The organism is Roseovarius sp. MMSF_3350, assembly GCF_030733425.1.
Lineage (GTDB): Bacteria > Pseudomonadota > Alphaproteobacteria > Rhodobacterales > Rhodobacteraceae > Roseovarius.
On the sequence record NZ_JASHIZ010000009.1, the window covers coordinates 54791 to 110188 of the forward strand.

The window sequence follows — 55398 nt, forward strand, 5'->3', positions numbered from 1 at the left end:
TCGCTCGAAAGGGGCATGGTCGAAGCCTCTTGAGGGGGTGGTCGGGCCCACCTTGGCGCGGGCCGGACCGGATTTGAAGCGAAAGCCCCGCCGCATGGTGTCGCGGCGGGGCCATCGTTAAGCTTAGTGGCCTTCGACGGCGGCACCGGCGCCACGAGGGACGCGGACGCCTTCGACGAGGTCCTTGATCTCCTGCGGGGTGTCTTTCGTGATGCTGGCCACGAAGAACGCCACCGCGAAGTTGATCGCCGCACCGACCGCCCCGAAGGACGTCGACTTGATCGTACCGAGAAGCGGATCGGCGTCGGTGAAGGTGTTGGTGTCGGGAATGAAGAACCAACCCTTGTGCAGGAAGATGTAGACCAGCGTCACCACGAGACCGGCCAACATGCCTGCGACCGCCCCGGTGTTGTTGATGCGGGTCGAGAAGATCCCCATCATCAGCGCCGGGAAGATCGTCGCCGCCGCGAGACCGAACGCCAGCGCCACCGTCTGCGCCGCGAAGCCCGGTGGATTGAGACCCAGGTACGTCGCGACCGCGATGGACACGGCCATGGCGATCCGGGCCGAGAGAAGCTCTCCCTTCTCGCTGATCTGAGGCGCGAACTGTCCCTTGATCAGGTCATGGCTGACCGCCGAGGAGATCGCCAGCAGCAGGCCGGCCGCCGTGGACAGCGCCGCGGCGAGACCGCCCGCCGCGACGAGGCCGATGACCCAGCCGGGAAGGTTGGCGATTTCGGGGTTGGCCAGCACGAGGATGTCGTTGTTGAAGTTCGTCAGCTCGTTGCCTTCCCAGCCCTCGGCCGCGGCCCTTTCCTGCATCGCGGTCGAGTTTTCGTTGTAGTACTGGATGCGGCCGTCGCCGTTCTTGTCTTCCCAGCCCAGAAGTCCGGTCTGCTGCCAGGTCGCCATCCAGTCATAGGCCGGATCGGACTCGATGGTTTCCACCGAGACGGCCTGGCCTTCCGTTCCGTTGGGCCAGAACTGTTCGGTGATGTTGAGCCGCGCCATGGCACCCACGGCCGGAGCGGTGAGGTACAAAAGCGCAATGAAGACCAGCGCCCAGCCGGCGGACCAGCGTGCGTCGGAGACGCGCGGCACGGTGAAGAACCGCATGATCACGTGCGGCAGGCCGGCGGTGCCGATCATCAGGCTGAGCGTGAAGAGCACCATGTTGAACGTATCGCCGTTGTGGGCGGTATATTCGTTGAAGCCCAGTTCGCGCACGATCTGGTCGAGACGCGCCAAGAGCGGCTCTCCGCTTTCCTGGTCGGTGCCGAAGAGGCCGAGGCCCGGGATCGGATTGCCGGTCAACTGCAGCGAGATGAAGACGGCCGGGATCGTGTAGGCCATGATCAGCACGACGTATTGCGCCACCTGCGTATACGTCACGCCCTTCATGCCGCCGAACACCGCGTAGGCGAAGACGACAACCGCACCGATCAGAAGACCGGTGGTGTTATCGACCTCGAGGAAGCGGCCGAAAGCCACACCCACACCGGTCATCTGGCCGATCACGTAGGTCACCGAGGCGACGATCAGGCAGATCACGGCCACGAGACGTGCCGAGGAGCTGTAGAACCGGTCGCCGATGAACTCCGACACGGTGAACTTGCCGAACTTGCGCAGGTAGGGCGCAAGCAGCAGCGCCAGCAGTACGTAGCCGCCGGTCCAGCCCATGAGGTAGGTGGAGTTGTCGTAGCCGGTGAAGGCAATCAGGCCCGCCATAGAGATGAACGAGGCCGCCGACATCCAGTCGGCTGCCGTGGCCATCCCGTTGGTGACGGGGTGAACGCCGCGGCCGGCAGCGTAGAATTCCGATGTGGTGCCCGCGCGGGCCCAGATCGCGATGCCGATGTAGAGCGCGAAACTTGCGCCCACGAACAGCAGGTTGATGGTAAACTGATCCATGACTTAAACCTCGTCGACGCCGTATTCACGGTCGAGCTTGTTCATCCGCCAGGCGTAGAAGAAGATCAGCGCCAGGAAGACGAGGATCGAGCCTTGCTGGGCGAACCAGAAGCCGAGATCGGTGCCGCCGACCTTGATGCCCGAAATGAGCGGGCGCAGGACGATCCCGAACCCGAAAGAGACCAGCGCCCAGATGACGAGGCTGATCAGGATGAGACGCACATTGGCTTTCCAGTATTGCGCGCTTGTTTTGTCCAGAGACATGCGAGGGGTCCCTCCTCCTTCGTGAAAGGGCCGGGCCGCGTCATGCGGCCCGGCCGATATGTGGTCATGCCGCACGGTGCGACACGACATCGTCCAATTGGGACGCGATCTGGCGGATCGGCCCCATGGCGGGCACGCGGATCAGCGCACCCGTGGATTGGTAGTGCTCGATGAGCGGCGCGGTCTGGGCGTGATACGCCTCCAGCCGTTGCGCCACCGTTTCGGCGGTGTCGTCGGCGCGGCGTTGCATGTCGGTGCCGCCGCAATTGTCGCAGACCCCGGGCCTGGCCGTGGGCTTGAAACTGTCATGATAGCCCTCGCCGCAGCTGCCGCAGGTGAAGCGGCCCGAGACGCGCTCGACCATGGCCGCGTCGTCGACCTCGAGGCTGATGGCGGCGTCGATGCGTCGCCCGGTCTCGGCCAGCAGGGTGTCGAGCGCCTCGGCCTGTACGGTGGTGCGCGGAAAGCCGTCGAGGATGACGCCGTTCGCGCAATCGGGCGCGGCCAGGCGGTCGCGCAGGATGGCGATGACAATGGCGTCGCTGACGAGGTTGCCGGCCTCCATGACCGCCTTGGCCTCGCGGCCGGCAGGGGAGCCGGCGGCCACGGCGGCGCGCAGAAGATCGCCGGTCGAGAGTTGCACGAGCCCGTGCTTTTCCTCTAGCAGGCGGGCCTGCGTGCCCTTGCCCGCGCCCGGCGGGCCGAGCAGGATCAGGACCGGGGCGGCCTGGGATGTTTGTACGCCGTCCATGGTCATTTCCCCCGGTTCATCCTGTTGTCGATGAGGTCGTCGACGACGGAGGGGTCTGCGAGGGTGGAGGTGTCGCCCAATGCGCCGTAATCGTCCTCGGCGATCTTGCGCAGGATGCGGCGCATGATCTTGCCGGAGCGGGTCTTGGGCAGGCCGGGGGCCCATTGGATGAGGTCGGGCTTGGCGATGGGGCCGATCTCCTGGCGGACCCAGTCCTGCAACTCCTTGCGCAGCTCCTCGGTGGGTTCCTCGCCCGACATCAGCGTGACGTAACAGTAGATGCCCTGGCCCTTGATGTCGTGCGGGTAGCCCACCACGGCGGCCTCGGAGACCTTGGAGTGGGCGACGAGGGCGCTCTCCACTTCGGCCGTGCCCATGCGGTGGCCCGAGACGTTGATCACGTCGTCGACGCGGCCGGTGATCCAGTAGTCGCCGTCCGCGTCCCGGCGGCAGCCGTCGCCGGTGAAGTAGTAGCCTTTGTATTGCTGGAAATAGGTGTTCATGAAGCGCTCGTGGTCGCCCCAGACGGTGCGCATCTGCCCGGGCCAGCTGTCGGCGATGCACAGGACACCCTCGGCGGGGTTGCCCTGGACCGTCTTGCCCGATTCAGGGTCCAGCACCTCGAACTTCAGGCCGAAGAAGGGCTTCATCGCCGCGCCGGGCTTGGTGGCATGGGCGCCGGGCAGGGGGGTCATCAGGTGACCGCCGGTCTCGGTCTGCCACCAGGTGTCGACGATGGGGCAGCGCCCGCCGCCGACCACGTTGTGGTACCAGTTCCAGGCCTCGGGGTTGATCGGCTCGCCCACGGTGCCCAGCACCTTGAGATCGCTCAGATCGCACCTGGTGACGTATTCGTCGCCCTGGCCCATCAGGGCGCGGATGGCGGTGGGGGCGGTGTAGAACTGGTTGACCTTGTGCTTTTCGCAGACCTGCCAGAAGCGGGAGGCATCCGGGTAGGTCGGCACGCCCTCGAACATCAGCGTGGTGGCGCCGTTGGCGAGCGGGCCATAGACGATGTAGCTGTGGCCGGTGACCCAGCCCACATCGGCGGTGCACCAGTAGACGTCGCCCTCGTGGTAGTCGAAGGTGATCTCGTGCGTCATGGCGGCGTAAACGAGATAGCCGCCGGTGGTGTGCACGACGCCCTTAGGCTGGCCGGTGGAGCCGGAGGTGTAGAGGATGAAGAGCGGGTCCTCGGCGTTCATCTCGGCCGGCTCGCAGGTATCCTCGACCTTTTCGGCCTCTTCGTGCAGCCAGAAGTCCAGCCCGTCGCGCCAGGCGATCTGGTCGCCGGTGCGCTTGACGACGAGGCACTTGACCTCGTCGAAGTCGCGGCGGAGCGCCTGGTTGACGTTGTCCTTGAGCTTGGTCACGCGGCCGCCGCGCGGGGCGGTGTCGGCGGTGATGACGAGCTTGGCATCGCAGCCGTCGACCCGGGCGCCGAGCGCGTCGGGGGAAAAGCCGGCGAAGACGATGGAATGGATGGCGCCGATGCGCGCACAGGCGAGCATGGCATAGGCCGCCTCGGGGATCATCGGCAGGTAGAGCACGACGCGGTCGCCCTTGCCGACGCCGAGGTTCTTGAGCACGTTGGCCATGCGGCAGGTCTCGGCATGGAGCTGCCGGTAGGTGATGTGCTGGGCGTCCTCGGAAGGGTCGTCGGGTTCCCAGATGATGGCGGTCTGGTCGGCGCGGTCCGCAAGGTGGCGGTCGATGCAGTTGGCGGCGACGTTGAGCGTGCCGTCCTCGAACCACTTGATGGAGACCTGGCCGTAGGTGTAATCGACATCCTTCACGCGGGAGTAGGGCCTGATCCAGTCGATGCGCTTGCCTTGCTCACCCCAGAACGCCTCGGGGTCTTTGATCGAGGCGGCGTACATCTCGTCATACTTCGCCGCGTCGACATGCGCGTGCGCCGCGAAATCGGCACTGGGCGGGTACGTGGGCGCACCTGTTTCCGGTTGTGTGGTCATGTCTTTCCTCCTCCGCACGTGACGCTCCTCAAGTTCGAGGTATAGATCAATTCGCGCATTGGCGGCGTTATAAAACGTTGCGTAAAATTTTACACTTAGCCGTTGGGATCATTGACTTTTATTTGTAAATACTTTCCCGATTGGGCATTGGAAATAGTAAATAAATTTGCAGACGAAAAATTTTCGCAGCGATTCCCGCATACTAGTATTTGGCGATTCCCGGCGGATGTATGCCGATGTGTGCAGCGAATGTGCGCCGATCGTGCGGTGCCGGCCTGCGACATGTTGTCAGCCAGGTCGGGCGCAGTCGATCCGAACGGGGTGATTCACGTGGCGCTGGGCGGTGCGGCGGGGCGGAAGACCGCGTGTTTCAGGCCGAGGTAGTTGGCGGCCAGCGCCACGCCGGACCCGCAGGCCAGCGCCACGACCGCCAGGGTCGGGCCGGTGCCGAGGAGCATGAGGATCAGCGCGTAGACGGCGAAATTGATGGCGACGCCGAGGCCCTGGACCAGCGCGTAGGCGATGTACTCGCGGTGCAGCGCGGTGCGGTGCGCGCCGCGGAAGGTCCAGCGGCGATTGAGCGCCCAGGTCACGGACATGGCCAGCGCAAAGCTGATGCAACGGGAGAGGTAGGCGTCGCCCCCCAAGGTCATCAGCGCCCAGAGCACGCCCGCGTCGATGGCGAAGCCGACGCTGCCAACGGCAAGAAAGCGGGGAAAGGTTTTGCCCGGACGTGTCATCGCGCCCGGGACGGGGCGGCGGGCGCCGCGGTGCCTTGTGCCGCCAGCACGCCGGGCACCGAAAGGTAGTGCATGCGCTTGGCTTCCTGCCGGCCGCGGGTGACGGTGTCGAGGATCAGCCCCACGGCGGCCGACAGGAACGCCAGGATCATCAGGCTGGCCGACAGCACGGCGGTGGGCAGGCGCGGCACGAGGCCGGTAGCGAAATACTCGGCGAAGACCGGCGCGGCGAGCGCCAGCGCGGTGATGGCGAAGGCGGCGGCCAGCGTGGAGAAGACCAGCAGCGGGCGCTCCTGTTTCAGAAGCCGGGAGATGGTGCGCAGGATGCGCATCCCGTCGCGGATGCTGTTGAGCTTGCTTTCCGAGCCTTCGGGGCGGTCCTTGAACCGGCCCGGCACCTCGGCGGTGGGCATGTCGAGTTCAAGCGCGTGCACGGTCAGCTCGGTCTCGATCTCGAAGCCGCGGGACATCATCGGGAAGGTCTTGACGAAGCGGCGCGAGAACACGCGGAACCCCGAGAGCATGTCGCTGCTGCCGCGACCGAAGATCGTCTGGACGAGACCCGACAGAACCTTGTTGCCTAGTTTGTGGCCCGGGCGATAGGCGGTGTCGCTGCCGGCGACGCGCACGCCGTTGACGAGATCGAGCCCCTCGCTGGCCAGCCTGGCCACCATGGCGGGTGCTGCCGCGGCATCGTAGGTGTCGTCGCCGTCAACCATGACGAAGATGTCCGCCTCGACATCCGCGAACATGCGGCGCACCACGTGGCCCTTGCCCTGGCGCGGCTCGTGGCGAACGATGGCACCGGCGCGAGCGGCGACCTCGGCAGTGCCGTCCGAGGAGTTGTTGTCGTAGACATAGACCTGCGCCTGCGGCAGGGCGGCGCGGAAGTCGCGCACCACGGTCCCGATGGCCGCGGCCTCGTTGTAGCAGGGGATCAGCACCGCCACGCGCAGGGCCGCATCGCCGGTCAGGCGGGGCTTGGCGTTGAACTCGCTGGGAAACAGGACGGACATGGGGCGGTTCTCTTGCTGTCTGGATCTGGGCCAGAAAAGCCGGGGAAACGGGCCAAAATAGGGCAAATCTGCGGAGTTACGGGGTTATCGGAGCCTATTGGCTGGCGCGGAGGAAACACGGCCGCGCGGTGTTGCGGACCACGTGCCATTAAGGCTTGCACGGTTGCGGGAATGTCGGGTTAGTGACCCCAACGAAGGAGAAAAGAGGGCCGGGCGATGCAGGACACGGCGAGAGAGAGCAGGCTGTTCACCATCGTGCTGTTGCTGGCCGTCGTCATGGTCGTGTTCCGGGCGGTGGCGACGGGGCTGGCGCCGGTGGACACGCTGGCGGTGTCGGACAATGACGACATCATGCGGTTCCTTATGGTGCGCGACTGGCTGGCCGGGCAGGGGTGGTACGACACGGTGCAGTACCGGATGTTGCCACCCGAGGGGCTGGAGATGCACTGGTCGCGTTACGTGGATCTTGGCATCGCGGCGGTGATCTGGCCGCTGTCGCTGGTGATGGACGAGGGACAGGCGGCGGCGGTGGCGCTGGTGATGTGGCCGACGCTGCTGTTCATGGCGCTGATCGCGGTCACGGGACTGGCGGCGCGGCGGCTGTTCGGGAGCATGGCGGGGCTGGTCGCGGTCATGGCCGTGCTGCTGTGGCCGCCGACCGGGCTGACCTATTTCGCACCGGCGCGGATCGACCATCACAACGTGCAGATCCTGCTGATGACGCTGATGATGATCACCGTCCTGTGGCCGGGGCCGCGTGCGCGGCTGGGCGTGGCCGGAGGGCTGGCCGCGGCGCTGTCGTTGGCGGTGGGGCTGGAGACGATGGTGACGATCGCGCTGGCCGGGCTGGTGCTGGCGGGGCGCGTGGTGTTGTTGCGCCCGGGCGGAGCGCGCCAGATGACGGGGTTCTGCCTGGCGCTGGCGGGGGGCGCGACGCTGTTCTTCATGGGCCAGACCATGCCGGCGGAGTGGCTGGTGTCGCGGTGTGACGAGCTGTCGTTGCCCTACCTTGTGCTGGCCTGGGTGGGGGCGGCGATCTGCATGGCGATGGTCGTGCTGTCGCCGAGGGTGCCCGGCGTGGCGCTGAGGGTAGGCGTGCTGGTGGCGCTGTCGGTGGCCGGGCTCGCCGCACTGGGGCCGTTGATCGGGCCGTGCACAGGTGGCCCCTATGGCAGCCTGCCGAAAGAGGTGCAGGACCTGATCACCGGGCGGATCATCGAGGCGCGTCCCGCCTTGCCGTATCTATGGCAGGCCAACGGGCTTGGCTTTCGTTTCGTGGCGCCGGCGGCAATGGCGGTGGCCCTGGGCAGCGCGGTCTGGGCGTGGCAGCTGTGGCGCGGCGGCGGCGGGGGCGCGGCGCGGGCAAGGCTGGGTGTGCTGTTGCTGTTCGGCTGGCTGGGCGTGATCGGGGCGCTGTTCCAGATCCGGCTGGTGCTGATGGGGGCAGCCGCGGTGCCGATGCTGACGGGCGTGGGGGTCGCGTCGCTGCTGGCGGCGGGCCGGGAGGGCCGGTTCGGCCGCATGGGCGCGGTGCCGGCGTTGGTGGCGGTGGGCCTGACGCTGATGCTGCCGACGCTGCACGGGCTGGTCACCGGCGGGGGCGGCGCGGGGGCGGCGGTGCCCACGACGATCACGAACGCTGGCGTGCGCATGAGAGATGCGGACACGTGCCGTCAGCCGGAGCTTCTGCGCAGCCTGAACACGGTGCCGCGCGGGGTGGTTCTGACTTCGAGCAGTTATGGCCCGCCGCTGTTGCTGCTGACGCATCACGACGCGCTGGCGGGGCCTTATCATCGCAGTGCGGACGCGATCGCCAACGGGGCGGTGCCGTTCGACGGCGACGAGGCGGCGCTGCGCCGGGCGTTGGAGCGGACCGGCGCGGATTACCTGCTGTTGTGCCGCGATGCGGGATATGGCGACGGGACATCCTTTGCCACGCGGCTGGCGGCCGGGGTGCCGGCCGAGGGGCTGGTGCCGGTCGAGGGGCCGGACGCGGCGCTGGTGCTGCTGAGGGTCGGGCGCTGACGCTCCGAGCCTATCCGGCAACGGCGCGTGGGTTGTCGGCAACGAGGCTTGACGGCCCTCATGGTCCGGGCAATCTGGGCGCGTCAGCAGGAGCGATATCATGACAAGATGGACAGGCGAGGCGGAACCGGGCCGCCCGTGGTGGTGGGAAGCGGTGGCACCCGAGGCAACGGCGGACGGTTTGCCGGATCATTGCGACGTGCTGGTGATCGGCGCGGGCTACACCGGATTGTCGGCGGCGATTGCAGCGCATGACAGCGGCGCGAAGGTCGTGGTGGTCGAGGCGGGCGTTCCGGGGGAAGGTGCGTCGAGCCGCAATGGCGGGATGGTGGGCGCGCATCCGCGGCTGAGCTGGGACAAGATGGCGGCGGCCTTTGGCGCGGAGGTGGCGGACGCCCTGCTGGCCGAGGCGGCCCCGGCGCTGGAATGGGCGCGGGATTTCATCGCGCACGAGACCATCGACTGTGATTTCAAGCAGACCGGACGTGTGCAACTGGCCTATACGGCGGCGCATTTCGAGGGGCAGAAGCGGCTGGCCGAGAAGGTGCGCGCGAAAAGTAGGGTCAAGGTCGAGCTGCTGGAGCGGGAGGCGCTGGGACGCGAGATCGATACCGGGCTGTATCATGGCGGCATCCTGTTTCCCGAGCATGGCGCGGTGCATCCGGCGAAGTATCATCGCGGAATGCTGGACGCGGTGCGGCGGCGCGGTGTGCCGGTGGTCAGCCATGCCCGCGTCGAGGCGATGGAGCGCGACGGCACCCGGCACGTGGCGCGCACGCCGAAGGGGCGCATCCGGGCCGACAAGGTGGTGCTGGCGACGAACGGCTATACCACGCGGCCCTTTGCCTGGCACGCGAAGCGGGTGTTTCCTTTGCCGAGCTATATCATTGCGACCGAGGAGTTGCCGGAAAACCTGATCGGGCACCTGGCACCGGGGCGGCGGATGATGGTCGAAACGCGGGCGCGGCACAGCTATTTCCGTGTTTCGCCGGACGGCAAGCGCATCCTGTTCGGCGGGCGGGCCGCAATGCGGGACGTGCCGTTGCACGTGGCCGCCGCGCGGCAAAGGCAGACGATGGTGGAGGTCTGGCCGGAGTTGGAAGAGGCCAGGCTGAGCCACGTCTGGAGCGGCTATACCGGGTTCAGTTTCGCGCAGATGCCGCATGTAGGGCAGCGCGACGGTATCAGTTTTGCCATGGGTTTCAGCGGGTCGGGGACGGTAATGGCGCCCTACCTGGGCGCCAAGGCGGGCTGGCTGGCGGTGGGCGATGCCCGGGCCGAGACGGCCTATGCGCAAACCCGCCTGCCGCGGCATGTGCTGCACCTGTTCGACCGGCCGCATTTCCTGAAGGCGGCGGATGTGGTTTATCGCCACTGGGTCGACCGGGCGGAGGCCTGGCAGGCGCGGCGCCGTTGACTGTGGCACCGCCTATGCGTGTAGGCGGTTTTCTGCCATACATGCCATGGAGGAGTGGCTCCGTCCGACCCGGCAACGTAGCCTTTGGAAAAACGAGGGCGAGGCAGAATCTCGATGAAAAGCAGAGGGATACCGCTGGCACGCACAGGCGTGGTGTCGGTGCTGGCGATGGTGGCTGCGATCGGCGGAATCGGCCCCGGGCCAGTGTCTGCCACGGACCGGCAGGCGGATGGCTGGACAGCGCGGAAATGCAGCCTTTACGAGGCGTCGGTGCGCGATGCCATTTCGTTGCACGGACCGGAGGGGCTGCGGATGGAGTTCCTGACGGAGAACCAGAAGTTCATCGACGCGGGCTGTACCGCGCGGGTCGAGATCTGCCCGATGACCCACGAGGAGTGGCGGCTGGCCGACACGCTGCTGAAGATGACGATGAACGAGGGCATGGCGAGCACCTTCGTTCCGTTCGGCTGTCCCTGAGGGCCCTTGGGGGGCTGCAGGACCGCTACGTGTCGCGGGCGCGGACCAGCATCAGCAGGCCGATGGTCACCAGTGCGATGCCCGTCCATTCCAGCGGACCGGGGATTTCCGACAGGACCGGGATGGCCAGCAGGGCCGCCGAAGCCGGCACGGCGGCCGAAAACCCCGCGGTGTGCGTGGGCCCCAGGTGGTTCGCCGCGATGGCAAAGCACGCCATGGCCAGGATGCCTGGCCCCAGGCCCTGGTAGGCGGCCTGGAACAGGATCGTGCCGGTGTCGGCCTGCGCAAGGCCCGAGGGCAGGAAGAAGTACCACAGCGGCAGGAAGACCAGCGCGTTGGGAATATTGATCGCCACCAGTGCCTGTCGCGGGGTCAGCCGCCAACGGCGCACGCCGAAGATATAGACCGACTGGATCGCGGCGGCGGTCAGGAAGAAGACGATCCCCAGCGCCGCGCCTTCGCCGGTGGTGCGGATGCCCGTGACGGCGACGAAAACCGCCCCGACAGTGACGATGGCGAGGCTGACCAATTGCAGGCGGTTGGGCAGCGCGCCGGTGAAGGCGGTCACCAGCAGCACGGTGAAGAAGGGCAGTGCGCCGTTGGTGAAGACCCCGGCATAGGCCGCCGACGTGTAGCGCAGGCCCATGTAGACCAGCATCGCATAGAGCGCCCCCGACCCGCAGAGCGCGATCAGCGCCAGCGGTACCGCCCCGAGGTGGCGCGGCCACCACGCCCAGGCGAAGGGCGCCATCAGCACCCCCGTCACCATGAAACGCAGCGCGGTGATGTCGCCCGGTGTCAATTCGGTCTGCACGCCCGCGCGGGAGAAGACGATGAAGCCCGACCAGATCACCAGCACGCCGAAGGCGGCAGCGAGCCCGAGGGTGCGGTTCTGGATATCCTCGGGCAGGGTGGTCTGGGCTGTCATGGCGCGATCAGTGGCAGAGGGCGCGGGGCGTGTCCATAGCGATGGATGCAAGGCCGGTATGCCACCGGCCTGAAACGAAGAACGCCGGCCCGAAGACCGGCGTTCAAAGCGCGCGCAGGAGATCTTATTCCCGCGCTTCGTCCTCGAAGACCCGCGCTATGCGCTCTTGACCGTGGGCCGCCGCCTCGTCGGCGTCGAGTTCACGGCGTTCGATCCTGGCTTGCAGGACGTGAAACGCCAGCCAGAACAGGACGCCGACGATCAGGAGGATCACTTCGGTGCCGACCATGGGATAGATCGGGCCGATCTGGGACAGGTCGGCGCCTGCCCAGGTTTCGATGGATGTCGTTGACATTGTGCGGTCCTCCTCAGGTCAGCAGGCCAAGGCGCTTGGCCTCGGCGATGTCGGCTTCGGACACCTCGATGGCGTCCATTTCCTCGGCGATCTCCTCGGACATGTCGAGCCCGACGAGTTCGACCGCGGGCGGGACGCGCAACATCCCCATGCCCATCAGGATCTTCGAAACGATCCAGGCGGGCAGAAAGCCCAGCACGCCGAACATGATGAGCGCACCTGCGAACTGGCCCCAGGGGGTGATGACCGCGACGGTTTCGTGATAGGCCGCCGTGGCCGGGTGGCCCCAGAGCATGAAGCCGCAGATCACCAGCCCGAGAAAGCCCGCGTAGCCGTGCACGGCCACGGCGCCCACCGGATCGTCGATCTTGAAGCGGCGCTCGACCCAGAAGTGCATCTTGTAGGCGAAGACCGCGCCGACCCCGCCGATCAGCATGGCCTGGATCGGGTGATAGAGGTCATTGCCCGCCGAGGCGGTAATGATTCCGGCAAGGCCGGCCGAGTAGGTCCAGAACGCCTCTCCCTTCGAGACGACGTAGCCGGCCAGCAGGCCGCCCGAGAGCGACATCAGGAAGTTGAAGACGATGGCCGACAGGGTTGTGGGGGTAAGGTAGATCGTGGTGGCCGTGAAGTTCACCATGCCTTCGGCGCCGCCCAGCGTGCCGTGGTCGATGATCGGCACGTTGCAGGCGACGTAAAAGCCCCAGAAGCCGCAATAGATCAGGAAGAGCCCGATCGTCACCAGCCATTTGTTGTGCGGGTTGATGTTGCGCGGTGTGCCGTCGGGGGCGAACTTGCCGATCCGCGGGCCCAGAACGACGATCACGCCGAGGGCGAAGCCGCCCGCGATGGCGTGGATCACGCCCGAGGCATAGGCATCGTGATAGCCCAGCTGCGTGACCATCCAGCCGTCGGGGTGCCAACCCCAGGCCGCGTCGATGATCCAGGTGCCCGAGCCGATGACCACGGCCAGGATCCAGAAGGCGGTGGGCCGGATGCGCTCGATGGTGGCGCCCGACACGATCGAGGCCGCGGTCCAGCTGAACAGCAGGAAGGCCGCCCAGAAGACGCCGTTGAGACGGTTCCAGAAGCTGTTGCCAAGCTCGGCGCCATAGCCCTGCGCGCTTTCCAGCGCCGGGCCGGGGCCGCCCAGGTGCGTGCCCATGAGTTCGGACCACGGCACGGCGTTGTCCGATTGCGTCAGACCGCCGGTGATGCCGGGGCCGTTGGGCAAGGCGAAGTAGATCCACCATCCGAAGAAGAAGAAGGTGACGGTCACCAGCGGCATGAGCATGGTGTTCTTCATCACCGTGTGCATGTGGTTCTTGTGGCGGCTTGCGCCGACCTCGTACATGCAGAAGCCGACGTGGATCAGGAACATGAGTGGTACGGTCACCCAATAATAGAACTCGGTGAAGATCACCGTCAGTGCACCGATATCGGTATCCAATTTACTGTCCTCCCGTTCTGGTGCGGTCCCGGAGGCGACAGGGCGATGGCGCCTTCGGGCAAGCACCCATTTCATTTGCCGGCCATTCTTGGACGAGGCCGGTGTCCGGCGAGCCGTGAAAAACGGCGGGCCGGATTTTCACACGATGCTTAATTCTTGTGCGATTTACCACAAAAAAAGCCTCTGAATGAATAAATAATTCCTGTGAAGAAATTTTCCGCTTGTGACGCGTGCGGAGTTGAAGCCGCCGCAGACGCGGAGCCTCGACCGCTTCGCCGGTGTTTTCGCTGGCTGGGGATGCGATGGCGGGCGGGTCGCGCGTTGTGCGAGGGCGGGGCGCGCTGCCGCGCTACCGGATCTCGACCTCGACGAAGCTCATCGGCGCAGAGCCGGCATTGATGACGTTGTGTTTCACGCCCTTCGCACGAGCATAGGCGCTGCCGGCGGGCACTGTTACCTCGCGCGTCTGCCCATCTGGCTCTTGCAGGCGCATCCGGCACTCGGTGATCGCGGTGATGACATAGTCGAGCTCGTGCGTGTGCCAGCCCGTCTGCTGGCCCGGCGCGAAGTCGAACCGGGTGACGCGGGTGCGGGCGTCGTCGATGAGCACGGTTGCTGTGCAGGTCATGGTCATGCGGCGTCTCGTTCCCTGGATGGCGCTGGTCAGGGGCTTGCGTGTGGCGGCGGGGCCGGTCACCAATACGGTAGAACCTGTGCGAGGGAAAGGCGGCATGACAGAGGTGCGACAGGCAGGCAGCGTGCGAGAGGTGGTCGAGAGCGGTCTTTGCATCGGCTGCGGTCTCTGCGAGGCGCTTGCCCCGGAGCGCTGGGTCATGCGGATGAACCGGCACGGGCGGCTGCGGCCGGCGCCGGTGGCGGCTGAAGAGTCCGGAGCGGATGCCGAAATCCTGGCCGCCTGTCCCGGCGTGGTCGCCAGGGCCGATGCGCAGGGCGATAGGGACGATGCCGTCTGGGGCAGCTACACGCACATGGGCGAGGCCTGGGCCGGCGACCCCGATATCCGGTTCCGCGCGTCGTCGGGCGGGGTGCTGACGGCGCTTGGCGTGCATTTGCTGCGCACGGGCAAGGCCGCGTTTGTCCTGCATTGCGCCGCCGATCCCGGGCGGCCCATGCGCTCGCGCTGGGTGATGTCCGACACGCCGGAGGAGCTGGCCGCACGCGCCGGATCACGCTATGGGCCGAGCGATACGCTGGCCGGGCTGGAGGCGGCGCTGGCGCGGGGGGAACCCTTTGCCGTCATCGCCAAGCCCTGCGACGCTGGCGCTGTACGGGCCCGGGCCAAGGCGGATGCGCGGCTGGACAGCCTGCTGGTGGCCGTCCTGGTGATGGTCTGCGGCGGGGCGTCGGACCTGGGCAAGTCGCAGGCGGTGCTTGACGAGCTGGGCGTGGCGGAGAACGAGCTGGCGCTGTTTCGCTATCGTGGCCACGGAAACCCGGGGCCGACCCGGATCGAGACGCGGGACGGACGACATTTCGAAAAGACCTATAACGAGATGTGGGCGGACGAGGCGGGCTGGCGCATCCAGAGCCGATGCAAGCTGTGCCCTGATGCGATCGGCGAAGCGGCGGACGTGGCCGCGGCGGATATCTGGCCCGGTGCGGAGCCCGACGGAGAGGATGACGGTTTCAACGGCGTGATCGTGCGCTCGCCCACGGGCCAGGCGCTGTTCGACGCTGCCGTCTCGGCCGGAGATCTGGTGCGGGGGGCCGATCATTCACCGCGCGACTATGACCGCTTTCAGCCGCACCAGGTGGATCGCAAGCAGGCGATGGCCGCGCGGTTGCGGGGATTGGCGGCAGCGGGGCGCCCGGTATATGCACATGGCGGGCTGCGGCTGGACACGCTGGATTCAAAGGACCCGGACGAAGAGGCGGGCGCCTTGCGCCGCGCGAAGGTTGGCCGGTTCGATGACGAGGTGCCAGAGCCATGATGCAGAAACCCTTTAGCGAGGACGAGGCGCTCGGGATGCTGGTGGGGCTGGCCGTGGGCGACGCGGTGGGCACGACGCTGGAGTTCCGCCCGCGCGGCACGTTCGAGCCGATCACCGACATGGTGGGCGGCGGGCCTTTCAACCTGGAGCCCGGCAAGTGGACGGACGACACCTCGATGGCGATGTGCCTGGCGCAGATGCTGCGCTCGGCCAATGGCTGGGACGCCGAGGACGCGATGAAGCGATTCGTGAACTGGCGCGACAACGGGTACCTGTCGTCGACCCGCGTGTGTTTCGACATCGGCAACCAGACCAACGCGGCGCTGACCCGGTTTCAGCAGACCGGCAACCCCTATGCCGGGCCGGTGGAGGATGAATATAGCGGCAATGGTGGAATCATGCGGCTGGCGCCGGTTGTGATCGCCTATGGCGCCTCGAAGGAAAGCGCCATGGCGGTGGCACGGTTGCAGAGCCGGCTGACCCACGCGAGCCCCCTGTGCCAGAGGGCGGCGGCGAACATGGCGGAGTTCCTGGTGACCGGCGACAGGGGGATTTTGCCGTGCCCCGATACGCCGCCCGACGAGGCCAGCGGATACGTGGTGCATACGCTGCACGCGGCCTTCTGGGCGCTGACGCAGGGCGAGACGTTCCGCGACGCGGTGCTGGCGGGCGTGAACCTGGGCGGGGATGCCGACACGGTGGGTGCCGTGGTGGGGCAGCTGGCCGGGCGCATTTACGGATATGCCGGCATTCCCGATGCGTGGCGCGCGCGGCTATACGACCATGACAAGATCAGGACCGCGGCGGAGGACCTCTATGCCATGCGCCCGATCGACATCTAACAGAGAGGAAAACTCATGAGCCTGTTCGACGAAGACCTGTTCCTGAAAGGGCTGGAGCAGCGCAAGGCCACGCTGGGCGCCGAATACGTGGAGAAGAACCTTGCCGCGGCCGATGACTTCACGCGGCCTTTCCAGGAAGCGATGACGGCGTGGTGCTGGGGATTCGGCTGGGGCGACGAGGTGATCGACGCAAAGACCCGCAGCATGATGAACCTGAGCATGATCGGGGCGCTGGGAAAGATGAACGAGTTCGAGATCCATTGCCGGGGGGCGCTGAACAACGGTGTCACCAGGGAAGAGATTCGCGCCATCGTGCACGTGATCGCAATCTATTGCGGGGTGCCGCAGGGGCTGGAATGCTTTCGGCACGCGCGCAAGGTGTTGGAGGAGCGGGGGCTGTAAGCCCCGGTCCTGGCCGGCGGATCGGGCCGTTGGGGACCTTGCCGGTATGGACGGGGGGGCTCGGGCGGGACGTACAGTACGGTGGGTGGCGGAAGGTGTGATGGAAATGTCGCGGTGGCGCCCCGAGTCGCGCGGGCCGGCCCCGGGCGAGTCGCGAATGGGCGCGGCGCGGGGACTCTGACGGCCCGCCTCGGTGCAGCCGAAGGTTGCGCCGAACCCCTTAAAAACCGTGCGTTTCAACGGATTCAACGTGGAAAGCGACGGCGTCGAACAGGTCTGTGTGGGAAATACGTCACAGAGCGTCCAACAACACGGTGCGCGGGGGGCGGTTCGTTGACAGTGAGGGGGCATTTACAGCATTCATCCCTCAAGCCGTGTCCTGGATCGGGGGCGGTGGAACTTGTAACTTTCCTGCTTTAAGGAGGGATAACCTTGAAAAAGCAACTTCTCTGCACCAGCGCAATCGCCCTCGGCGTCGCTGCTGCCCCTGCCTCGGCCCAGGACTGGAACCTGGATTGGGGTGGTTTCTTCCAACAGCACATCGCGTATGCCGATGTTGGCGGCACCGGTGTCGGCGCAGCTGACTTCGACGGCATCCAGATGCTGACCAACGCCGAAATCATCTTCACCCCGAACATCACGCTGGACAACGGCATGACCTTCGGCATCAACGTTCAGATGGAAGCCACGAACGGTGGTGGTGGTGTCGACGGCATCGACGAATCGTACATGTCGATCTCGAGCGATACCTTCGGCCGCATCGACGCCGGTTTCGAAAACTCGGCCGGTTACAAGATGATGGTTGGCGCACCGCAAGTCGGTTCCATGGCGATCAACTCGCCCTCCGCTTCCGCCTTCATCCCGTTCGTGGGTGGTGCTGGTTCGCCCGGCGCATTCCGTCAGGCAGCCATCTCGTCCTACACCGAGGTTGCGGGTAACAACGACGTTGCACGTATCAGCTACTACACGCCGAGCTTCTCTGGCTTCACCGCCGGTATCTCGTACGCACCTTCGGCTGCTGGTAACGCTCAAAACGCTGCTCCGGTCAACCGCAACGCCGGCCTGGTCGACATCTTCGACATCGGTGTGAACTACAGCCAGTCCTTCGGCACCACCGACATCACGCTGGCCGCCCGCTGGGGCACCGGTGACAGCCAAGTCGCAGGTGTTTCGGATCCCGAAACCTGGGGCGTCGGCTTCCAAGTCGGCTTCAGCGGTTTCACCTTCGGTGCATCCTACGCTGAAAACGACAACGGTGCCGCAGGCGGCATCGGTGACCAAGAAGGTTACAGCGTTGGTGTCGCATACGACGCCGCCGGTCCCTGGACCTTTGGCCTCGAAGCCTACCTCGGCGAAGTCGAAGCAGGCGCGAACGATGGCGAGTACGAGTACTACAAACTCGCCGCCAACCGCGACCTGGGACCGGGCGTCAGCTGGACCACGTACCTGCTGTACGGTGAAACCGAAAACGCCGCTGGCACCGACATCGACGGTACCGCAATCGGCACCGCGATCAACCTGAGCTTCTAAGCTTAGCTTGAACGGCTTTGAACGGCGGGGGAGTGTACTCTCCCGCCGTTTTCTTTTAGGGAACGGGCAACCGTTCCCTTTTTGATGTGCCTCGAAGGATGGACATGAAACGAAGTATTGTCTGGCTGGCCTCCTACCCAAAATCCGGCAATACGTGGATGCGGATTTTCCTGGCCAACTATCTTTCCGATGCGAAGAAACCTTTGGAAATCAACCAGATCCAGCGTTTCGGATTTGGGGACTCGAAACCGGATCGTTATTTTGCTGCAGCAGGCCGAAGGATTGACATAAACGATCCCGAAGCAACGCTTCAAGTGCGCGACCGGGTCCTGCAAGGGATCGTGGCAAACAATGCGGATGTGAATTTCGTCAAAACGCACAACTGTCGTAACCAGGCATTTGGTGTTGAACTCATTCCCGCGCGTTATACTAGGCAGGCGATCTATATTCTGCGCAATCCTCTGGACATGGTTTTGTCCTACGCGCGGCACTACGGCATGACGCATGAGGAAACCGTCGAGTTCATCGGCCGCACGGATAGTGCCAATCAGGCCGATGCCACGACCACCTGGCAGTTCCTGGGCAGTTGGAGCGACCACGTCAAGGACTGGACGCAAGGCGGAGCCTTTCCGGTTCTGGCGCTGCGCTACGAAGACCTGCTGACGGACCCGCGAACCTATTTTGCGAAGACCCTCGAGTTCATCGGCGTGCCTGTCGTGCCGGAGCGCCTGGAGCGGGCGATCCGGTTTGCAAGCTTCGACGAACTGAAGAAGCAGGAGGACCAATCAGGCTTTCAGGAAAAGTCCCCGCACTCCGAACGCTTTTTCGCAAGAGGTGAAGCCGGGCAGTGGAAAGACGACCTTGACCCGGCCCTGGTCAACCGGGTCCGCCGGGAGCATAAGCGGATGATGAAGAAGCACGGGTACTACAGTGTCTGACCTGCAGAGGATCATCTGGCTGGCGTCGTTCCCCAAATCGGGCAATACGTGGCTGCGCAGCCTGCTGGCGCATTATTTCATGCCGCCGGGAATGGCGCCCGATATCAATAACTTGCGCCAGTTTACGACCGCCGACATCCGGCAGGATTTCTTCGATGCCGCGAATGGCGGGACCTTTCACGGAAAGACCATCGACGATTGGCTGCGCGTGCGCACCAAGGCGATACACATGATTGCCGGGGCCAAGCCGGGCAAGCATTTCGTCAAGACACACTGTACACCGATCCGGGTTGGAAGCGTGGACCTGATTCCCCCCGCCGTCACGGCCGGGGCGCTTTACATCATGCGCAATCCGTTCGATGTGGCACCCTCCTTTGCGCGTCACACCTCGGTGTCGCTGGATGAGGCCATTGCCAAGATGTGCGATCCGGAAAACGTGATGGGAACCGGTACCGGAATCCTCGATGCGCTGGGGCGGTGGGATGATCATGTGACCCGCTGGGCCACGGTGCCGGGAATGCCGCGGCACCTGATCCGTTACGAGGACATGCTGGACAAGCCCGCCAAGACCACGGAGCGGTTGCTGGACTTTCTGAGCGTCAAGCCGGATCGGCCGAAGCTGGCCCGCGCGATCAAGGCCACCAGTTTCGAGGCGCTGAAGAAACAGGAAGAAAAGCACGGCTTCACCGAGCGGCCCGAGGGGATGAAAAGCTTTTTCGCCAAGGGCAGGGCAGGCGGCTGGAAAGACGACCTGACGCCAGCGCAGGTGGGACGCATCCGCGAGGCTTTCGCGCCGGTGCTGGAGCGGTGGTATCCCGAGATGCTGGACGAGACTGCGGAATTTGCCGGGTCCGCCTGATGCCAGCCGCATGAGCGTTGTGCCATAAGCGCCTGTTTCACATGGTTTTCAGGCTGGGCGCAGTCCGAGTATCTCGCGCGTCTGGGCAAGGGTGGCGACGGGCCTTTCGTATTTTGCGCAAAGCTCTGCCGCGCGGGCTATCAGCGCGGCGTTCGACGGCGCGAGCGTGTCGCGGTCGAGCCGCACGTTGTCTTCCAGCCCTGCGCGGGTGTGGCCGCCCGCGGCAATGGCCCATTCGTTGACCACCACCTGATTGGCGCCGATGCCCGCGGCGCACCAGTTGGCCCGCGGCGCGCGGTCCCTCATGGTCTTCACGTAGAAGTCGAATACGGCCTTGTCGGCGGGCATGGCGTTTTTCACGCCCATGACGAACTGGACATAGAGCTTGCCGGGCAGGGTACCCGCCTCGTGCCGGGCGATGGCCTGAAGAATGTGGGACAGATCGAACGCCTCGACCTCGGGGGTGATGTCGTGGGCGGTCATCTCGGACGCGAGCCAATCGACGAGGTCGGGCGGATTCTCGTAGACGCGACTGGGAAAATTGTTGGAGCCCACCGAGAGCGAGGCCATGTCGGGGCGCAAGGGGAGCATCCCGCCGCGCGCCTTTCCGGCGCCGGAGCGCCCGCCCGTGGAGAACTGGATCACGACGCCGGGGCAGTGTTTCTCCAGCCCTTCCTTGAGCGCGGCGAATTTCTCGGGGTCGGAGGAGGGCGATTCGTCCTCGTTGCGGACATGCGCGTGGATGATGCTGGCCCCGGCCTCGACCGCCGCGTGGCTGCTTTCGATCTGCTGGGAAACGGTGATCGGCACCGCCGGGTTGTCGGAGGTGCGCGGCACCGAACCGGTTATGGCGCAACACAGGATGCAGGGTTTGCCGGAGATGTCGGACATCGGGGGTCTTTCCGTAATATTTCAGTACGATACGCGCTCGGGCCGAGCCGGCGTGCGGCGCGCCGACACGGGAAAATGTTACACCGGACCGGCAGGAACCGACAAGCGAGCGGCGTCACTCCATCCGCATGGCTTCGGTTTCAATCATGATGTCGACCGTGTCGCCCACCATGCCGTTCTCGACGCCGTAGGTCATGCCGAATTCACTGCGCTGGATGCTTGTCTGCATCGACAGACCAAGCGTGAACCGCTCGTGGCCAAAGGGATATTCCGCGGCCTTGTTGAGCGTCACGTTCAGCGTCACCGGTCGGGTCTCGCCGAGAATGGTCAGTTCGCCTTCGACGGTGCCTTCCGTCTCGGAGCTGGCAGTGCCGCCATTGGCGGTAAAGGTGATCTCGGGGTGGTTGGAGACATCGAGGAAATCCGCCTTGCGCACATGCTCGTTGCGGCCCTCGTGGAAGGTATCGACGCTGGTGGCGGCGATGGTGACGCTGACCTCGCCCAGTTCGTTGGTTTCGGCATCGTAGTCGAAGCCGCCCTCGACCCCCGGGAAGATGCCGAGTGTCTTGGCATAGCCGATATGGTCGACGGTGAAATAGACGGTGGTATGGCTTGCATCGAGCTCGTAGCGGGCCATTTCGGCCTGTGCGAGGACCGGCAGCGTGGCGAGCGGGATCGCGGCGAGCAGGGAAGTCGGGAATTGAAGTGACATGGGGTCTCCTGTCATGTGCAGCGTATGATAGGTTAATGTGCGAATGGTAATGCAAGACGTGGTTGCAGCAACGGGGAAAAGCCGGACGGATGGCCTGCGCCTGCGTTGTGCCAGCTGGAACGTGCATCGGGCGAAGGGCGCGGACGGGCGGGTCGACCCGGACCGGGTGCGCGCGGCGATCGCCGGAGCGCTGGTGCCGGAGGCGCCTGATGTGCTGGCGTTGCAGGAGGCCGATGCGGAGTGCCGGCCGCATGAAAGCATCCTCGATATGGCGGGGATCGCATCGGATAGCGGGCTGGTCTGGCAGCATGAGGACCCCGAGATGCGCTGGGGGCCGCAGAGCGACGGGTTCCTGGGCACGATTTTGTTCCTGCATCCGCGGCTGGAGGTCGGTCACCGCGACGTGATCGACCTGCCGGGGCATTGTCACCGCGGCGCGGTGGTGGTGGAGGCGCAGGTGGACGGCCTGCGCGTGCGGATCATGTCGATGCACCTGTCGCTGTCACAGCCGTTGAGGGTGGTGCAGATGCGGATCGTGGGGCAGTACCTGCGCCGGCGTCCCATCATGCAGACGATCATGATGGGCGATTTCAACGAATGGCGACCCTGGGGCGGGCTGATGTTCAATGGCCGGTTGGTGGGAAGGCGGTTTCACGGGGCCGCACCGCGCAGTTTTCCCGCACACAGACCGCTGCTGCCGTTGGACCGGATCCTAACCGACAGGGCCGGGGCGGTGTCGGATGTGCGGGTGATCGCCACCGATCAGACGCGGGCGGCGTCCGATCACCTGCCGATCCGGGGCGAGGTTCTTGTATCCGCGTCGGATTGAGCCCGCGACGCTGAAAGATTTGTGATCTGGTCGCCGGTTTCGTGCGTTCTACTTAAATGCAGAACGCGCAAGGATAATCATGGTCGACATAACCCCGCATAAAAGGACCGCGACGCTGACGGTTCGTCCGCCGATGGCGGAAGTCATCGTGATCGCGGCGGCGATGGCGATTGGACTGGCCGCGTTCGCAACGGCGGTACTGCCGTCGCCGGGCTGGGCGTTGGGGGCGTTTGCCCTGTGCGTCGGGCTGGTGGTTCTGGGCTTGCGGCGCAATTATCCGCACGCGGTGTTCGGCTTGTGCAACACGGTCACGCTGGGGCGCGCGGCGCTGTTGTCTCTTTTGGCCGCTGCGCTGTTCGACGCCGGAGCGGTATCGCCGTGGCTGGTGTTCTGGGTCGGACTGACGATCCTGTCGCTGGACGGGGTGGACGGCTGGCTGGCGCGGCGGTCGCAGCTGAAATCCGACTTCGGGGCACGGTTCGACATGGAGGTCGATGCGGCATTGGGCGCAGTGCTGGCGCTGTGGCTGCTGCTGTCGGGCCGGACGGGCGCGGAGATACTGGTGCTGGGGTTCATGCGCTATGTCTTCGTGCTGGCGGGGCTGGCATGGCCGCTGCTGCGCGGCGCATTACCCGAATCGATGCGGCGCAAGACCATCTGCGTGGTGCAGGTCGGGACCTTGATCGTGCTGACGTGCCCGCTGATTTCGCCAGGCATCGCCGGTCCGGTCGCGCTGGTGGCCTCGATGCTGCTGGTGCTGTCCTTTGCCATCGATACCGCCTGGCTGGTGCGACACCGCCGATGATCCGTGCCCTGATCCTGATTGCCGCGGCGGGCGTGATGTTCTGCGTGCTGGCCCTGCCCAACCATCCGGGTCAGATGAGCTATGCCGGGATGGCCTATTGGCCGATCGAGTTGTCGGTGCTGCTGTTCGCAATGATGGCGCTGGGAGGGACGCGCGGCGTGGCGTCGGGGCTGGCGCTGGTCATCGTGGCGGTCACGCTGCTGAAACTGGCGGACCTGGGAAGCTTCACGGCCTATAACCGGGCCTTCAACCCGATATCGGACCTGTTCCTGGTCGAGGCGGGTTTCGGCCTGTTGAGCGACAGTATCGGGACCGCGAGCGCGAGCCTGGTGGTCGTGGGGAGCATTCTGGCGACGGTGCTGGTCTACATGCTGCTGCGCGGCGGGCTGAAGGCATGGGGCCGGCTCTCCCTGCCGGGGCCGGCACGGGCGGCTGCATTGGTGGCGGCGCTGGCGACCGGCGGCTGGGCGGTGGCGGATACAGGTCACCACCTGGGCTACTGGACGTTCGAGCAAAGTCCGCCCGGATCAGCCCGGACCACGCGCGTGGCCGTCGCCCGCATCGGCGACGCGCGCGAAACGGTGGCGGACCTAGCACAGTTCCGGCAGACGGCGGAGGCCGATCCGATGCGCGACATCGCGGGTGCGTTCGACCGGCTGGAGGGGCGCGATATCCTGCTTATCTGGGTCGAAAGCTATGGGCGCGCCAGCATCGACAACCCGGAATACGCCCCGACCCACGTAGCCACGCTGCGCCGTGCCGAGCAAGAGATCGCAGCGGCGGGGCTGGAGATCAAGAGCGGCTGGCTGACCTCGCCCACCGCTGGAGGGCAAAGCTGGCTGGCACATGGGGCGTTTGGTAGCGGGCTCTGGACGCCGGACAACGCGCGCTATGGCGCGATGATTGCAAGCGGGCAGAAATGGCTGTTCCAGCTGGCCGCAGAGGCGGGCTATCGCACCGCCGCGGTGATGCCGGCGATCACGATGGCCTGGCCAGAAAGCGCCGCGATGGGGTTCGAGCGCGTGTTCGAGGCCAAGGACATCCCCTATCAGGGGGCGCCGTTCAACTGGGTCACGATGCCCGACCAGTTCACGCTGGCAACCTATGGTGACCTGTTGCCCGACGATCCGCGGCCGGATTTCATCCAGGTTGCGCTGATCTCGTCGCACGCGCCGTGGACGCCGGTTCCGAAGATGCTGCCATGGGGCGCGATCGGCGACGGCACAGAGTTCAACGAGATGGCCGCGAAAGGACCGACGCCCAAAGAATTGTGGAAGGACCGGGACGCGGTGCGCGACGCCTATCGCCGGTCGGTGGACTATTCGCTGAACGCGGTTTTTTCGCACGTGGCACGTCTGGGGGAAGCGGCACCGCTGGTGATCGTGGCTGGAGACCACCAGGCGGCCGGCTTCGTGGCAGGCAGCGAGAACCGGGACGTACCGGTACACATGATCGCGTCGCCTGACGTTCTGGCGATGATCGACGGCTGGGGATGGAGCGAGGGAATGGTTCCGGCCTCCGACCTCGAGGCGTGGCGGATGGACGGGTTCCGCAACGAGTTCATCCGGGCCTTTTCCTCGATCGAGCAGATCGCGGGGGTGGCGCGATGAAGATGTGGGTGATCAAGCTTCTGGTCTCGGCGGCGTTGATGGCCGCGATGCTGTGGTGGACCGACACCGCCCAAGTGGGCGCACGGCTGGCGCGGGCCGATTGGGGGTGGCTGGCGGTGAGCCTTGCGGCGTTGACGCTGGCGACGCTGTCGATGGCGCGGCGGTGGCAATTGACGGCGCAGGCGCTGGAGATACCGATCGGGTTCGGCGCGGCGGTGCGGGAATACTACGTTGCACAGCTGATCAACTCGGTCCTGCCCGGCGGTGTGCTGGGCGATGTGGGGCGCGCGGTGCGGGTGCGGCGGCAGGCCGACCTTGCACGTGCCGGGCAGTCGGTGGCGGCAGAGCGGCTGATGGGGCAGGTGGCGATGTTCGCTTTGTTGGCGCTGGGGCTGATCGGAGCGGTGCTGGTGCCCGGCGGGATTGCGTGGCCCGGCGGGGTGTGGGCGCTGCTGGTCGCGCTGCCGGTGCTGTGCGCCGTGGCGCTGTGGGGCGCGCGGCGGTTCGAAACGACCCGGTCCTTTCCGGCGCTAGTGTGGCGTCTGATCGGGCACCAGCGGATCGTCGTGCACGCGCTGCTGGGAGCGCTTTTGCTGGTTCTGGGCCTTTATGCCGCGGCGCGGGCCACCGGATCGGTCATTCCGCCGGAAGGGCTGTTCACGGTGTTGCCGCTGGTCTTCTGCGCCATGCTTGTGCCGCTGTCGGTCGCAGGCTGGGGCTGGCGCGAGGGGGCGGCGGCGGCGCTTTTTCCGCTGATCGGGCTGGATGCCAATGCGGGGGTGGCGATGGGTATCTGCTATGGCGCAATGATGCTGGTGTCCGCCTTGCCGGGGCTGGCGTTCGTGTGGGTGCCGGGCGGTGTGCGCGCGGCGCCGGAAGGGGCAGGGTCGTCATGAGCCGCGCGGTGTTCGCCATTCCCGGAGACAAGGATCAGCGCACGGGCGGCTACGTCTATGACGCGACGGTTCTGGACCGGCTGAACGCGATGGGCTTCGACACGGCGCACCTGGAATTGCCAGGCAGTTTCCCCGCGCCCTCCGCGGCGGACATGCAGACCACGTTCGATGCGCTGGCCGCCGTGCCGCGCGGTTGCCCGATCATCGTGGACGGGCTGGCTCTGGGAGCGATGGACCCGGCCCGGATGGCCGCGATCGAGGCCCCCGTGGTGGGCATGGTGCACCATCCGCTGGGCCTGGAAAGCGGCCTGGAGCCGGGGCGGGCGCGGGCGCTATTGCGCAACGAGGCCGAAGTGCTGGACCGCGCGGCGCATGTGATCGTGCCGAGCGCGCATATCGCCGGAATGGTGATGCGGGAGCTTGGAGTTGCGCGCGACAAGGTCACGGTCGCACATCCGGGGTTCGAGCGGACAACAGACGCGGTAGGATCCCACACGAAGAAGGCGGAGCCGCCGCTGATCCTGTCGGTGGGCCTGTTGGCGCGGCGCAAGGGGCATGACGTGTTGCTGGAGGCGCTGAGCCGGTTGAAAGCGCTGGACTGGCAGGCCGAGATCGTCGGCAAGGCGCATGACGCCGAGACCGCGCGGGCGCTGGAGGCGCAGGCCGCCAAGCTGGGTTTGCAGGATCGCGTGACCTTTGCAGGGGAGGTCAGCGCGGGGGCGTTGCAGGACGCCTATGCCCGCGCCAGCCTGTTTGCGCTGGCCACGCGGTACGAAGGCTATGGCATGGTTCTGAGCGAAGCGATGCTGCACGGCCTGCCGGTCGTGTCGTGCCGGGTGGGCGCTGTGCCGGAGACGGTGGGGGAGGCCGCGCTGCTGGTGGCGCCGGACGACCCCGGCGCGCTGGCCGGTACGATCGAGCGGTTGCTGACAGACCCCGGTACGGCGGAGCGCTATGCCGCCGCCGCGCAGGCGCGGGCGCAGTCCCTGACCGGCTGGGATCACACCGCACGCATTTTCGCCGGCGTTCTGGAACGGATTGGCTCATGAGCCGGTTAACATATCGGAAAAAAGCGGCTTTTGCGCCGCATCACTCCAGGAAACGGAAGTCTTATGTTCGCTGTTGAAGTCCGCGATCACATCATGATCGCACATTCCCTGCCATCCCCGGTCTTCGGCCCCGCACAGGGCCTGCACGGAGCGACCTTTGTTGTCGATGCCGCGTTTTATACCGAGGATCTCGACGAAAACGGGCTGGTCGTGGATATCGGTCTGGCGACCGAAGCGCTGAATGCCGCTCTGGAGCCGCTGAAATACGGTAACCTGGATGACAAGCCCGAGTTCGAGGGCAGGATCACCACCACCGAATTCTTGTGCCACCACATCTGGGCGCAGCTTCGGGATCGGGCGAAATCGGAAGGGCTTGGCGACGGCGGGCGCGTCAAGCGCATCCGGGTCCAGCTTCATGAAAGCCATGTGGCGCGTGGGTGGTATGAATCAGATATCTGACACCCAGTTCCAGGCCGATTGGCTGAGCCTGCGCGAGGCGGCGGACCACGCGGCGCGGGACGCGACGCTTTTGGCGCGCGCCGCGGATTGCGTGCGGCCGGGAATGCGCGTGCTGGACCTTGGCAGCGGCACCGGATCGACCGCGCGGGCCTTTGCCGCAGCGGGCTACGACAGGCTGGAGTGGTGTTTTCTGGACACCGACGCGGAGCACTTGCAAGTGGCCAAGGCGCGCCACCCGATGGCCGACTGCGTGCAGGCCAGTGCGTGGGACGTGGAAGGCCTGCCGCTGGAGCATGTGGGGCTGGTGACGGCCTCGGCCCTGTTGGACCTGATGAGCATCGGCTGGGCCGACGCGCTTGCCGACAGGCTGGGGGATGCGGGGCTGCCGTTCTATGCCGCCCTGAGTTTTGACGGGCGGATGCGGTGGGATCCGCCAGGGGCGGCAGATGCCGATGTGGTCGCGGCGTTCAACCGGCATCAGCAGGGCGACAAGGGCGGACAGGCGGCGATGGGCCCGGAGGCCGCGAAGCTTACCGCGAAGGCGTTCGAGGCGCGGGGCTTTGCGGTGGCGCTGGCTGACAGCGCCTGGCGCCTCGGGCCGGACAACGCGGCCTTGCAGGCCGAGTTCGTGAACGGCGTGGGCAAGGCGGCCGCGGAGGCCGGAGAGGCCAGGGCGGATCGCTGGGCGGAGACAAGGCGCGGGGCGGCGGGTCATACCGCGCTGAGCGTCGGGCACAGCGACCTTCTGGCGCTCCCGCCGCAACACCGTGCCGGGCAGGATGATCGGAGTAAAGCATGGAAATGATTGATGTCACCCCAAGGGTCTGGGCCCGTATCCTGGCCGCACGCAAAGACGAGGCGTGCCTGTGCTGCGGCGACTGGAGTTCGGGCGAACGCGCGGCGCTGACGCTGTATGGCGGCATGACGCGCACGGTGTCGGGGCAAAGCGTGATCGCGCAGATCGGGCAGTCCCTCGACGGGCGCGTCGCCACCGAGTCGGGCGATGCGCAGGACATTTCAGGCAAGGACGGGCTGGCTCACTTGCACCGGCTGCGCGCGCTTGCCGACGCGGTGGTGATCGGTGTGAAGACGGCGCTGCACGACAATCCGCGTTTGACCGTGCGGCTGGCCAAGGGGCGCAACCCGGCACGGGTGGTGATCGACCCCCACGGCCGCTTGCCCAACGATGCCGGCCTGCTGCGCGACGAAAGCGCCCGGCGAATCGTGATCCAGGCGGTGGACAAACCCCGCCCCGAAGACGTGGAGGTGATACGGCTGCCGCGCGGCGAATGGATCTCGCCGGGCCAGATCCTGGCCGCGCTGCGGGGGCTTGGCCTGGATCACGTTCTGATCGAAGGCGGCGGGATCACCATCGCGCAGTTCCTGGAGGCGGGCCTGTTGACGCGGTTGCACGTGGCCGTGGCGCCGCTGCTGATCGGGGCCGGGCCGACCGGGCTGAAGACGTCGCCAGTGCCCTGCCTGGCCGAGGCGTTGCGTCCCAAGACCGAAGTGTATGGCCTGGGGTCCGACGTGCTCTTCGATTGTGCGTTGGCACCGGCACCGCCGGCGCAGGTGCTGTGGCCGCATCGTGTGCGCGAACGTCCCGCGCTGCGGCACTGAAGGAAATGCCCCCATGCCAGATACCCCAACCGATAGTCCGAAAGTACCGCACATGTCCCCAGTTCCTCAAAGCCTTCTTCCCAGTGTCGCCGAACGCCTGAGCCGGGTGCAATCAGACCTGCGGCTTGGGCTGCCGTGCCTTCTGACCGATGGGCCGGTTCGCGCCGTGGCGGTGGCGGCCGAGACACTGACGCAGGCGCGGCTGGACGCGTTGCGCGACCTTTTCGGTGTGCCGGAGCTGGTTTTGACGGGCAACCGGGCCAGGGCCGCGATGGCGCCCGTGCAAAGTGCCGACATCTGGGATCTGCCGGTGCGGATCCGTCCGCCGGAACAGGCCGACCTCGCCTGGTTCATGCGGCTGGCCGATGCCGGGCAGGATACCGCGGGTCCGGTCGCGCCGCTGCACCGGGTAAGGGACAGGGAAGCGCGGCTGCACGGGCTGGCGCTGAGCGTGGTGAAGTCGTCGGAACTGCTGCCTGCGGCGCTGATCTTCGCGCTGGCCGACGACCGGGCGATACCCGAGGGGCTGAGCATGACGGCGGTCGACCTGGCCGAGGCATTGAGCCATTTCGCGCAGACACCCGCGCTGTCGCCGGTGGCCGCGGCCGGCCTGCCCGTCGAGGCGCATGACAGCGGCAAGCTGCACGTTTTCCGCGACCCCGATGGCCGGACAGAGCACTATGCGTTCGAGATCGGCACGCCGGATCCGGCACGCCCGGTGCTGGCGCGGCTGCATTCGGCGTGCTTCACCGGGGATGTGCTGGGCAGTCTGAAATGCGACTGCGGGCCGCAGCTTCGCGCGGCGATGCTGCGCATGGGCGAGGAGGGCGCGGGGCTGCTGCTTTACCTCAACCAGGAAGGCCGCGGAATCGGGCTGGCCAACAAGATGCGGGTCTATGACCTGCAATCGCGGGGGCTGGACACGGTGGATGCCAATCATGCGCTGGGGTTCGAGGATGACGAGCGAGATTTCCGCGTGGCGGCGGTGATGCTGCGCAACCTTGGCTTCGGGGCGGTGCGGCTGCTGACCAACAACCCCGCCAAGGTGCACACGTTCCGGGCGCAGGGGATCGAGGTTGTCGAGCAATTGCCGCTGCGGGTTGGCAAGAACATCCACAACAGCGGTTATCTGGCAGTGAAGGCGCTGAAATCCGGACACGCGCTGTGAGCGACTGCGTGGCCAAGGCCCTTTGGATCACCGGCGCGGGTGCGGTCGGGATGCGTGAGACCGCGTTCAAGGCCGGGCCGGGCATGGTGGAGGTCGAAACGCTTTATTCGGGGATCAGCCGGGGCACGGAACGGCTGGTCTGGAGCGGAGGGGTGCCGGAGAGCGAGCACGAGACGATGAAGGCGCCGTTCCAGGAAGGCGATTTCAGCTTTCCGGTGAAGTATGGCTATGCCGCCGTGGGCCGCGTGGCGGAAGGTTCGGGCAAGGGGCAGACCGTGTTTGCCCTGCACCCGCACCAGGAGCGGTTCGCCGTGCCGGAGGAAGCCGCCGTGCCGGTGCCCAAGGGCGTGCCGGCCGAGCGTGCCGTGCTGGCCGCCAACATGGAAACCGCCCTCAACATCGTTTGGGATTCCGGCGTGTCGGCCGGCGACCGCGTGACGGTGGTCGGGGCGGGCGTGGTCGGCGCTCTGACGGGATATCTGTGCGCAAGGATGCCAGGGGCGGAGGTGTGCCTCGTGGATGTCGATGCGGAAAAGGCGGCGCTGGCCGAGAGCCTTGGCTGTGACTTCGCGGCGCCGGGGCAGGCAGCGAGCGAGCGTGACGTGGTGGTCCACGCCTCGGCAAGCGCGGAGGGGCTGGCGACTGCGATCGGGCTGGCGGGGATGGAGGCGACCATCGTCGAGGCCAGCTGGTTCGGGACGCGTCGGCCCGAGGTGCCGCTTGGCGGAGCGTTTCACCAGCGTCGCCTGCGGATCGTCGGCAGCCAGGTGGGACAGGTGCCGCCCGGGCGCCGGGCGCGCTGGAGCTATCGCCGCAGGTTGGAAAAGGCGCTGGACCTTTTGGTTGACCCCGCGCTGGACGTGCTGATTTCGGGCGAGACGGCGTTCGACCGCCTGGAGGAGGACTATGGCGCGATACTGGAGCATGCGGCCACGCTTTGCCACCGGGTCCGGTACGGGCCGGTGCGAGCGTGACCGGTCAGGCGCGCAGGCCACGCACAAAGCTGGTGAGTGCGAAGAAGATCGCCGCGACGCAGACGATTGAGGGCCCCGCCGGCGTGTCGAGCAGATAGGCCGAGTGCAACCCCGCCACGGCGGAGACCGCGCCGATGACGGCGCCGAACAGGGCCATCTGTTCGGGCGTGCGCGACAGCGGCCGGGCGGCGGCGGCCGGGATGATCAGCATCGCGGCGATCAGCAGAACGCCGACCACCTTGATGGCCACGGCCACCGTGATGGCGAGCGCGAGGGTGAGGATCAGCTGCTCGCGGCGCGGGTCGATGCCGCTGGCATGGGCGAGATCCGGGCTGAGGGTCGAGGTCAGGAGCGCGGACCAGCGCCAGCCGATCAGGGCCACCACCAGCACCGCGCCGCCCCAGATCACCGCGAGATCGCCGCGCGAGACCGCAAGAATGTCCCCGAAGAGATAAGCCATCAGGTCGATCCGGATGCCCGAGAGGAACGACACCGCCACCAGCCCGAAGGCCAGTGCGGAATGCGCCAGCACGCCCAGAAGCGTGTCCATCGCGTAGCCGCGGCCGGTCAGCACGGTGACGGTGAGGGCCATGGCCAGCGCCACGGCCACGGCGCCGGCGAAAATCGAGATCTGCAAGGCCAGCGACAGCGCCACGCCGAGGATCGCGGCATGGGCGGTGGCGTCGCCGAAATAGGCCATGCGCCGCCAGACGACGAAGCTGCCCAGAGGAGCGGCGGCGCAGGCCACGCCGATACCGGCCAGTGCGGCGCGGGTCATGAAATCGTCCAGCATCATTCGGCAGCCTTCGTCGTGGAGTCGTCGTGCGCGTGGTCGTGACCGCAGGTGGCGTCATGGCTGTGGTCATGGTCGTGCCGGTAGAGCGCCAGTGCGCCCCCGGTGCCGGTGCCGAACAGGGCCTGGTATTCGGGGGCCGCCGAGACGATCTCCGGCGTGCCTTCGCAGCAGACATGTCCGTTGAGGCAGATCACCCTGTCGGAGGCGCTCATGACCACGTGCAGTTCGTGGCTGATCATCACAACGGCGCAGCCGGTCGCGGCGCGCACCTCCTCGATCTGGCGGTAAAAGGCGGCAGACCCGGGCTGGTCGAGACCCTGCGTCGCCTCGTCGAGCAGGAGCAGGTTGGGCTGTCCGATCAGGGCGCGGGCCAGGAGGATGCGTTGCATCTGCCCGCCCGACAGGCCCGACATCTGCCGGTTCGAGAGGTCGGGTACGCCGGCGCGGTCGAGGGCGGCGGCGATCTGGGTCGGGGTCGCGCCGCCGGGCAGGCGCAGGAAACGCGACACGGTCATCGGCAGTGTCGGGTCGATATGCAGCTTTTGCGGCACGTAGCCAATGCGCAGCCCCGCGCCACGCTCGATCCGGCCCGAGGCCGGCGTCACCGCGCCGATGAGCGCGCGCAGCAAGGTCGTCTTGCCCGAGCCGTTGGGGCCGACCACGGTGAGGATCTCGCCGGGGTCGATTTCCAGGCTCACGCCGCGCAATACCTTAGTGGCGCCGTAGCCGACGCTGATGTTCTGGACGGAGACGAGGCTCATGTCCCGGCCTTCTCCGAACAGGCGGGGCAGAGGCCCTCGGCCTCGACGACGGTCCGCTCGATCCGAAAACCGGCGGCGCGGGCGGCATCGCCCAGGGCGCCGCGGGCCGGGGTGGCCTGCGCCTCGGCGACCGAATCGCAGCTGCGGCAGATCATGAAGGCGGGCGAGTGGTTCGCGCCGGGATGGGCGCAGGCGATGAAGGCGTTGAGCCGTTCGATCTTGTGGGCGAACCCGTTGCCGACGAGAAATTCCAGCGCGCGATAGGCGACCGGCGGCTGCGAGCCGAACCCGGCCTCGCGTAGGGCATCAAGCATCTCGTAGGCGCCCAGGGCCCGGTGTTCGCGCAACAGGATTTCAAGCGCCTTGCGCCGGACCGGCGTGAAGCGCAGGCCCTCGCGGGCGCAATGCGCCTCGGCCTCGGCAATGGCGGAGGCGATGCAACTGGCGTGGTCATGCGTCTCGAACCCGACCGGGTCGGTCGGCGGCGTGTCTTCTGATCTTGCGCTACTTGTCATAGTATAACAGTTCGTGTATCCGATAGGAAATGTTATACAATCACAAGAGGTCGCCAATGTCCAGAAACCTTCTTCCCTTGTCCGCCGCGGTCGCTGTTCTGGCCGGACCCGCCTTGGCCGAGGCACCGCAAGTGGCGGTGGATATCGCGCCGGTGCATTCGCTCGTGGCGCGGGTGATGGACGGGGTGGGCGAGCCCGTTCTGATCGTAGCGCCGGGCGCCAGTCCGCATGAATACAGCCTGCGCCCCTCGGAAGCGGCGGCGATGCAGGACGCGGACGTGGTGTTCTGGATCGGTCCGGACCTGACGCCCTGGCTGGAGGATGCGCTGGGCACGCTGTCGGGCGAGGCGCGGGTGGTGACCCTGATGGAGGCGGATGGCACGGTCGAGTTGCCGGTCCGCGAGAATGCTTTGTTCGAGGCGCATGACCATGGCGATCACGGGGACGAAGGCCATGACGATCACGCGCATGATCACGGGCACGAAAACGACGCCGCGCATGAGCACGCCGAGCATGACCACGAGGAGCATGAAGAGGCGGGCCATGACGAGCACGCCGACCATGACCACGAGGCGCATGAAGAGGCAGGCCATGACGACCACGCCGAGCATGACCACGCAGATCATGCGGACCACGGTCATGACGAGCACGCAGAGCACGACGAGGACCATGCCGGACACGGGCACGCGCACGGAGATCACGACCCGCACGCCTGGCTGTCGCCCGACAATGCGGCCACCTGGCTGAACGCGATTGCGGCCTCGCTGTCGGCGGCCGATCCCGACAATGCCGGGGCTTATTACGCCAACGCCGCGGCCGGGCGCGAGGAGATTGACAGCCTGAAGGCTGAAATCGACGGTATTCTTGAGCCCGCGCGGGATGGCAGCTTTATCGTCTTCCACGACGCCTATCAGTATTTCGAGGCGGCGTTCGATCTGCCGGCGTCTGGTGCGATTTCGGTTTCCGATGCGTCGGACCCCAGCCCGGCGCGGGTGGCGGAGATCCGCGACCGGGTCAGTGAGGCCGGGGTGACCTGCGTCATGTCGGAGCCGCAATTCTCCCGGGGCATCGTGGAGGCTGTCACGGACGGAGCCGCGGTGAATGTCGGCGTGATCGACCCGTTGGGATCGGATCTGGAGCCGGGAGCGCAGCTTTATCCGCAGCTTTTGCGCAACCTTGCAACGGCGCTGGCGGAGTGCCTCTGACCCGGGTCAGGTGCCGGTCAGAAGCTGGTAGCCGGGGGTCGTGATCGCCTTGACCGTGGTAATGGGGGCGTCCTCGATCCAGGTGGTGCGCTCGATCACCAGAAGGGCTGCGCCCGGCTCGGCCTCCAGCAGGTCGGCCAACCGAGTGTTGGCGGAGATGGCGTAGAACCGCAGGTCGAGCCGTGAATAGGGCTTGTTCAGAACCAGCCATTCGTTCGCGCTCTGGCCGGTGAAGTCGAGGTTTTGCACTTCGGGGGAGGTTTCGGGGCAGATCCAGCGGTCCTCGAAAATGTAGGGGCGTCCGTCGGACAGGTGCAGCGCCTCGACGCGAAGCATCGGACGGGGTGCCCCGAGCCCGAAGGCGGCGACGACGCCGCGCGGCGCCGGGGCCATGCGGCGGCGGATCAGCTGATATCCGTAGCGCGCGCCGCTCTGTTCCACCTCGCGCCGTGTGATGGGAATGTCGAGCGTGGCGCGGGTGACGGGTTCGGCCCGGACCCGCGTGCCGCCCTTGCGGCGGCGTTCCACGAGGCCGCTGTCGGAGAGATCTTGCATCGCGCGCTGGACAGTGGAACGGGCGCAGCTGAGATCTTCGGCGATGTCGGCGTCGCGGGGCAGGCGGTCTCCGGGGCCGTAGCGGCCGGTGAGGATCTGTTCGTGGATCCGGTCGCGGACTTCCCTCCACGACAGGCGGGAGTCGGAGGTCATATGTCCTGTCCCAGCGTGGTGACGACGTCGAGGAAAGTGCGCGTGATGCGGTCGCGGTCGACGTGGCGGCCGTCCTTGACCATGTGACGGCCCGAGCTCCAGACATCGGTGACGCACGCGCGACCGCGACCGGAGAAGATCAGGCTGTCGAGGACCGCATCGCCGGTGCGGTTGCACAGGAACTCGTTGTCGGTGGAGACCGCGATGAGATCGGCCAGCTGGCCCTCGGCGATCTGCCCCGAAGCGCGGCCAGCCGCCTGCGCCCCGGCGCGGGAGGCCGCCTCGAAAAGCACGCGGCCGGTGGAGTGGTCCGCCGTGGCCATCGCCGCGCGGCTGCGGTCGCGCAGGCGTTGGGAATAGTCGAGCGTGGCCAGCTCCTCCCACAGGGCGATGTGGATGTTGGAATCCGAGCCGATGCCGAACCGGCCCCCGGCTGCGCGGTAGTCAGTGCCGTTGAAGATCCCGTCGCCAAGACTGGATTCGGTGATGGGGCAGAGCCCGGCCACGGCGCCGGTTTGCGCCAGGGCGGCCGTTTCGGCGTCGGTCATCTGGGTGCAGTGGATAAGGCACCATCGATCGTCGACCGCCGCGTTGTTCAGCAGCCATTCGACCGGGCGTGCGCCGTGATGGGCCTCGACCTCCTCAACCTCGGCCACCTGTTCTGCAAGGTGCATGTGGATCGGGCCGTCGGGGCAGATGGCCTGCGCCTGGGCCAGCGCCTCGGGCGGGACGGCACGCAGGGAATGGGGCGCGACGCCGATGTCGAAATCCTCGGGGCCGTTGGCCACCAATGCGGCGCTGTCGGCGTGCAGCCGGGCGAAAAGGTCGGGATCGCTGCCGAAGCGGCGCTGTCCGCCTTGCAGCGCGCGCCCGTCGCAGCCGCCTTGCATGTAATGCACCGGCAGAAGCGTGAGGCCGATACCGGTATCCTGCGCCGCCTGCGTGATACGCGCGGCCATTTCGGCCAGGTCGGCATAAGGGGTGCCGCCGATGTCGTGGTGCAGATAGTGGAATTCGGCCACCGCGCCGTAGCCGGCCTCGAGCATTTCCATGAAGACGAGCTCCGCGACGGCCTGAACATGATCGGGCGTGAGGCGGTCTAGGAAACGGTACATCAGTTTCCGCCATGTCCAGAAGCTGTCGCGCGGGTCGGGGCCGCGGGTTTCGGTCAGCCCCGCCATGGCGCGTTGAAAGGCGTGGCTGTGCAGATTGACCGGGGCCGGCAGAAGCAGGTCGACGGACTGTGCGTCCGGCGAAGGGGTGCGGGAGATTCGCGTGATGCGCCCCTGATCGATGGTGAGGCAAAGGTCGCTGACCCAGCCATCCGGAGTAAGGGTCTGGCGAGACTGGATTTTCTGCACGGGCGATCTCCATTGACAAAATATGTACCTACATATTACCGTTATGTACGTTGCTTTGCAAGGAAGGTCGAAATGTCGGATCAGCTGATGATCACCAATGCCACCGTTGCGACCATGGACGGTTCCGAAGATGGCTATGGCCTGCGTCGCAACGCGGCGCTGCGGGTGCAGGGCGAGCGGATCGACTGGATCGGGCCGATGGCCGAGCTTGGCGAGTTGCCGCAGGACGCGCAGGTGATCGATGCCGGAGGGCGGCTTTTGACGCCCGGACTGATCGACTGTCACACCCATATCGTGCATGGCGGCAATCGCGCGCGGGAATTCGAGATGCGCCTCGAAGGGGCGAGCTATGAAGAGGTGGCGCGCGCCGGGGGCGGGATCGTCTCGACCGTGACGGCGACGCGGGAGGCGGACGAGGATCTGCTGCTGGCGCAGGCGCTGACACGGGCCGATGCGCTGATTGCGGAAGGGGTCACGACTATCGAGATCAAGTCGGGTTATGGCCTTGATATAGAAACGGAACTCAAGATGCTGCGCGTGGCGCGCGCGGTGGGCGAGGCGCGTCCGGTCCGGGTGGTGACATCTTTCCTCGGTGCGCACGCGGTGCCCAAGGGGACGGATGCGGACAGTTATATCGACGAGATCTGCCTGCCCGCCTTGGAGGCGGCCCATGCCGAAGGGTTGGTCGATGCGGTGGACGGCTTCTGCGAGGGGATCGCGTTCGACACCGCCCAGATCGCGCGGGTGTTCGACAAGGCCGCGGCGCTGGGTCTGCCGGTCAAGCTGCATGCCGAGCAGCTGAGCAATATCGGCGGGACGAAGCTGGCGGCGGAGCGCGGTGCGCTGTCGGCGGATCACGTGGAATATGCGAGCGAGGATGACGCCCGGGCGCTGGCAGAAGCGGGCAGCGTGGCGGTCTTGCTGCCCGGGGCATTCTACACGCTGCACGAGACGCAAAAGCCGCCGGTCGCGGCGTTCCGCGCCCATGGCGTGCCGATGGCGGTGGCGACGGACTGGAACCCCGGGTCGTCGCCGATGGGGTCGGTCCTTTTGGCGATGAACATGGCTTGTACGCTGTTCGGCCTGACTCCGGCCGAGGCGCTGGCGGGCACGACGCACCATGCAGCCCAGGCGCTGGGGCTGTATGACCGGGGCGAGATCGCGCCGGGGATGCGGGCGGACCTGGCCATCTGGGATGTCGAGGAACCGGCGGAGCTTAGCTATCGCATCGGGGTGAACCCGCTGCACAAACGGATATTCGGAGGTCGGACATGACCCTGACGCTGGTGCCGGGAGAGACCCGGCTGGACACGCTGGAGCGGGTGTGGCGCGAAGGTGTGGCGGCGGTGCTGACGCCGGATGCGCGGCCTGCCATTGAGGCGGCGGCAGGGCAGGTCGCGGAAGCGGCGCGCGGGAATGTGCCGGTTTACGGGGTGAACACCGGGTTCGGCAAACTGGCCTCGGTGCGGATACCGCCCGAGGATGTGGAGACGTTGCAGCGCAACCTGATCCTCAGCCATTGCTGCGGCGTGGGCGAGCTGCTGGAGCCTGAGACCACGCGCCTGATGATGGCGCTGAAGCTGCTGTCGCTGGGGCGTGGCGCCTCGGGCGTGCGGTGGGAGATCTGTGCGCTGATCGAGGGGATGCTGGCGCGGGGCGTGATCCCGGTGATCCCGTCGCAGGGCTCGGTCGGTGCGTCGGGCGACCTTGCGCCACTGGCGCATATGGCCGCCGCGATGATCGGCGAAGGCGAGGCGCTGCTGGACGGCGTTCGGATGCCCGCTGGCGACGCGCTGGGAAAGGTCGGGCTGACGCCCGTGGTGCTGGGCCCCAAGGAAGGGCTGGCGCTGATCAACGGCACGCAGTTCTCGACCGCATGCGCGCTGGCGGCGCTGTTCGACGGCATGCGCGCGCTGAGGGCGTCGATCGTGACGTCGGCGCTGTCGACGGACGCCATCATGGGCTCGACCCAGCCATTGCAGCCTGAAATCCACGGCTTGCGCGGCCACAAGGGGCAGATCGATGTGGCGACGGCGATGTCGGCGCTGATGGCGGGCAGCGAGATCCGCGAAAGCCACCGCGAAGGCGACAGCCGGGTGCAGGACCCATATTGCATCCGGTGCCAGCCGCAGGTGGCGGGGGCGGCGCTGGACCTGCTGCGCTTTGCCGCGCAGACGCTGGAGATCGAGGCGAATGCCGTCACGGACAATCCGCTGGTGATCGAGGCGGGGATCGTTTCGGGCGGGAATTTCCATGCAGAGCCGGTGGCCTTTGCCGCCGACCAGATCGCGCTGGCGCTGTCGGAGGTCGGGGCCATCGCGCAGCGGCGCGTGGCGCTGATGGTGGACCCAGCCTTGAGCCACGACCTGCCGCCTTTCCTGACGCCCGCGCCAGGGCTGAATTCAGGCTTCATGATCGCCGAGGTGACGACGGCGGCGCTGATGAGCGAGAACAAGCATCTGGCGAACCCCTGTTCGACCGATAGCACGCCGACCTCTGCCAACCAGGAGGACCATGTGAGCATGGCCGCCCATGGCGCGCGGCGGCTGCGCCGGATGAACGCGAACCTGTCGATGATCCTGGGCGTCGAGGCGCTGTGCGCGGCGCAGGGGATCGAGGCGCGCGCGCCGCTGGTGACGTCGCAAGCCTTGCAACGCGCGATTGCGACGATCCGGGCGGAGGTGCCGCGGCTGGAAGAAGACCGGATGATGGCGCCCGACATGGAGCGGGCGGCGGCGCTGGTCCGCGAGGACGCGCTGGCGCGCGAGACGGGCGTGGAGGTCGGGCTGTGAGTTTTCTCGAGGTGACGCGCGGGCAAAGCCCGCTGGTTCTGGGATTGCCCCATACGGGCACGGATGTTCCCGGTGATATCGCTGCAGGGCTGAACGAGACCGGGCAAGGGCTGGCCGATACGGACTGGCATATTCATCAGCTTTACGCCGGGCTGGCGGGCGACGTGACCACGGTGCGCACGACCATCCACCGCTATGTCATCGACGTGAACCGCGACCCGGAGGGTGCGAGTCTCTATCCCGGTCAGAACACCACGTCGCTGTGCCCGGTGACCGATTTCGACGGGCAGCCCATATGGCGCGAGGGGGCTGAACCCGACGAGGCCGAGATCGTACGGCGACGGGAGGCATATCACGCGCCCTATCACGCGGCGTTGATGGCTGAGTTGGAGCGAGTGCGCGGGATACACGGGTTCGCGGTGCTTTATGACTGCCATTCGATCCGGTCGGAGATACCCTATCTTTTCGACGGGACGCTGCCCGATTTCAACGTCGGAACCGACGCGGGCCGGACCTGTGCGACACCGATCCAGACGCTTGTGTATGGGGTCTGCGAGGCGGCCGAAGGGTACAGCGCCATCCTGAACGGGCGGTTCAAGGGCGGCTGGACAACGCGGCATTACGGCCGGCCCGACGAGGGCCTGCACGCGATCCAGATGGAACTGGCGCAGTCCACCTACATGCAGGAAAGCCCGCCGTGGGAGTATGCGCCTGATCGCGCCGACCGTCTGCGCCCGCATTTGAAGACCATTCTCGAAGATTTGATACGTTGGAGGCCCGAATGACCAATCCCCGCCATAACCTGCGCGACATCTACCCCCCGACCGGCACGGAAATCAGCGCCAAGAGCTGGCTGACCGAGGCCGCGATGCGGATGCTGATGAACAACCTGCACCCCGACGTGGCCGAGAACCCGCATGAACTGGTGGTTTATGGCGGCATCGGGCGTGCCGCGCGGACATGGGATGATTTCGACCGTATCGTTGCCGGGCTGAAGGATCTGGAGGCGGACGAGACGCTGGTGGTCCAGTCGGGCAAGCCTATCGCCATCGTGAAGACCCATGCGGACGCGCCGCGCGTTCTGATCGCCAATTCCAATATCGTGCCGCATTGGGCCAACTGGGACCATTTCAACGAGCTCGATAAAAAGGGTCTTATGATGTACGGCCAGATGACGGCCGGGTCGTGGATCTATATCGGAAGCCAGGGCATTGTGCAGGGCACCTACGAGACGTTTGCCGAAGCCGGGCGCCAGCATTACGACGGCGACCTGACCGGCAAGTGGATTCTGACCGGCGGACTTGGCGGCATGGGCGGGGCACAGCCGCTGGCCGCGGTGATGGCGGGGGCCTGCTGTCTGGCGGTGGAGTGCAACCCGGACAGCATCGATTTCCGCCTCCGCACGCGGTATGTGGACGAGAAGACCGACAGCCTGGATGAGGCGCTGGAGATGATCGAGCGCTGGACCAAGGCGGGCGAGGCCAAGTCGGTCGCGCTGCTGGGCAATGCGGCGGATATCTTTCCCGAGATCCAAAAGCGCGGCGTGCGGCCTGATATCGTGACCGACCAGACCAGCGCGCATGACCCGGTGAACGGCTACCTGCCGCAGGGGTGGAGCATGGCCGAGTGGCGCGAGAAGCGTGAGAGCGACCCCAAGGCGGTCGAGAAGGCCTCGCGCGCGTCGATGAAGGTGCATGTGAAGGCGATGGTGGATTTCTGGAATGATGGCGTGCCGACGTTGGATTACGGCAACAACATCCGGCAGGTGGCGCAGGAAGAAGGGCTGGAGAACGCCTTTGCCTTCCCCGGTTTCGTGCCAGCCTATATCCGGCCCTTGTTCTGCAAGGGGATCGGGCCGTTCCGCTGGTGCGCGCTGTCGGGCGACCCCGAGGATATCTACAAGACCGACCAGGCGATGAAGGAATTGTTCCCCGAGAATGAGAAGCTGCACACGTGGCTGGACATGGCGCGCGAGCGGATTTCCTTCCAGGGGCTGCCGGCGCGGATCTGCTGGATCGGGCTGGGCGACCGGCACCGGGCCGGGCTGAAGTTCAACGAGATGGTTGCCAGCGGCGAGTTGAAGGCGCCGATCGTGATCGGGCGAGATCACCTCGACAGCGGCTCGGTCGCCAGCCCGAACCGCGAGACGGAAGCGATGAAGGACGGATCGGACGCGGTGAGCGATTGGCCCTTGCTGAACGCGTTGGTGAACACCGCGAGCGGCGCGACCTGGGTCAGCCTGCATCACGGTGGCGGTGTCGGCATGGGGTTCAGCCAGCACGCGGGCGTTGTGATCGTAGCGGATGGCACGCCGGAGGCCGCGAAACGGCTGGAGCGGGTGCTGTGGAACGACCCGGCGTCGGGCGTGTGGCGCCATGCGGATGCGGGTTACGAGACCGCGATCGACTGCGCGAAGGATCACGGCTTGCGTCTGCCCGGCATCCTGGGGAACTGAGCCATGCACAGGGCCGCCAGCGTCAGGGATGCAGCTTGCCAACTGTGGCGACGCGCATGCCATGGCACGGAAATTAATCAACCGCGTCCGAGATCGGACCTCGGGCCGGGGCCGCTCGCTGCAAACCGCTTTGCGGCCTTGAAAAACCGCAGCTTCGGCGCGACTGCTGGGAAAACGTGCGAGGCGCTGCGATGAAACAATACCAAACACCACCAACCAACAAGGAGAGACCCATGGATAGACGTAAATTTTTGACGACCGCCGCCATCGGCACCGCCGCCGCGCCGCTGGCCACCCCGGCCATCGCGCAGGACGTGCAGCAATGGAAGATGGTCACGGCATGGCCCAAGAACCTGCCTGGCCCCGGTGTCGCCGCGCAGATGCTGGCCGACCGGATCACCACCCTGTCGGGCGGGCGGATCGAGGTAAAGCTGTTCGCCGCGGGCGAACTGGTCCCCGGGCGCGGCGTGTTCGACGCCGTCAGCGAAGGCACGGCGGAGCTATATCACGCGGTGCCGGCCTATTGGGGCTCGAAATCCAAGGGAATCCTTCTGTTCGGCTCGCAACCCTTCGGCCTGCGCGCCGATGAGCAGGTGGGCTGGCTGTATCACGGTGGAGGACAGGCGCTCTATGACGAGATGTACGGCCAGTTCGGCATCAAGCCGTTCCTGTGCGGCAACTCCGGCCCGCAATGGGGTGGCTGGTTCCGCAACGAGATCAATTCGGTCGAGGATCTGAAGGGGCTGAAGTTCCGCACCACGGGCCTTGCCTCCGAGATGTGCGCCAAGCTGGGCATGGCGGCCGAGGCAATGGGCGGGCCGGACATGTTCCAGGCGTTGCAGACTGGCGCATTGGACGCGGGCGAGTTCATCGGGCCCTGGACCGACAGCGCTCTGGGCTATCAGCAGGTGGCCAAGAACTATTACTGGCCCGGCGTGGGCGAACCGTCCTCGGCCGAGGAATGCGGCGTGAATGCCGAGGTGTTCGGCGCATTGTCCGACGACCTGAAAGAGGCGGTGTCGGTGGCGTGCGAAAGCCTCTACAACCTGGTCTGGACGGAGTACACCACCAAGCACGCCGCCTCGTTGAAGAAACTGGTCGAGGAAGATGGAGTGCAGGTCAAGAAGTTCCCGCAGGAGGTGATCGACGCCATGGGCGAGGCCGCCAAGGAAGTGATCGACGAATTGCGCCAGGACGACGACGAACTGGTCAAGCGGATCACCGAAAGCTTTGTCGCCTATCGCGACAGCATCGGGGCCTACATGACCTATGCCGACAACGGGCAGATGAATGCCCGCGCCGAGGTGATGGGCTACTGAAACATCGGGCGCGCGGGGGCAACCTCGCGCGCCACGACCAAAGGGGCAGGGAAGGCCGGAGAATGCTGGCACTGGCGGGAATCATCGACGCGATCAATCGCGGCATAGCCGGCGTTCTACGCTGGTTCGCGCTGCTGATGGTGCTGGTGCAGTTCGGCATCGTCGTCGGGCGCTATGTCTTCGGCGTCAATTCGATCTGGGTGCAGGAAAGCGTGCTGTACCTCCACGCCACGCTGTTCATGCTGGCGGCCGGATACACCCTGCTGGTGGACAAGCATGTGCGGGTGGACATCTTCTATGCCAAGGCCGCCCCGGCCACGCGGCGGTGGATCGACATGGCCGGGCATCTGTTTTTGCTGCTGCCCTCGATGGTGGCGCTGATCTGGTGGTCGTGGCCGTCGGTGCGAAATTCCTGGAAAATTCTTGAAGGGCCGATCTCGGTCGGAGGAATAGAGGCGGTGTTCCTGCTGAAATCGCTGATCCCGGTGTTCTGCGTGCTGGTGGTGTTGCAATCCATCGCGATCCTGCTGCGGCTTTTCGCCGGGGAGGAGCCGGCGTGACGGAATATCTCGATCTTCTGATGTTCGCGGCCCTGGTGGTGGCGATACTCTCGGGCTTTCCGGTGGCGTTCAGCATCGCCGGTATCGCGGTGCTGTTCGCCTATCTGGGCTGGACGCTGGGCGCGATGGATATCTCGCTTTTGGGGGCGTTCGGGCAACGGGTGTTCGGGCTGATCTCGAACCAGGTGCTGATCGCCATACCACTTTTCGTATTGATGGGCGCGCTTTTGGAGAAAAGCCGCATCGCGGAGGAGTTGCTGGACACGATGGGCCGGGCCTGCGGATCGTTGCGTGGCGGGCTTGGTATTTCCGTGATCCTGGTGGGCGCGCTTTTGGCGGCGTCGACCGGCATCGTGGGGGCGACGGTGGTGGCGATGGGGATGATCGCGCTGCCGACGATGCTGCGCTCTGGGTACAATCCGAGCGTGTCGGCCGGGATCGTGTGCACCGCGGGAACGCTGGGGCAGATCATCCCGCCCTCGACCCTGCTGATCATCCTCGCCGACGTGATGTCGAATGCCTATCAGCAGGCGCAGTACGAGCAGGGCAAGTTCTCGGTCGAGGCGCTGTCGGTGGGACAGTTCTTTGCCGCCGCATTGATCCCCGGGTTGGTGCTGGTGTCGCTTTACCTGATCTATGTTCTGGTGCGCGGTGCGCTGCGCCCGCAGGACATGCCGCCTGCGGACGCGACCATGGCCAAGCCGAGCGGGCGTGAGGTGCTGGGGGCCATCGTGCCGCCCGTGCTGCTGATCTTTGCTGTGCTGGGCTCGATCCTGGGCGGGTTGGCGACGCCGACCGAGGCCGCCGCCGTGGGGGCGGTGGGCGCGCTTTTGATGTCGGGCGCGCGGCTGGGGCGGGCGCGCGGTCTGATCCTGTTCGCCGCCGCTGCGCTGATCGTGCTGGCCATCGCGGCGGGGGTGTTTCCGGTGCGGTTGCAACGCGGTGACCTGGGCGCAGGGTCCTACGTAGCGGGCGGTCTGTATATCCTGTTGGCCGTGATCGGCGTGCTGGGCGTGCTGGCGGCGCTGCGCAACGTACTGACAGAGCGGGTGGCGCATGATGCCGTCACCTCGACCATGACGATGACGGCGATGATCTTTGCCACGATCCTGGCCGCGGGAATGTTCTCGCTCGTCTTCATCGGGCTGGGCGGCGAGGATCGGGTGGCCTATTGGCTGGCGAACCTGCCGGGCGGGGCGACCGGGGCGCTGATCGTGACGATGATCATCGTCTTCTTCATGGGCTTCTTCCTCGATTTCGTGGAAATCTCGGTGATCGTGCTGCCGCTGGTGACACCGTCGCTGATCCTCTTGGGGCATGACCCGATCTGGCTGGGGATCATCCTGGCGATCAATTTGCAGACGTCCTTTCTGACGCCGCCATTCGGGTTCTCGTTGTTCTATCTGCGAGGTGCTGCGCCGCCGGAGATCACGACCGGCCATATCTATCGCGGCGTGATGCCCTTTATCGGGTTGCAGGCGCTGGGCGTCGCCGTGGTTTGGATCTGGCCATCCCTGGCGACGTGGCTGCCGCGCGTGATGTTCTGAGGCGTCCGCACTCTAGAGTGTCACGATGTGGTTGTCCCACGCACAGGCGTGCCGATCGAGCGCCCGGCGTTCGTCGGACCGGACGTCGAACAGGGCGCCTAGCCCGTCGCTGGCAAGATAGCCCTTGCCGCGTGGGGCGAGGCCGCAAATATCGGCCCGCGAGACGGCGCCGAGAAAGTCGCCCTTATCCGAAAACCGGTGCAGCCGGCCGCCGCGGGGCGAGGTGATGGCGAGTTCGCGGCCATCGCCGCTGAAGGCGATGCTGCCGGCATAGCCCTGCATTGCCAGTTCGTCGGCCAGCGGCGCGGCGGCAAGGGTGGGCTCCTGCCCGATGCGGTGCAGGCCGAGCAGGGGCGTGGCGCTGTCGGGCAGGCCTTCCCATTGCATGGCGAAACCCACCAGGCCATCGCCGCGTATGGCAAGGTGCCGGATCGAGCTTTGGTGCAAATCGGGTGGCAGCGTGACCTGCTGGATCGTCTCGCCCGCGAGATCGAGATAGGTCAGATTGGGGCGCATGGTATCGAGGTTCAGCTTGGTGCGGTCGGCGGGATCTGTGGCGATGCCGCCATTTGCCAAGGCGAGCGTGGTGCCATCGGGCATGAGCCGCAGGTCATGCGGTCCGATACCGCCGGTGGGAAAGCTGCCGATGCGCGCATAGCCTGCATCCACGTCCCAGATGCCGACTTGGCCTTCGCTGGTGGCGCTGGCCTGTTCGCTGGTCAGGAGCCTTTTGCCGCCATCGGCAAAGACGCCGTGGCCGTTGAACTGGTTTCCTGCCGGCGGTGTCAGACGGTGGATCACCTCACCCCGGGCGCAGTCGATCACCAGCGCGAATCTGCCGGGGCGGCGAGCAAAGGCAACGGCTTCGGCCCGGCGGGGATGTCCGGCACCGGCATGGCCACGCGCGGGCAGGGGAATGCGGAATGTGGCGTGTCCGTCCGTGTCGAGACCATAGAGTGCAAAGCTTTCATCGCGTTCTTTCGCGGCGGCGAGGAAGGCGGGATTGCCCGCAGCGGCCCAGCCGAGACGCGGTGCGGTGCCGGCGGCCAGCAGGCTGGCGAGGAAGGTGCGGCGCGTGGTCATCGGCTCAGTCTCCGTCCTGGGCGTTGAAGCCCGGCGCGATGCCGAGCGGGGCGCCCACATCTTCGGCGATGGCCTCGTGCAGATCCTCGATGGCCTGTTGCAACACTTCGACCCGAAGCCGGCCTTGCGGTGTTTCCACGTCTCTGAAGGTCGGGTCCTCGATATGCGCGGCGACCACTTGAACATGCGCATAGGCCGCGTCGGTGTCCGGCAGGTCGTGATCGGCCAGCGCGTGGGCGAGGTTGTGCGCGCCTTCGACAGACAAGAGTACGTTCCGCAGGGACCGCCCCGACCGACGTGCCTCGGCCAATGCAGGGCGGGGGCGGTCGAACTCACCCATCGGCAGGCCGAGCCGTTTGGTGGTGGTGAATTCCAGCGAGGACAGGATCTGGGTGAAGAGGGCCCGCTGTGCTTCGGCGAGGGAGAGGTAGTCGGCGTTGCCCGCGTCGCCCGCGCTACGTAGCGTCGCGGCGAAATCGCCGGACCAGTTCGCGTGCAGGGCATCGGCCTGCCTGGAAAGGTCCGCGGCGATGGTGGCGACAAGGGTGCAGGTATAGCTTTCGGCGCCATAGTCCGAGAAGTCGGGCTCATTGAGCAGCATGTCCAGCGCGAAAAAGCCGCGCGCGGCGATGGAGACGTCGGCATAGGCGGCGGGGTCCTGCGCCACGGGGTCGGCCTCGGCGATGAGGCGGCTGAGGGTGCGCTGGGTGAACCCGCGCGGGTCGGGCCAGAAGCCGATGGAAAGCGCGCCGGTCTCGGACGGGCCGATCCGCAGGTCCGCCACGGGCATCCAGGCGTCGAACGCCTGCTGGTAGGCGGGGCGGACGGTCTCGGGACGGCAATCGGCCTCCGCCGTCTGCGCGAGTGCTTCGCTTGCCGCGGCGAAATGCTTCAAGCCCGGCAGGATATGCTGGTCGAGCGCATCGTCGACATCGGCGAGGGCGGGGACGGCCAAGAGGCCGACACCGAGGGCAAGAACGGACAGACGTTTCACAGGCTCTCCAGAAATCGGATCAGGGCGGCGCGGTCTTCGGGCGGCATTTGCACCACGCGGTCGCGGGCCGTCCGGGCCTCGCCGTCATGCCAGAGGACCGCTTCGAGCAAGGACCGGGCCCGGCCATCATGCAGGAAGTTGGTGTGGCCCGAAACCGTTTCGGTCAGACCCACGCCCCAGAGCGGCGCGGTGCGCCATTCGGTGCCGCCCGCGCGCCCCTCGGGGCGGTTGTCGGCAAGGCCCGGGCCCATGTCGTGCAGCAGCAGGTCGGTATAGGGCCAGATCAGCTGAAAGCTGGCGGGGTTCTCGCCCTTCAGGCGGTGGGTGACGTGGTTGGGGCGATGACAGGCCGCGCAGCCGGTCTCGAAGAACACGCGACGCCCTGCCAGCACCTGCGGGTCGTTCACGTCGCGCCGGGCCGGCACGCCAAGCGTGCGGCTGTAGAACGTGACGAGATCGAGGCCGGCCTCGTCGATTTCGAACCCGCCCTGTTCGAGGTCGCCGCCATGCAACGCGGCGGTGCAGTCGGTCTGCGCGTCGGTGCAGTCACCAGATCCGGCGCGGTGGATGGGGTTGGAGATGCCGATATCCCCGGCAAAGGCGCTGGCGACCTGTTCAAGGATGGTTGGGTTGCCCGCCTTCAGCCCGAACCGACCCAGCATCGGTTGGTCGTGGACGTCGGACCAGACGATCTGTGCGCGGCCGGAAATGCCGTCGCCATCTGCATCTTCGGGGTCGGCAAGGCGGAGGATGTCCTGCGCCGGGATCGCCTCGAGCAGGCCCATGCCGATCATCTGCGGCGCCACGCGGGGGCTGAGCATCGCGCCGTCGGCGAGCGGGCCGTAGCCAAGGTCGGCGGCACGGTAGGTGGGCTGGCGCAGAGAGGCGGTCTGCCCGCCCGAGAGCGGCACGGTGACCTCGTCATAGGTGACCTTGAGCCGGTATTCGGGGGCGTGGCCGGGCAGGCTGAAATCCTGCAACTGCGTGCCGTAGGTGGGGTCGGGCGCGGTTGGGTGAGTGCCTGCGATGAACGTCTCGACCTCCTGCGGGGACGCGGCGGGGACCGAAATGCGCAGGAACATCGAGACGGCGCTGTCGTCGGGGCCTTCGGGCGGATGGCCGCGCCCGTCCTTGAGGTGGCAGCGCTGGCACGAGCGGGCGTTGTAGAGAGGGCCGAGGCCATCCGACGCGATGGTCGAGGCGGGCGGCGAGACCCAGAGCCGGCGGAAAAGGCCGTTGCCGACGCGAAAGTCGAGCTCCTGCGCGAAGGTCAGGTTGGCGGCGGGCTGGGAAAACGCGTCGGGTGTGGTGCGGACGCGGACGGTCTGTGCCCCGGCGGCGTTTTCCTCGAAGGTCCAGGGGGTGGAGAAATCCTGCGGCAGGGCGGTGACATCGGCAATGCGCGCACGTTCGGCGGCAGTGCGTGGTACGATATCGAGGTGCGGGTCGGTTAAGCCGTCCCAGGGCGGCGCTGCGCTGTCGCCAGCGTGTGCGAGGGGGAGCGCGGTGAGGACGAGCGCCGCCGCGAGGGGCAGCCGGGCAACGGGTTTGACGATCATGGCGGACGGCTGTGAACGGGCGGGAGGTGCAACGCGCGCCCTCCCGCGTGAGGGTCTCACTGGAAGACGGCAGAGGGATTGTCGAGGCTGTCGGAACCTTCGATCGCGATTTCGTCAAGGTTCAGGGCCGAGACGACACGCTCGATCGAACGCGTTTGCGCGATCAGGCCGTCGACGCCGCCCATGATCAGCGCCTCGCCGCCTTCATCGCCACGGGCGAGCATCTGGTCGTAGGCAAAGCCCGCCTCGGCTGCCGTCTTGATGCGGCCAAGCGCCAACACGGCCTGGGACAGACGGGTGCGCATTTCCTGGTCAAGCTCGGCGTTGTCGGTGGCCACCAGATCGGACAGGGAGGGGCCGGAGACACTAGTGCCGTCGGTGCGGATGTATTCGCCCAGATAGACGTTGCGGATGCCGACACCGTTGTAGAAGTGGTCGTTGTGGGTGTTGTCTGCAAAGCAGGAATGCTCTTCCTCGGGGTCGTTGAGCATCAAGCCGAGGCGCATCCGCTCGCCCGCCGTTTCGCCGTAGCTGAGGCTGCCCATGCCGGTCAGGATGCTGGAAAGCCCTGCCGTTTCGTCCTGCATCAGGGCGGTGCGGGCGGCGCCGTCTTCGGCCCACTGCGCGGCCATCCATTCGAGGTCGGACACCAGAAGATCGGTGGCCGCCGACAGATACGCGGCGCGGCGGTCGCAATTGCCGTGGGTGCAGTCCTCGCCCTCGGCATAGTCGGTCCAGGGGCGGTCGCCCGCGCCGGGCTCGTGCCCGTTTAGGTCCTGCCCCCAGAGCAGGAATTCGATCGCGTGATAGCCGGTGGCAACATTGGCCTCGATCCCGTCCGCCTCGTGCAGGGTGTCTTCGAGAAGGGCAGGCGTAATCTCGGTGGCGTCGATTTCCTTGCCTGACAGTGTGAAGGTGGGGTTGGCGATGACGTTGAGCGCGGCCAGCTGGTTGGCATCGGTCGGGCCACCATAGGCGCCGTCGACATAGTCGATCAGACCTTCGTCCAGCGGCCAGGCGTTCACCTTGCCCTCCCAGTCGTCGACGATGGCATTGCCGAAGCGGAAGACCTCGGTCTGCTGATAGGGGACGCGGGCGGCAAGCCATGCGGCACGGGCCGCCTGCATGGTGTCAGCCGACGGCGTATCGATCAGCGCGGTCACGGCCTGTCGCAGAGCCTGGGCGGAGGCGAGGCTGTCGGCATAATTGGCCTGCGCGATGTCGGCATAGGTATCCAGAACTTCGGCGGCGCTTTGGGCCTGGGCAGTGCCGCCAAGGCACAGGGCGATGGCTGTTGCGGCCGGCAGGAGACGTGGCATGGGAGGATCCTTCGATTGTCGCATCGGTCGAGCCGGGTCAAAAGCGCCGGGAATCGACTGTTCGACAATAGTCTGACTGAAATTGTCGGGATTCACAATTCCCGATTTAAAAAGTCAACTTTTGCACGCGGGGATCGGGCATGCGGCCGGACGGCAGGCTGCCGCCGCCCGGCAGGACGCGAAGAAGTGCGAGGGACCGGCCGGGACGCTGGAGCGTCGCGGCGCGGCAGGTCTCAGCGCAGGTGGGCGCGCAGCATCCAGGCGAATTTCTCGTGCGCCTGGCCGCGCGCGATGCACAGATCCTCGGTTAGCGTATCGCCATGCTTGGCGGCCAGTTCCCCGGCGCCGGCGAGAGTTTCGGCGAGGGTTTCCTGGGCCTCTTTCATGAGGCGGATCATCTCTTCGGCGGCGGGCGTGCCTTCCGCCTCGGGGACCTTGGACCGCTTGATCATACCGGCCAGCATGCCTTCGGCGTGACCGTCAAGCGCTTTGATCCGCTCGGCCAGGTCGTCCTGCGCCACGAAGTGATCCTCGTAGATCGTCTGGAACAGCTCATGCAGCGGGCCGAAGGCCATGCCGGTGACGTTCCAGTGAAAATTCTGGGCCAGCATCGTTGTCACGGCGGTTTCCGCGACGCACTGGTTGAGAGCCTCGGCAATCTGCGCATTGGCATCGGTCGAAAGAGATTGTGCCGTTTCGGTCATTCTCGCCTCCTAGGTTGTTAGGGAGTTTTGCTGGCTGGCAATTGGCTGGCTTGCAGGCTGAAGATAGGGCCTGAACCAGCATTCGGCAAGATACTTTAGAATCTTTCTAAATCTGAGAAAAATTGTCAGCCACATAGCCCAGGAGAAAGACGAGATTGCGGTGCGCATGCTTGGGGACGCGGGAATGCAGCAAGAAGGTGCAGCTGGCCGTGTCGCCGGTCTGGAGGCTGTGGGCGAGGGCCAGGAGCCAGTCCTCGTCGAATGAGGTTTCGGGTTCGCCGGCACGGAACAGGATCGGCCGGCGGCCGAGCGCCTGCGACAGGCAGCGCATCAGCACGTCCGACGCCGCCTGCGTGGCGACATCGCGGTTCACCGACAGTGCCGCGCAGGCGCCGAAGAGGTCGACATAGCTTTTGCACCGCGCGTCGCGGGCGGCGTGGCGCAGGTGGTCGAGCAGAGGCGTGTGGCCTGTCTCGGTCCGCTTGTCATGCAAGCCGTCATAGTGGGGGAGTCGCAGTGCTGAGGTCATGAGCGGTCGATTGTCCTACGATCTGGTCTTGTGTCATTCGCGATGTACGGCGTGGGGATGCGCCCGCCTCAGGCGGCCTTGCCGCCTTCGATCGCGGTGAGCGTCACTTTCTTCTTGCGGCATTTCTTGGCATAGGCGGCCTCCCAATGCTTGTAGCGGCCCATCACCGCCTGCTGCGCCACCAGAAGTTCGACGAAGGCTTCGCGCTGTTTGTCCTTTTTAAGCTGCTTGAAGAGGCTTTTCTGAGCCTTGGTCATCGAGCAGCCGATGCAGTGGCCTTCGCGTTTGAACTTGCAGACGTCGATGCAGGGACTTGGGACTTTCGGCATGGGGCCTCGCTGGAGTGTGGCTGGGTCTGAAGTGGATCGGGATCGGGGGTCACTTGGTCAGGATCAGGTTGCCGGCTTGGGTGATGCGCAGGGTGTAGACCTGGCCGTCGAGGGCGATGTTGGCGGTGACGCCGTTGGGAACCAGATCGCGGGCATCGTGAGTGGCGATGCCGGACGTGTCCGGTGCGGGGCTCGAGGCGGGCTCAGTTGTCGTCATGCAGCAACCTTTCCGGTGGCCTCCTGCGTGGTGCGGCCAAAAGAAACCCGACCTTTCGAGTCGGGATTTAACCGTTCGTACCTTATTCCGATTGTTTCAGTCAAGAAAGGTTGTGAGACAGGTGGGCATACAGGCGCGAGGAATTACGCGTCGTCGGCTTGATCCAGAAACCGAAGGCGGTTTCCGAACGGGTCGATCACTTCCATCTGCAGGCCCCAGGGCAACGCTTCGAGCCCCGGGCGCATGTTCGCATTGGGCAGCAGACCCGCATGCCAGTCGCGCAGGTTGTCGACATGGACCATGGCGGTCGAACCGGGTGTGGCATCGCCATGGTGCTCGGTCAGATGCAGGTGGAAATCCCCGAGACGCAGGAAGGCATAGAGCGGAGAGCCATCAAACACGCGGACCTGGCCGGTCCATTCGAATCCCAGCCAGTCGACGTAGAATTCCCGCGCGCGGGCCTCGTCGAAGCTGCGAAAGACCGGCGCCGTACGCGTGACCTGCGGGGTCATGCCGGTGCGTCGGCGTCGATCTTCTGGATCGCGCGGAACCCTTCGAAACGCGGTGTGCCTTCGTGCAGTTTGCGGCTTTGGCCGGCCCGGGCGTGGGAGGCGCGGAACTCCTCGCTGGTGGTCCAGGCGCGGAAATGCTCTTCGGTTTCCCAGACGGTGTGCGAGGCATAGAGCACGCGGCCGTCTTCCTCGGGACCCTTGAGCATGTGGAAGGATACGAAGCCCGCCATGTCCTTGAGGCGGCTTTCGCGGCTCAGCCACAGGTCCTCGAACTCGGCGGCGTTTTCGAGAGGCACGGTGAAGCGGTTCATGGCGAGATACATCCGGGGATCCTTACTGGTTGGTGAGAGTAGCACAGGGGTCGTCGCGCGGGGCCGTGGGCACGATACGGGTTTCGTCGAATGGCGCGTTGGTTTCGGCCTCCACAAAGCCGATGGAGTGCGTGGTGACTTCAGGGGCCGCACGGGCAATCATCGCGGGAATGCCCCAGTCCGTGCGGGCGTGGCCGTTTCCGGCGATCACGGCAACGGGCGGGCCGTGGCGTTCGAGCGCCTCGAGTGCTGCGCGGGCGAACACCGCGTCGCGGTAGCGTTGCACGGCGACCATCCCGGCCATCATGTCGCGGGGCATGGCCTCGCAATGGGCGGCGAACTGCATCTCCTCGCGGGTGCTTTGCTGATCCGCTGGCAGGGCCGTGTCCAGGCCATAAAGCGCGGCGTCGGGGCCGAAGATTTTGGCGGCACCTTCGGTATAGACCGTGCGCACGCTGTCCCGCGGAGCCGCGGCGCCGATGATCCGGGCCTCGCTCAGCGCATCGAATATGGGGGCGTAAATGTCGAAGTCGCTCCAGCCGCTGGTGGTCCATGCCTCTTCGGCCAGCGACCGATCGACATCGACGCGGGCGGCCTCGTCGGCGGTCAGCATTTCGAAGACGACGGCAGTGGGTTGCAATTCGGCAATCGCCGCGGCCTGGCCCAGATGGGCGTCGGGATTGTCGTGCACCTCGCCCAGGATGACGATATCCGCGGCGGGCTGGGCCAGCGCGGGGGCCGCGAGGCAGAGCGAGAGAATGGCTAGGCGCACCGGGTATCCTTTCAGGCAGAGGCCGCGTGCGGCAGTATATAGGGCACACCGACGGGCGGTGGAGAGCAAACACGCAGCTCGCAGCCATAGGCCCGCGACAGGGTGGCATCGGTCAGCACCTCGGCCGGCGTGCCGAAGGCCAGACGCTGCCCTTCGGACAGGACGGCGACGCGGTCGGCGAAAAGTGCTGTCAGGTTGAGGTCGTGCATGACGGCGATGACCCCGCCGCCGGCGCGGGCGAAGCTGCGGGCGATCTCCATCACCTGCAACTGGTGCGCGATATCGAGGCTGCTGACCGGCTCGTCCAGCAACAGCCAGCGGGGGCGGCCATGCTCGACCGGGCTCCAGACCTGGGCGAGCACGCGGGCCAGCATGACGCGCTGTGCCTCGCCGCCGGACAACTCCTGAAAGGTGCGGTTGGCATAGTGGGCAAGGCCGACGCGGGAGAGGGCCTGCATGGGCACCTCGGGGCGGTCGCCGGCGGTGCCCGATTGCAGGCCGAGGCGCACCACCTCGATCACGGTGAACGGGAAAGCGAGCCGCGCCGACTGGGGCAGGACCGCGCGTTCGGCGGCCAATTCCCAAGGTTTCATCGCCGCGATGTCGCGGCCGTTCAGGCGGACCGCTCCGGTATGGGGCAGGGAGGCCGTCATCGCCCCCAGCAGCGTGGACTTTCCCGACCCGTTGGGGCCGACGATGGCCGTGACCAGGCCGGGATCGGCGTGGAATGAAACGCCGCGCAGGGCTTCGCGGCGGCCATAGGAGACGCGGATTCTCTCGGCGATGAAGCTCATAGGTCGGCAAGCCCCCGGCGTGTCAGCAGGATCCATAGAAAGACCGGCGCCCCGAGCACCGCGGTGACGATCCCGATGGGCAGTTCGGCGGGGGCGATCACGACCCGTGCGATGACGTCCGCGAGGATCAGCAGGATGGCGCCAAGCAGTGCCGAGTTCAGAAGCAACGTGCGATGGTCGGGGCCGGAGGCGAGTCGCAGAAGGTGCGGCACCACGATGCCAACAAAGCCGATGCCGCCAGAGACCGCGACCGCGGCGCCGGTGGCCGCAGCGACGGCGAGGATCGCGATGGATTTCAGACGCTGGACGCTGACGCCGATATGGGCCGCCGTCGCCTCGCCCAGGGCCAGGCTGTTCAGGCCGCGCCCCAGCGTCAGCGCGGCGGCGATAGCGAGCAGGATCATCGGCCCCGCCGTCAGCACCTTGGCCCAGCTGGCCCCGGCGAGCGAGCCGAGGCCCCAGAAGGTGAGGTCGCGCAATTGCGTGTCGTCGGCGATATAGACCAGGATGCCCGACACCGCCCCGGCCAGCGCCCCGAGCGCGATGCCCGCCAGCAGCATCGTGGCGACCGACGTGTGTCCGTGGCGCGTGGCGACGCGGTAGAGCAGGAGGGTCGAGCCCCAGCCGCCGAGAAACGCGGCGAAGGGCGTCAGTTGGTTGCCGGTGAGGGTGTTCACCCAGGGCGGCAGCAGGCCGCCCAGCACGATAGCGAGGATGGCGCCCAGCCCGGCGCCGGCGCCCACGCCGACGATACCGGGATCGGCCAACGGGTTGCGGAACAGCCCCTGCATTGCGGCCCCCGACACCGCCAGCGCCGCGCCGACAAGGCCACCCATGGCGAGGCGCGGCAGCCGAATATCCCACAGCACGACGCGGTCCATCTGGGTCAGCGCCTCGCCCCGCGCCAGCTTGGTGGCGAGGTTCGAGAGGGTCACGTCGGTCGCGCCCACCTGGAGGCTGGCGAGGGACACGAGGACCAGCGCCGCCGCCAGCGCCCAGTGCAGGGCGCGGGCGCGGGATGCGCGGTCTCGTGGGGCGGCGTCGAAATCGGTGGCGGCGGTCATTCTCTAGCTGTCCGTGCCGTAAAGCGCCGCGTTGAGCTGGCGGATTCCTTCGGCGGTGCGAGGGCCGAAGCCCAGCAGCAGAAGGCCGTCCATGCGCACCACAGTGCGGTCCTGCGCTGCGGGCGTCAGTCGGATCGCGGGCATGGCAAAGAGCGCGTCGTCATCGGCGGCATGATCGCCTGTGCGGTCCATCATCAGGATCACGTCGGGCGCAGCGGTGCCTATCGCCTCGTCGGTGACCTGCTTGTAGCCTTCGAATTCAGAGATTGCATTCACGCCGCCGGCCATGCGGATGATCGCGTCGGCGGCGGTGCCGGTGCCCGAGGCGTTGATCCGGCCGCCTTGGGTC

59 protein-coding genes (2 of these 59 only partly in view) are annotated in these 55398 nt (G+C 66.4%); 27 read left to right on the forward strand and 32 right to left on the reverse strand.

Going from position 1 to position 55398, the window contains the following annotated elements:
• The 7 genes from RBB31_RS10410 to RBB31_RS10440 all read right to left on the reverse strand — a co-directional run.
• A protein-coding gene (locus RBB31_RS10410) for a DUF294 nucleotidyltransferase-like domain-containing protein (protein WP_306129223.1) crosses the window boundary here: on the reverse strand, positions 1 to 17 show its 5' end (the start). 1804 nt of this gene lie to the left of the window's left edge; only the first 17 of its 1821 coding nucleotides appear in the window; its start codon is at positions 15 to 17; the stop codon falls past the left edge of the window.
• A 106-nt stretch (positions 18 to 123) separates the two neighbouring features.
• Positions 124 to 1911 (reverse strand): sodium:solute symporter family protein, encoded by a 1788-nt coding sequence (locus RBB31_RS10415; RefSeq protein WP_306129224.1) that lies wholly within the window; start codon positions 1909 to 1911, stop codon positions 124 to 126.
• Positions 1912 to 1914: 3 nt separating this feature from the next.
• Entirely contained in the window at positions 1915 to 2175 is a 261-nt protein-coding gene (locus RBB31_RS10420) for a DUF4212 domain-containing protein (RefSeq protein WP_306129225.1), read from the reverse strand.
• Between the two features lie 64 nt (positions 2176 to 2239).
• Entirely contained in the window at positions 2240 to 2926 is a 687-nt protein-coding gene (locus RBB31_RS10425) for an adenylate kinase (protein ID WP_306129226.1), read from the reverse strand.
• 2 nt (positions 2927 to 2928) lie between these two features.
• The gene (acs, locus tag RBB31_RS10430; protein WP_306129227.1) at positions 2929 to 4899 is read right to left on the reverse strand and encodes an acetate--CoA ligase; all 1971 of its coding nucleotides are present in this window, start codon (positions 4897 to 4899) and stop codon (positions 2929 to 2931) included.
• 326 nt (positions 4900 to 5225) lie between these two features.
• Positions 5226 to 5639, reverse strand: coding sequence for a GtrA family protein (locus RBB31_RS10435; RefSeq protein ID WP_306129228.1), 414 nt, complete (start codon positions 5637 to 5639; stop codon positions 5226 to 5228).
• Positions 5636 to 6655 carry a glycosyltransferase family 2 protein gene (locus RBB31_RS10440; protein WP_306129229.1) on the reverse strand — a complete coding sequence of 340 codons (1020 nt, stop codon included), beginning with the start codon at positions 6653 to 6655 and terminating at the stop codon, positions 5636 to 5638. Before RBB31_RS10440 ends, RBB31_RS10435 begins: the two co-directional genes overlap by 4 nt.
• Before the next feature lie 216 nt (positions 6656 to 6871).
• Between RBB31_RS10440 and RBB31_RS10445 the strand changes: the two genes are divergently transcribed.
• From RBB31_RS10445 to RBB31_RS10455, 3 genes are all read left to right on the forward strand, one after another.
• On the forward strand, positions 6872 to 8680 hold the full coding sequence (locus tag RBB31_RS10445; RefSeq protein ID WP_306129230.1) for a hypothetical protein: 1809 nt from the start codon (positions 6872 to 6874) through the stop codon (positions 8678 to 8680).
• A gap of 100 nt (positions 8681 to 8780) precedes the next feature.
• Positions 8781 to 10097: an FAD-binding oxidoreductase gene (locus RBB31_RS10450; RefSeq protein WP_306129231.1), complete on the forward strand. Its 1317-nt coding sequence runs from the start codon at positions 8781 to 8783 to the stop codon at positions 10095 to 10097.
• A 114-nt stretch (positions 10098 to 10211) separates the two neighbouring features.
• The gene (locus RBB31_RS10455) at positions 10212 to 10574 is read left to right on the forward strand and encodes a hypothetical protein (protein ID WP_306129232.1); all 363 of its coding nucleotides are present in this window, start codon (positions 10212 to 10214) and stop codon (positions 10572 to 10574) included.
• A 25-nt stretch (positions 10575 to 10599) separates the two neighbouring features.
• On the opposite strand, the gene RBB31_RS10460 is transcribed toward RBB31_RS10455, so the two are convergent.
• From RBB31_RS10460 to RBB31_RS10475, 4 genes are all read right to left on the reverse strand, one after another.
• The gene (locus tag RBB31_RS10460) at positions 10600 to 11502 is read right to left on the reverse strand and encodes a DMT family transporter (RefSeq protein ID WP_306129233.1); all 903 of its coding nucleotides are present in this window, start codon (positions 11500 to 11502) and stop codon (positions 10600 to 10602) included.
• A gap of 124 nt (positions 11503 to 11626) precedes the next feature.
• A complete protein-coding gene (locus RBB31_RS10465; RefSeq protein ID WP_306129234.1) occupies positions 11627 to 11857 on the reverse strand; it encodes a hypothetical protein in 231 nt (76 codons plus the stop codon).
• A 13-nt stretch (positions 11858 to 11870) separates the two neighbouring features.
• Positions 11871 to 13307: an ammonium transporter gene (locus RBB31_RS10470; protein ID WP_306129235.1), complete on the reverse strand. Its 1437-nt coding sequence runs from the start codon at positions 13305 to 13307 to the stop codon at positions 11871 to 11873.
• 349 nt (positions 13308 to 13656) lie between these two features.
• Positions 13657 to 13941 (reverse strand): cupin domain-containing protein, encoded by a 285-nt coding sequence (locus tag RBB31_RS10475; RefSeq protein WP_306129236.1) that lies wholly within the window; start codon positions 13939 to 13941, stop codon positions 13657 to 13659.
• Between the two features lie 97 nt (positions 13942 to 14038).
• Here RBB31_RS10475 and RBB31_RS10480 point away from each other — a divergent pair, with 97 nt between their 5' ends.
• The 6 genes from RBB31_RS10480 (at position 14039) to RBB31_RS10505 (ending at position 19830) form a co-directional block, all read left to right on the forward strand.
• A complete protein-coding gene (locus tag RBB31_RS10480) occupies positions 14039 to 15259 on the forward strand; it encodes a Coenzyme F420 hydrogenase/dehydrogenase, beta subunit C-terminal domain (RefSeq protein ID WP_306129237.1) in 1221 nt (406 codons plus the stop codon).
• Positions 15256 to 16101 (forward strand): ADP-ribosylglycohydrolase family protein, encoded by an 846-nt coding sequence (locus RBB31_RS10485; protein ID WP_306129238.1) that lies wholly within the window; start codon positions 15256 to 15258, stop codon positions 16099 to 16101. Before RBB31_RS10480 ends, RBB31_RS10485 begins: the two co-directional genes overlap by 4 nt.
• A gap of 15 nt (positions 16102 to 16116) precedes the next feature.
• A complete protein-coding gene (locus RBB31_RS10490; RefSeq protein ID WP_306129239.1) occupies positions 16117 to 16503 on the forward strand; it encodes a carboxymuconolactone decarboxylase family protein in 387 nt (128 codons plus the stop codon).
• Between the two features lie 432 nt (positions 16504 to 16935).
• On the forward strand, positions 16936 to 18033 hold the full coding sequence (locus RBB31_RS10495) for a porin (protein WP_306129240.1): 1098 nt from the start codon (positions 16936 to 16938) through the stop codon (positions 18031 to 18033).
• A 104-nt stretch (positions 18034 to 18137) separates the two neighbouring features.
• A complete protein-coding gene (locus tag RBB31_RS10500; RefSeq protein WP_306129241.1) occupies positions 18138 to 18971 on the forward strand; it encodes a sulfotransferase domain-containing protein in 834 nt (277 codons plus the stop codon).
• Complete coding sequence (locus RBB31_RS10505; protein ID WP_306129242.1) at positions 18964 to 19830, forward strand: sulfotransferase domain-containing protein; 867 nt, start codon at positions 18964 to 18966, stop codon at positions 19828 to 19830. The genes RBB31_RS10500 and RBB31_RS10505 overlap by 8 nt, the downstream gene beginning before the upstream one ends.
• A 48-nt stretch (positions 19831 to 19878) precedes the next feature.
• On the opposite strand, the gene RBB31_RS10510 is transcribed toward RBB31_RS10505, so the two are convergent.
• Together RBB31_RS10510 and RBB31_RS10515 are read right to left on the reverse strand one after the other, a co-directional pair.
• Entirely contained in the window at positions 19879 to 20721 is an 843-nt protein-coding gene (locus RBB31_RS10510; protein WP_306129243.1) for a 3-keto-5-aminohexanoate cleavage protein, read from the reverse strand.
• Between the two features lie 115 nt (positions 20722 to 20836).
• Entirely contained in the window at positions 20837 to 21433 is a 597-nt protein-coding gene (locus RBB31_RS10515; RefSeq protein WP_306129244.1) for a YceI family protein, read from the reverse strand.
• Positions 21434 to 21476: 43 nt separating this feature from the next.
• Here RBB31_RS10515 and RBB31_RS10520 point away from each other — a divergent pair, with 43 nt between their 5' ends.
• The 10 genes from RBB31_RS10520 to RBB31_RS10565 all read left to right on the forward strand — a co-directional run bounded on the left by RBB31_RS10520 (position 21477) and on the right by RBB31_RS10565 (position 30843).
• Entirely contained in the window at positions 21477 to 22262 is a 786-nt protein-coding gene (locus RBB31_RS10520; RefSeq protein WP_306129245.1) for an endonuclease/exonuclease/phosphatase family protein, read from the forward strand.
• 79 nt (positions 22263 to 22341) lie between these two features.
• Positions 22342 to 23067: a CDP-alcohol phosphatidyltransferase family protein gene (locus tag RBB31_RS10525; protein ID WP_306129246.1), complete on the forward strand. Its 726-nt coding sequence runs from the start codon at positions 22342 to 22344 to the stop codon at positions 23065 to 23067.
• Positions 23064 to 24677, forward strand: a complete 1614-nt coding sequence (locus RBB31_RS10530; RefSeq protein ID WP_306129247.1) for a sulfatase-like hydrolase/transferase — start codon at positions 23064 to 23066, stop codon at positions 24675 to 24677. Before RBB31_RS10525 ends, RBB31_RS10530 begins: the two co-directional genes overlap by 4 nt.
• Entirely contained in the window at positions 24674 to 25573 is a 900-nt protein-coding gene (locus tag RBB31_RS10535) for a lysylphosphatidylglycerol synthase transmembrane domain-containing protein (protein WP_306129248.1), read from the forward strand. The genes RBB31_RS10530 and RBB31_RS10535 overlap by 4 nt, the downstream gene beginning before the upstream one ends.
• Positions 25570 to 26622 (forward strand): glycosyltransferase family 4 protein, encoded by a 1053-nt coding sequence (locus tag RBB31_RS10540; RefSeq protein ID WP_306129249.1) that lies wholly within the window; start codon positions 25570 to 25572, stop codon positions 26620 to 26622. Before RBB31_RS10535 ends, RBB31_RS10540 begins: the two co-directional genes overlap by 4 nt.
• A 63-nt stretch (positions 26623 to 26685) precedes the next feature.
• On the forward strand, positions 26686 to 27081 hold the full coding sequence (locus tag RBB31_RS10545; protein WP_306129250.1) for a 6-carboxytetrahydropterin synthase: 396 nt from the start codon (positions 26686 to 26688) through the stop codon (positions 27079 to 27081).
• Positions 27065 to 27886, forward strand: coding sequence for a class I SAM-dependent methyltransferase (locus RBB31_RS10550; protein ID WP_306129251.1), 822 nt, complete (start codon positions 27065 to 27067; stop codon positions 27884 to 27886). Before RBB31_RS10545 ends, RBB31_RS10550 begins: the two co-directional genes overlap by 17 nt.
• Positions 27877 to 28701, forward strand: coding sequence for a RibD family protein (locus RBB31_RS10555; RefSeq protein ID WP_306129252.1), 825 nt, complete (start codon positions 27877 to 27879; stop codon positions 28699 to 28701). The genes RBB31_RS10550 and RBB31_RS10555 overlap by 10 nt, the downstream gene beginning before the upstream one ends.
• Before the next feature lie 52 nt (positions 28702 to 28753).
• Entirely contained in the window at positions 28754 to 29869 is a 1116-nt protein-coding gene (ribA, locus tag RBB31_RS10560) for a GTP cyclohydrolase II (RefSeq protein ID WP_306129253.1), read from the forward strand.
• Positions 29866 to 30843 carry a zinc-binding alcohol dehydrogenase gene (locus RBB31_RS10565; RefSeq protein WP_306129254.1) on the forward strand — a complete coding sequence of 326 codons (978 nt, stop codon included), beginning with the start codon at positions 29866 to 29868 and terminating at the stop codon, positions 30841 to 30843. The genes ribA and RBB31_RS10565 overlap by 4 nt, the downstream gene beginning before the upstream one ends.
• Positions 30844 to 30847: 4 nt before the next feature.
• Here RBB31_RS10565 and RBB31_RS10570 read toward each other — a convergent pair whose 3' ends face one another.
• From RBB31_RS10570 to RBB31_RS10580, 3 genes are read right to left on the reverse strand one after another with little or no spacing between them, the layout of a single operon-like run.
• On the reverse strand, positions 30848 to 31636 hold the full coding sequence (locus RBB31_RS10570) for a metal ABC transporter permease (protein WP_306129255.1): 789 nt from the start codon (positions 31634 to 31636) through the stop codon (positions 30848 to 30850).
• A complete protein-coding gene (locus RBB31_RS10575; RefSeq protein ID WP_306129256.1) occupies positions 31636 to 32400 on the reverse strand; it encodes an ATP-binding cassette domain-containing protein in 765 nt (254 codons plus the stop codon). Before RBB31_RS10575 ends, RBB31_RS10570 begins: the two co-directional genes overlap by 1 nt.
• Positions 32397 to 32915, reverse strand: coding sequence for a transcriptional repressor (locus RBB31_RS10580; RefSeq protein WP_306129257.1), 519 nt, complete (start codon positions 32913 to 32915; stop codon positions 32397 to 32399). Before RBB31_RS10580 ends, RBB31_RS10575 begins: the two co-directional genes overlap by 4 nt.
• Positions 32916 to 32971: 56 nt before the next feature.
• On the opposite strand from RBB31_RS10580, the gene RBB31_RS10585 reads away from it, so the two are divergent.
• Positions 32972 to 34120 (forward strand): metal ABC transporter solute-binding protein, Zn/Mn family, encoded by a 1149-nt coding sequence (locus RBB31_RS10585; RefSeq protein ID WP_306129258.1) that lies wholly within the window; start codon positions 32972 to 32974, stop codon positions 34118 to 34120.
• 6 nt (positions 34121 to 34126) lie between these two features.
• On the opposite strand, the gene RBB31_RS10590 is transcribed toward RBB31_RS10585, so the two are convergent.
• The gene (locus RBB31_RS10590) at positions 34127 to 34828 is read right to left on the reverse strand and encodes a GntR family transcriptional regulator (protein WP_306129259.1); all 702 of its coding nucleotides are present in this window, start codon (positions 34826 to 34828) and stop codon (positions 34127 to 34129) included.
• Complete coding sequence (locus RBB31_RS10595; RefSeq protein WP_306129260.1) at positions 34825 to 36189, reverse strand: formimidoylglutamate deiminase; 1365 nt, start codon at positions 36187 to 36189, stop codon at positions 34825 to 34827. The genes RBB31_RS10590 and RBB31_RS10595 overlap by 4 nt, the downstream gene beginning before the upstream one ends.
• A gap of 84 nt (positions 36190 to 36273) precedes the next feature.
• Between RBB31_RS10595 and hutI the strand changes: the two genes are divergently transcribed.
• From hutI to RBB31_RS10630, 7 genes are all read left to right on the forward strand, one after another.
• Positions 36274 to 37464: an imidazolonepropionase gene (gene hutI / locus RBB31_RS10600; protein ID WP_306129317.1), complete on the forward strand. Its 1191-nt coding sequence runs from the start codon at positions 36274 to 36276 to the stop codon at positions 37462 to 37464.
• On the forward strand, positions 37461 to 38981 hold the full coding sequence (hutH, locus tag RBB31_RS10605) for a histidine ammonia-lyase (protein ID WP_306129261.1): 1521 nt from the start codon (positions 37461 to 37463) through the stop codon (positions 38979 to 38981). Before hutI ends, hutH begins: the two co-directional genes overlap by 4 nt.
• A complete protein-coding gene (gene hutG / locus RBB31_RS10610) occupies positions 38978 to 39766 on the forward strand; it encodes an N-formylglutamate deformylase (RefSeq protein WP_306129262.1) in 789 nt (262 codons plus the stop codon). Before hutH ends, hutG begins: the two co-directional genes overlap by 4 nt.
• Positions 39763 to 41436 (forward strand): urocanate hydratase, encoded by a 1674-nt coding sequence (hutU, locus tag RBB31_RS10615; RefSeq protein ID WP_306129263.1) that lies wholly within the window; start codon positions 39763 to 39765, stop codon positions 41434 to 41436. The genes hutG and hutU overlap by 4 nt, the downstream gene beginning before the upstream one ends.
• A gap of 233 nt (positions 41437 to 41669) precedes the next feature.
• A complete protein-coding gene (locus RBB31_RS10620; protein WP_306129264.1) occupies positions 41670 to 42755 on the forward strand; it encodes a TRAP transporter substrate-binding protein in 1086 nt (361 codons plus the stop codon).
• A gap of 62 nt (positions 42756 to 42817) precedes the next feature.
• Positions 42818 to 43315: a TRAP transporter small permease subunit gene (locus tag RBB31_RS10625; protein WP_306129265.1), complete on the forward strand. Its 498-nt coding sequence runs from the start codon at positions 42818 to 42820 to the stop codon at positions 43313 to 43315.
• Entirely contained in the window at positions 43312 to 44862 is a 1551-nt protein-coding gene (locus RBB31_RS10630) for a TRAP transporter large permease subunit (RefSeq protein ID WP_306129266.1), read from the forward strand. Before RBB31_RS10625 ends, RBB31_RS10630 begins: the two co-directional genes overlap by 4 nt.
• Before the next feature lie 12 nt (positions 44863 to 44874).
• Here the strand turns inward: RBB31_RS10630 and RBB31_RS10635 are convergent, their stop codons facing one another.
• The 14 genes from RBB31_RS10635 to RBB31_RS10700 form a co-directional block, all read right to left on the reverse strand.
• Positions 44875 to 45945 carry a DUF1513 domain-containing protein gene (locus tag RBB31_RS10635; protein ID WP_306129267.1) on the reverse strand — a complete coding sequence of 357 codons (1071 nt, stop codon included), beginning with the start codon at positions 45943 to 45945 and terminating at the stop codon, positions 44875 to 44877.
• A gap of 4 nt (positions 45946 to 45949) precedes the next feature.
• Entirely contained in the window at positions 45950 to 46939 is a 990-nt protein-coding gene (locus RBB31_RS10640; RefSeq protein ID WP_306129268.1) for an imelysin family protein, read from the reverse strand.
• On the reverse strand, positions 46936 to 48498 hold the full coding sequence (locus RBB31_RS10645) for a di-heme oxidoredictase family protein (RefSeq protein ID WP_306129269.1): 1563 nt from the start codon (positions 48496 to 48498) through the stop codon (positions 46936 to 46938). Before RBB31_RS10645 ends, RBB31_RS10640 begins: the two co-directional genes overlap by 4 nt.
• Before the next feature lie 56 nt (positions 48499 to 48554).
• Positions 48555 to 49817, reverse strand: coding sequence for an imelysin family protein (locus tag RBB31_RS10650; RefSeq protein WP_306129270.1), 1263 nt, complete (start codon positions 49815 to 49817; stop codon positions 48555 to 48557).
• Positions 49818 to 50050: 233 nt separating this feature from the next.
• Positions 50051 to 50521 carry a Dps family protein gene (locus tag RBB31_RS10655; protein ID WP_306129271.1) on the reverse strand — a complete coding sequence of 157 codons (471 nt, stop codon included), beginning with the start codon at positions 50519 to 50521 and terminating at the stop codon, positions 50051 to 50053.
• Between the two features lie 106 nt (positions 50522 to 50627).
• Positions 50628 to 51050 (reverse strand): hypothetical protein, encoded by a 423-nt coding sequence (locus RBB31_RS10660; protein WP_306129272.1) that lies wholly within the window; start codon positions 51048 to 51050, stop codon positions 50628 to 50630.
• 68 nt (positions 51051 to 51118) lie between these two features.
• On the reverse strand, positions 51119 to 51379 hold the full coding sequence (locus RBB31_RS10665; RefSeq protein ID WP_306129273.1) for a DUF1289 domain-containing protein: 261 nt from the start codon (positions 51377 to 51379) through the stop codon (positions 51119 to 51121).
• Positions 51380 to 51428: 49 nt separating this feature from the next.
• Entirely contained in the window at positions 51429 to 51596 is a 168-nt protein-coding gene (locus tag RBB31_RS10670; RefSeq protein ID WP_306129274.1) for a hemin uptake protein HemP, read from the reverse strand.
• A gap of 143 nt (positions 51597 to 51739) precedes the next feature.
• The gene (locus RBB31_RS10675; RefSeq protein WP_306129275.1) at positions 51740 to 52108 is read right to left on the reverse strand and encodes a glyoxalase superfamily protein; all 369 of its coding nucleotides are present in this window, start codon (positions 52106 to 52108) and stop codon (positions 51740 to 51742) included.
• Positions 52105 to 52431: an antibiotic biosynthesis monooxygenase gene (locus RBB31_RS10680; RefSeq protein ID WP_306129276.1), complete on the reverse strand. Its 327-nt coding sequence runs from the start codon at positions 52429 to 52431 to the stop codon at positions 52105 to 52107. Before RBB31_RS10680 ends, RBB31_RS10675 begins: the two co-directional genes overlap by 4 nt.
• 10 nt (positions 52432 to 52441) lie before the next feature.
• Complete coding sequence (locus RBB31_RS10685; protein WP_306129277.1) at positions 52442 to 53191, reverse strand: ChaN family lipoprotein; 750 nt, start codon at positions 53189 to 53191, stop codon at positions 52442 to 52444.
• 11 nt (positions 53192 to 53202) lie between these two features.
• Positions 53203 to 53985: a heme ABC transporter ATP-binding protein gene (locus tag RBB31_RS10690; RefSeq protein WP_306129278.1), complete on the reverse strand. Its 783-nt coding sequence runs from the start codon at positions 53983 to 53985 to the stop codon at positions 53203 to 53205.
• Positions 53982 to 55049 carry an iron ABC transporter permease gene (locus RBB31_RS10695; protein WP_306129279.1) on the reverse strand — a complete coding sequence of 356 codons (1068 nt, stop codon included), beginning with the start codon at positions 55047 to 55049 and terminating at the stop codon, positions 53982 to 53984. The genes RBB31_RS10690 and RBB31_RS10695 overlap by 4 nt, the downstream gene beginning before the upstream one ends.
• 3 nt (positions 55050 to 55052) lie before the next feature.
• A protein-coding gene (locus RBB31_RS10700) for a hemin ABC transporter substrate-binding protein (protein ID WP_371931319.1) crosses the window boundary here: on the reverse strand, positions 55053 to 55398 show its final stretch. It continues 548 nt past the right edge of the window; only the last 346 of its 894 coding nucleotides appear in the window; its start codon lies off the right edge, out of view; its stop codon occupies positions 55053 to 55055.

Bases quoted from the DNA above. Each gene is read 5' to 3' on its own strand.
- hutH (WP_306129261.1), top strand. From the start codon at position 37,461: ATGACCCTGACGCTGGTGCCGGGAGAGACCCGGCTGGACACGCTGGAG.
- RBB31_RS10415 (WP_306129224.1), bottom strand. From the start codon at position 1,911: ATGGATCAGTTTACCATCAACCTGCTGTTCGTGGGCGCAAGTTTCGCG.
- ribA (WP_306129253.1), top strand. From the start codon at position 28,754: ATGTCCCCAGTTCCTCAAAGCCTTCTTCCCAGTGTCGCCGAACGCCTG.
- RBB31_RS10665 (WP_306129273.1), bottom strand. From the start codon at position 51,379: ATGCCGAAAGTCCCAAGTCCCTGCATCGACGTCTGCAAGTTCAAACGC.
- RBB31_RS10620 (WP_306129264.1), top strand. From the start codon at position 41,670: ATGGATAGACGTAAATTTTTGACGACCGCCGCCATCGGCACCGCCGCC.
- RBB31_RS10420 (WP_306129225.1), bottom strand. From the start codon at position 2,175: ATGTCTCTGGACAAAACAAGCGCGCAATACTGGAAAGCCAATGTGCGT.
- RBB31_RS10545 (WP_306129250.1), top strand. From the start codon at position 26,686: ATGTTCGCTGTTGAAGTCCGCGATCACATCATGATCGCACATTCCCTG.
- RBB31_RS10515 (WP_306129244.1), bottom strand. From the start codon at position 21,433: ATGTCACTTCAATTCCCGACTTCCCTGCTCGCCGCGATCCCGCTCGCC.
- RBB31_RS10490 (WP_306129239.1), top strand. From the start codon at position 16,117: ATGAGCCTGTTCGACGAAGACCTGTTCCTGAAAGGGCTGGAGCAGCGC.
- hutU (WP_306129263.1), top strand. From the start codon at position 39,763: ATGACCAATCCCCGCCATAACCTGCGCGACATCTACCCCCCGACCGGC.
- RBB31_RS10550 (WP_306129251.1), top strand. From the start codon at position 27,065: ATGAATCAGATATCTGACACCCAGTTCCAGGCCGATTGGCTGAGCCTG.
- RBB31_RS10450 (WP_306129231.1), top strand. From the start codon at position 8,781: ATGACAAGATGGACAGGCGAGGCGGAACCGGGCCGCCCGTGGTGGTGG.
- RBB31_RS10480 (WP_306129237.1), top strand. From the start codon at position 14,039: ATGACAGAGGTGCGACAGGCAGGCAGCGTGCGAGAGGTGGTCGAGAGC.
- RBB31_RS10485 (WP_306129238.1), top strand. From the start codon at position 15,256: ATGATGCAGAAACCCTTTAGCGAGGACGAGGCGCTCGGGATGCTGGTG.
- RBB31_RS10580 (WP_306129257.1), bottom strand. From the start codon at position 32,915: ATGACAAGTAGCGCAAGATCAGAAGACACGCCGCCGACCGACCCGGTC.
- RBB31_RS10625 (WP_306129265.1), top strand. From the start codon at position 42,818: ATGCTGGCACTGGCGGGAATCATCGACGCGATCAATCGCGGCATAGCC.
- RBB31_RS10440 (WP_306129229.1), bottom strand. From the start codon at position 6,655: ATGTCCGTCCTGTTTCCCAGCGAGTTCAACGCCAAGCCCCGCCTGACC.
- acs (WP_306129227.1), bottom strand. From the start codon at position 4,899: ATGACCACACAACCGGAAACAGGTGCGCCCACGTACCCGCCCAGTGCC.
- RBB31_RS10695 (WP_306129279.1), bottom strand. From the start codon at position 55,049: ATGACCGCCGCCACCGATTTCGACGCCGCCCCACGAGACCGCGCATCC.
- RBB31_RS10540 (WP_306129249.1), top strand. From the start codon at position 25,570: ATGAGCCGCGCGGTGTTCGCCATTCCCGGAGACAAGGATCAGCGCACG.
- RBB31_RS10520 (WP_306129245.1), top strand. From the start codon at position 21,477: ATGGTAATGCAAGACGTGGTTGCAGCAACGGGGAAAAGCCGGACGGAT.
- RBB31_RS10585 (WP_306129258.1), top strand. From the start codon at position 32,972: ATGTCCAGAAACCTTCTTCCCTTGTCCGCCGCGGTCGCTGTTCTGGCC.
- RBB31_RS10455 (WP_306129232.1), top strand. From the start codon at position 10,212: ATGAAAAGCAGAGGGATACCGCTGGCACGCACAGGCGTGGTGTCGGTG.
- RBB31_RS10645 (WP_306129269.1), bottom strand. From the start codon at position 48,498: ATGATCGTCAAACCCGTTGCCCGGCTGCCCCTCGCGGCGGCGCTCGTC.
- RBB31_RS10425 (WP_306129226.1), bottom strand. From the start codon at position 2,926: ATGGACGGCGTACAAACATCCCAGGCCGCCCCGGTCCTGATCCTGCTC.
- RBB31_RS10590 (WP_306129259.1), bottom strand. From the start codon at position 34,828: ATGACCTCCGACTCCCGCCTGTCGTGGAGGGAAGTCCGCGACCGGATC.
- RBB31_RS10500 (WP_306129241.1), top strand. From the start codon at position 18,138: ATGAAACGAAGTATTGTCTGGCTGGCCTCCTACCCAAAATCCGGCAAT.
- RBB31_RS10475 (WP_306129236.1), bottom strand. From the start codon at position 13,941: ATGACCATGACCTGCACAGCAACCGTGCTCATCGACGACGCCCGCACC.
- RBB31_RS10635 (WP_306129267.1), bottom strand. From the start codon at position 45,945: ATGACCACGCGCCGCACCTTCCTCGCCAGCCTGCTGGCCGCCGGCACC.
- RBB31_RS10650 (WP_306129270.1), bottom strand. From the start codon at position 49,817: ATGCCACGTCTCCTGCCGGCCGCAACAGCCATCGCCCTGTGCCTTGGC.
- RBB31_RS10575 (WP_306129256.1), bottom strand. From the start codon at position 32,400: ATGAGCCTCGTCTCCGTCCAGAACATCAGCGTCGGCTACGGCGCCACT.
- RBB31_RS10445 (WP_306129230.1), top strand. From the start codon at position 6,872: ATGCAGGACACGGCGAGAGAGAGCAGGCTGTTCACCATCGTGCTGTTG.
- RBB31_RS10680 (WP_306129276.1), bottom strand. From the start codon at position 52,431: ATGTATCTCGCCATGAACCGCTTCACCGTGCCTCTCGAAAACGCCGCC.
- RBB31_RS10525 (WP_306129246.1), top strand. From the start codon at position 22,342: ATGGTCGACATAACCCCGCATAAAAGGACCGCGACGCTGACGGTTCGT.
- RBB31_RS10655 (WP_306129271.1), bottom strand. From the start codon at position 50,521: ATGACCGAAACGGCACAATCTCTTTCGACCGATGCCAATGCGCAGATT.
- RBB31_RS10435 (WP_306129228.1), bottom strand. From the start codon at position 5,639: ATGACACGTCCGGGCAAAACCTTTCCCCGCTTTCTTGCCGTTGGCAGC.
- RBB31_RS10555 (WP_306129252.1), top strand. From the start codon at position 27,877: ATGGAAATGATTGATGTCACCCCAAGGGTCTGGGCCCGTATCCTGGCC.
- RBB31_RS10690 (WP_306129278.1), bottom strand. From the start codon at position 53,985: ATGAGCTTCATCGCCGAGAGAATCCGCGTCTCCTATGGCCGCCGCGAA.
- RBB31_RS10510 (WP_306129243.1), bottom strand. From the start codon at position 20,721: ATGTCCGACATCTCCGGCAAACCCTGCATCCTGTGTTGCGCCATAACC.
- RBB31_RS10530 (WP_306129247.1), top strand. From the start codon at position 23,064: ATGATCCGTGCCCTGATCCTGATTGCCGCGGCGGGCGTGATGTTCTGC.
- RBB31_RS10465 (WP_306129234.1), bottom strand. From the start codon at position 11,857: ATGTCAACGACATCCATCGAAACCTGGGCAGGCGCCGACCTGTCCCAG.
- RBB31_RS10675 (WP_306129275.1), bottom strand. From the start codon at position 52,108: ATGACCCCGCAGGTCACGCGTACGGCGCCGGTCTTTCGCAGCTTCGAC.
- RBB31_RS10570 (WP_306129255.1), bottom strand. From the start codon at position 31,636: ATGCTGGACGATTTCATGACCCGCGCCGCACTGGCCGGTATCGGCGTG.
- RBB31_RS10670 (WP_306129274.1), bottom strand. From the start codon at position 51,596: ATGACGACAACTGAGCCCGCCTCGAGCCCCGCACCGGACACGTCCGGC.
- RBB31_RS10535 (WP_306129248.1), top strand. From the start codon at position 24,674: ATGAAGATGTGGGTGATCAAGCTTCTGGTCTCGGCGGCGTTGATGGCC.
- RBB31_RS10460 (WP_306129233.1), bottom strand. From the start codon at position 11,502: ATGACAGCCCAGACCACCCTGCCCGAGGATATCCAGAACCGCACCCTC.
- RBB31_RS10660 (WP_306129272.1), bottom strand. From the start codon at position 51,050: ATGACCTCAGCACTGCGACTCCCCCACTATGACGGCTTGCATGACAAG.